The sequence below is a fragment of the Solwaraspora sp. WMMA2056 genome, assembly GCF_030345095.1.
In the GTDB taxonomy this organism is placed as follows: domain Bacteria; phylum Actinomycetota; class Actinomycetes; order Mycobacteriales; family Micromonosporaceae; genus Micromonospora_E.
The window spans coordinates 2,875,889-2,933,559 of the sequence record NZ_CP128360.1 but is presented as its reverse complement, the minus strand read 5'-3'; the positions used below and the strand labels follow the sequence as shown (position 1 = coordinate 2,933,559).

General features: G+C 70.8%; 49 protein-coding genes (1 of these 49 cut by a window edge). 20 read left to right on the top strand and 29 right to left on the bottom strand.

The annotated features are described in order from the left end of the window. Positions 1–111: 111 nt before the first annotated feature. The 3 genes from O7608_RS13410 to O7608_RS13400 form a co-directional block, all read right to left on the bottom strand. Complete coding sequence (locus O7608_RS13410) at positions 112–843, bottom strand: GntR family transcriptional regulator (protein WP_289210286.1); 732 nt, start codon at positions 841–843, stop codon at positions 112–114. A gap of 277 nt (positions 844–1,120) precedes the next feature. After that, a complete protein-coding gene (locus O7608_RS13405) occupies positions 1,121–1,360 on the bottom strand; it encodes a hypothetical protein (protein ID WP_289210285.1) in 240 nt (79 codons plus the stop codon). Continuing rightward, positions 1,329–1,655 carry a hypothetical protein gene (locus tag O7608_RS13400; RefSeq protein WP_289210284.1) on the bottom strand — a complete coding sequence of 109 codons (327 nt, stop codon included), beginning with the start codon at positions 1,653–1,655 and terminating at the stop codon, positions 1,329–1,331. Before O7608_RS13400 ends, O7608_RS13405 begins: the two co-directional genes overlap by 32 nt. A gap of 666 nt (positions 1,656–2,321) precedes the next feature. On the opposite strand from O7608_RS13400, the gene O7608_RS13395 reads away from it, so the two are divergent. The 4 genes from O7608_RS13395 to O7608_RS13380 all read left to right on the top strand — a co-directional run bounded on the left by O7608_RS13395 (position 2,322) and on the right by O7608_RS13380 (position 5,215). Beyond that, complete coding sequence (locus tag O7608_RS13395) at positions 2,322–3,641, top strand: NsdA family TPR-like regulatory protein (protein WP_289210283.1); 1,320 nt, start codon at positions 2,322–2,324, stop codon at positions 3,639–3,641. Between the two features lie 15 nt (positions 3,642–3,656). Further along, complete coding sequence (locus O7608_RS13390) at positions 3,657–4,208, top strand: GNAT family N-acetyltransferase (RefSeq protein WP_289210282.1); 552 nt, start codon at positions 3,657–3,659, stop codon at positions 4,206–4,208. Positions 4,209–4,282: 74 nt separating this feature from the next. Next, positions 4,283–4,636 (top strand): hypothetical protein, encoded by a 354-nt coding sequence (locus tag O7608_RS13385; protein WP_289210281.1) that lies wholly within the window; start codon positions 4,283–4,285, stop codon positions 4,634–4,636. Between the two features lie 18 nt (positions 4,637–4,654). Then, on the top strand, positions 4,655–5,215 hold the full coding sequence (locus tag O7608_RS13380; RefSeq protein ID WP_289210280.1) for a hypothetical protein: 561 nt from the start codon (positions 4,655–4,657) through the stop codon (positions 5,213–5,215). 242 nt (positions 5,216–5,457) lie between these two features. On the opposite strand, the gene O7608_RS13375 is transcribed toward O7608_RS13380, so the two are convergent. Beyond that, positions 5,458–5,766 carry a hypothetical protein gene (locus O7608_RS13375; protein ID WP_289210279.1) on the bottom strand — a complete coding sequence of 103 codons (309 nt, stop codon included), beginning with the start codon at positions 5,764–5,766 and terminating at the stop codon, positions 5,458–5,460. 927 nt (positions 5,767–6,693) lie between these two features. Between O7608_RS13375 and O7608_RS13370 the strand changes: the two genes are divergently transcribed. Continuing rightward, a complete protein-coding gene (locus tag O7608_RS13370; RefSeq protein WP_289210278.1) occupies positions 6,694–7,299 on the top strand; it encodes a hypothetical protein in 606 nt (201 codons plus the stop codon). Between the two features lie 90 nt (positions 7,300–7,389). On the opposite strand, the gene O7608_RS13365 is transcribed toward O7608_RS13370, so the two are convergent. Together O7608_RS13365 and O7608_RS13360 are read right to left on the bottom strand one after the other, a co-directional pair. Further along, a complete protein-coding gene (locus O7608_RS13365) occupies positions 7,390–7,596 on the bottom strand; it encodes a tautomerase family protein (RefSeq protein ID WP_289210277.1) in 207 nt (68 codons plus the stop codon). A 26-nt stretch (positions 7,597–7,622) separates the two neighbouring features. Beyond that, complete coding sequence (locus O7608_RS13360; RefSeq protein ID WP_289210276.1) at positions 7,623–8,381, bottom strand: SDR family oxidoreductase; 759 nt, start codon at positions 8,379–8,381, stop codon at positions 7,623–7,625. A 104-nt stretch (positions 8,382–8,485) separates the two neighbouring features. On the opposite strand from O7608_RS13360, the gene O7608_RS13355 reads away from it, so the two are divergent. Further along, positions 8,486–9,334 carry a helix-turn-helix transcriptional regulator gene (locus tag O7608_RS13355; protein WP_289210275.1) on the top strand — a complete coding sequence of 283 codons (849 nt, stop codon included), beginning with the start codon at positions 8,486–8,488 and terminating at the stop codon, positions 9,332–9,334. 18 nt (positions 9,335–9,352) lie between these two features. On the opposite strand, the gene O7608_RS13350 is transcribed toward O7608_RS13355, so the two are convergent. The 12 genes from O7608_RS13350 to O7608_RS13295 all read right to left on the bottom strand — a co-directional run bounded on the left by O7608_RS13350 (position 9,353) and on the right by O7608_RS13295 (position 24,039). After that, complete coding sequence (locus tag O7608_RS13350; protein ID WP_289210274.1) at positions 9,353–10,477, bottom strand: DegT/DnrJ/EryC1/StrS family aminotransferase; 1,125 nt, start codon at positions 10,475–10,477, stop codon at positions 9,353–9,355. 29 nt (positions 10,478–10,506) lie between these two features. Then, positions 10,507–11,808, bottom strand: coding sequence for a lipopolysaccharide biosynthesis protein (locus O7608_RS13345; protein ID WP_289210273.1), 1,302 nt, complete (start codon positions 11,806–11,808; stop codon positions 10,507–10,509). Next, positions 11,787–12,980 carry a glycosyltransferase gene (locus O7608_RS13340; RefSeq protein ID WP_289210272.1) on the bottom strand — a complete coding sequence of 398 codons (1,194 nt, stop codon included), beginning with the start codon at positions 12,978–12,980 and terminating at the stop codon, positions 11,787–11,789. Before O7608_RS13340 ends, O7608_RS13345 begins: the two co-directional genes overlap by 22 nt. Then, positions 12,977–14,197: a glycosyltransferase family 4 protein gene (locus O7608_RS13335; RefSeq protein WP_289210271.1), complete on the bottom strand. Its 1,221-nt coding sequence runs from the start codon at positions 14,195–14,197 to the stop codon at positions 12,977–12,979. The genes O7608_RS13340 and O7608_RS13335 overlap by 4 nt, the downstream gene beginning before the upstream one ends. A 22-nt stretch (positions 14,198–14,219) precedes the next feature. After that, on the bottom strand, positions 14,220–15,281 hold the full coding sequence (locus O7608_RS13330; RefSeq protein ID WP_289210878.1) for a sulfotransferase: 1,062 nt from the start codon (positions 15,279–15,281) through the stop codon (positions 14,220–14,222). Positions 15,282–15,283: 2 nt separating this feature from the next. After that, a complete protein-coding gene (locus O7608_RS13325) occupies positions 15,284–16,135 on the bottom strand; it encodes an FkbM family methyltransferase (protein WP_289210270.1) in 852 nt (283 codons plus the stop codon). Beyond that, complete coding sequence (locus O7608_RS13320) at positions 16,126–17,163, bottom strand: NAD-dependent epimerase/dehydratase family protein (protein WP_289210269.1); 1,038 nt, start codon at positions 17,161–17,163, stop codon at positions 16,126–16,128. Before O7608_RS13320 ends, O7608_RS13325 begins: the two co-directional genes overlap by 10 nt. Next, complete coding sequence (locus O7608_RS13315; RefSeq protein WP_289210268.1) at positions 17,163–18,464, bottom strand: nucleotide sugar dehydrogenase; 1,302 nt, start codon at positions 18,462–18,464, stop codon at positions 17,163–17,165. The genes O7608_RS13320 and O7608_RS13315 overlap by 1 nt, the downstream gene beginning before the upstream one ends. Before the next feature lie 25 nt (positions 18,465–18,489). After that, positions 18,490–19,227 (bottom strand): sugar phosphate nucleotidyltransferase, encoded by a 738-nt coding sequence (locus O7608_RS13310; protein ID WP_289210267.1) that lies wholly within the window; start codon positions 19,225–19,227, stop codon positions 18,490–18,492. A gap of 13 nt (positions 19,228–19,240) precedes the next feature. Beyond that, positions 19,241–20,839 carry a hypothetical protein gene (locus O7608_RS13305; RefSeq protein ID WP_289210266.1) on the bottom strand — a complete coding sequence of 533 codons (1,599 nt, stop codon included), beginning with the start codon at positions 20,837–20,839 and terminating at the stop codon, positions 19,241–19,243. After that, positions 20,839–23,073, bottom strand: a complete 2,235-nt coding sequence (locus tag O7608_RS13300; RefSeq protein ID WP_289210265.1) for an acyltransferase family protein — start codon at positions 23,071–23,073, stop codon at positions 20,839–20,841. Before O7608_RS13300 ends, O7608_RS13305 begins: the two co-directional genes overlap by 1 nt. 126 nt (positions 23,074–23,199) lie before the next feature. Further along, a complete protein-coding gene (locus O7608_RS13295; RefSeq protein WP_289210264.1) occupies positions 23,200–24,039 on the bottom strand; it encodes an IclR family transcriptional regulator domain-containing protein in 840 nt (279 codons plus the stop codon). A 146-nt stretch (positions 24,040–24,185) separates the two neighbouring features. On the opposite strand from O7608_RS13295, the gene O7608_RS13290 reads away from it, so the two are divergent. Genes O7608_RS13290 through O7608_RS13275 form a run of 4 tightly spaced genes read left to right on the top strand, consistent with a single transcriptional unit; the run spans position 24,186 to position 26,610 of the window. Further along, on the top strand, positions 24,186–24,368 hold the full coding sequence (locus O7608_RS13290; protein ID WP_289210263.1) for a citrate synthase family protein: 183 nt from the start codon (positions 24,186–24,188) through the stop codon (positions 24,366–24,368). Positions 24,369–24,392: 24 nt separating this feature from the next. Next, entirely contained in the window at positions 24,393–25,256 is an 864-nt protein-coding gene (locus tag O7608_RS13285) for a DODA-type extradiol aromatic ring-opening family dioxygenase (protein WP_289210262.1), read from the top strand. Between the two features lie 11 nt (positions 25,257–25,267). After that, positions 25,268–25,615 (top strand): hypothetical protein, encoded by a 348-nt coding sequence (locus O7608_RS13280; protein WP_289210261.1) that lies wholly within the window; start codon positions 25,268–25,270, stop codon positions 25,613–25,615. Continuing rightward, the gene (locus tag O7608_RS13275) at positions 25,615–26,610 is read left to right on the top strand and encodes a quinone oxidoreductase family protein (protein WP_289210260.1); all 996 of its coding nucleotides are present in this window, start codon (positions 25,615–25,617) and stop codon (positions 26,608–26,610) included. Before O7608_RS13280 ends, O7608_RS13275 begins: the two co-directional genes overlap by 1 nt. Positions 26,611–26,627: 17 nt before the next feature. Here the strand turns inward: O7608_RS13275 and O7608_RS13270 are convergent, their stop codons facing one another. From O7608_RS13270 to O7608_RS13255, 4 genes are all read right to left on the bottom strand, one after another. After that, on the bottom strand, positions 26,628–27,467 hold the full coding sequence (locus O7608_RS13270) for a maleylpyruvate isomerase family mycothiol-dependent enzyme (protein ID WP_289210259.1): 840 nt from the start codon (positions 27,465–27,467) through the stop codon (positions 26,628–26,630). 74 nt (positions 27,468–27,541) lie between these two features. Next, a complete protein-coding gene (locus O7608_RS13265) occupies positions 27,542–27,976 on the bottom strand; it encodes a hypothetical protein (protein ID WP_289210258.1) in 435 nt (144 codons plus the stop codon). After that, the gene (locus tag O7608_RS13260) at positions 27,973–28,701 is read right to left on the bottom strand and encodes a hypothetical protein (RefSeq protein ID WP_289210257.1); all 729 of its coding nucleotides are present in this window, start codon (positions 28,699–28,701) and stop codon (positions 27,973–27,975) included. Before O7608_RS13260 ends, O7608_RS13265 begins: the two co-directional genes overlap by 4 nt. After that, positions 28,698–29,048: a hypothetical protein gene (locus O7608_RS13255; RefSeq protein WP_289210256.1), complete on the bottom strand. Its 351-nt coding sequence runs from the start codon at positions 29,046–29,048 to the stop codon at positions 28,698–28,700. The genes O7608_RS13260 and O7608_RS13255 overlap by 4 nt, the downstream gene beginning before the upstream one ends. A gap of 224 nt (positions 29,049–29,272) precedes the next feature. On the opposite strand from O7608_RS13255, the gene O7608_RS13250 reads away from it, so the two are divergent. From O7608_RS13250 to O7608_RS13240, 3 genes are all read left to right on the top strand, one after another. After that, entirely contained in the window at positions 29,273–29,509 is a 237-nt protein-coding gene (locus O7608_RS13250; protein WP_289210255.1) for a winged helix-turn-helix domain-containing protein, read from the top strand. Between the two features lie 56 nt (positions 29,510–29,565). Continuing rightward, entirely contained in the window at positions 29,566–29,829 is a 264-nt protein-coding gene (locus O7608_RS13245; protein ID WP_289210254.1) for a winged helix-turn-helix domain-containing protein, read from the top strand. 112 nt (positions 29,830–29,941) lie between these two features. Continuing rightward, entirely contained in the window at positions 29,942–30,436 is a 495-nt protein-coding gene (locus O7608_RS13240; RefSeq protein ID WP_289210253.1) for a GNAT family N-acetyltransferase, read from the top strand. 22 nt (positions 30,437–30,458) lie between these two features. Here O7608_RS13240 and O7608_RS13235 read toward each other — a convergent pair whose 3' ends face one another. Beyond that, positions 30,459–32,453 carry an ATP-binding protein gene (locus O7608_RS13235; RefSeq protein WP_289210252.1) on the bottom strand — a complete coding sequence of 665 codons (1,995 nt, stop codon included), beginning with the start codon at positions 32,451–32,453 and terminating at the stop codon, positions 30,459–30,461. Positions 32,454–32,567: 114 nt separating this feature from the next. Beyond that, positions 32,568–35,999, bottom strand: coding sequence for a DEAD/DEAH box helicase family protein (locus O7608_RS13230; RefSeq protein WP_289210251.1), 3,432 nt, complete (start codon positions 35,997–35,999; stop codon positions 32,568–32,570). A 281-nt stretch (positions 36,000–36,280) separates the two neighbouring features. On the opposite strand from O7608_RS13230, the gene tnpC reads away from it, so the two are divergent. Then, entirely contained in the window at positions 36,281–37,684 is a 1,404-nt protein-coding gene (tnpC, locus tag O7608_RS13225) for an IS66 family transposase (protein WP_289208516.1), read from the top strand. Here the strand turns inward: tnpC and O7608_RS13220 are convergent. The 5 genes from O7608_RS13220 to O7608_RS13200 form a co-directional block, all read right to left on the bottom strand. Continuing rightward, complete coding sequence (locus O7608_RS13220) at positions 37,681–38,691, bottom strand: restriction endonuclease subunit S (protein ID WP_289210250.1); 1,011 nt, start codon at positions 38,689–38,691, stop codon at positions 37,681–37,683. The two genes, tnpC and O7608_RS13220, sit on opposite strands and share 4 nt — an antisense overlap. Next, the gene (locus O7608_RS13215; RefSeq protein WP_289210249.1) at positions 38,688–40,226 is read right to left on the bottom strand and encodes a type I restriction-modification system subunit M; all 1,539 of its coding nucleotides are present in this window, start codon (positions 40,224–40,226) and stop codon (positions 38,688–38,690) included. The genes O7608_RS13220 and O7608_RS13215 overlap by 4 nt, the downstream gene beginning before the upstream one ends. A gap of 182 nt (positions 40,227–40,408) precedes the next feature. Next, positions 40,409–41,113 (bottom strand): hypothetical protein, encoded by a 705-nt coding sequence (locus tag O7608_RS13210; protein ID WP_289210248.1) that lies wholly within the window; start codon positions 41,111–41,113, stop codon positions 40,409–40,411. Beyond that, the gene (locus tag O7608_RS13205; RefSeq protein ID WP_289210247.1) at positions 41,110–41,751 is read right to left on the bottom strand and encodes a hypothetical protein; all 642 of its coding nucleotides are present in this window, start codon (positions 41,749–41,751) and stop codon (positions 41,110–41,112) included. The genes O7608_RS13210 and O7608_RS13205 overlap by 4 nt, the downstream gene beginning before the upstream one ends. Before the next feature lie 87 nt (positions 41,752–41,838). After that, a complete protein-coding gene (locus tag O7608_RS13200; RefSeq protein ID WP_289210246.1) occupies positions 41,839–43,122 on the bottom strand; it encodes a helix-turn-helix transcriptional regulator in 1,284 nt (427 codons plus the stop codon). 197 nt (positions 43,123–43,319) lie between these two features. On the opposite strand from O7608_RS13200, the gene O7608_RS13195 reads away from it, so the two are divergent. The 6 genes from O7608_RS13195 to O7608_RS13170 all read left to right on the top strand — a co-directional run. After that, a complete protein-coding gene (locus O7608_RS13195) occupies positions 43,320–43,883 on the top strand; it encodes a ribonuclease FAU-1 family protein (protein WP_289210245.1) in 564 nt (187 codons plus the stop codon). A gap of 34 nt (positions 43,884–43,917) precedes the next feature. Next, positions 43,918–44,322: a hypothetical protein gene (locus O7608_RS13190; RefSeq protein WP_289210244.1), complete on the top strand. Its 405-nt coding sequence runs from the start codon at positions 43,918–43,920 to the stop codon at positions 44,320–44,322. Further along, positions 44,319–44,843 carry a DUF6036 family nucleotidyltransferase gene (locus O7608_RS13185; RefSeq protein WP_289210243.1) on the top strand — a complete coding sequence of 175 codons (525 nt, stop codon included), beginning with the start codon at positions 44,319–44,321 and terminating at the stop codon, positions 44,841–44,843. The genes O7608_RS13190 and O7608_RS13185 overlap by 4 nt, the downstream gene beginning before the upstream one ends. 142 nt (positions 44,844–44,985) lie before the next feature. Then, positions 44,986–56,436 (top strand): non-ribosomal peptide synthetase, encoded by an 11,451-nt coding sequence (locus tag O7608_RS13180; protein WP_289210242.1) that lies wholly within the window; start codon positions 44,986–44,988, stop codon positions 56,434–56,436. 13 nt (positions 56,437–56,449) lie between these two features. Further along, complete coding sequence (locus O7608_RS13175) at positions 56,450–56,911, top strand: rhodanese-like domain-containing protein (protein ID WP_289210241.1); 462 nt, start codon at positions 56,450–56,452, stop codon at positions 56,909–56,911. A 69-nt stretch (positions 56,912–56,980) separates the two neighbouring features. Beyond that, positions 56,981–57,671, top strand: partial view of an ABC transporter substrate-binding protein gene (locus tag O7608_RS13170; RefSeq protein WP_289210240.1) — the 5' portion only. 185 nt of this gene lie beyond the right edge of the window; 691 of the gene's 876 nt are visible here — the first part of the coding sequence; its start codon is at positions 56,981–56,983; its stop codon lies off the right edge, out of view.

The following is a 57,671-nucleotide window of genomic DNA, read 5'->3' as shown; positions in this document are numbered from 1 at the left end:
AACCAACCCAACAAGCCGGCAAGTTGACTTGTTAAGTAGATCGAAGGTAACTCCCGCTAACTCGACTTGTCAAGTGCTCCAGCGCGCGCGACGTCTCACGCTCGACTGTGGTCAGTCGAGGGGGTAGACGTCTTCCAGGTCGTGACGGGAAGCGGGAAACAGCACGTCGACCGCGAGCAGCGGGGTTGCCGTACGGTCGCAAATGGACAGCAGCGCGGTGACCACCGGATCGGTCGGGCCGACCTTCAACAGGGATGCTTCGTCGTCGCGAGGCAGCCGGGCCGAGATCCGCTCGGCGACGTGATCGAACTTGACGCCCTTGCGCGCCGTCAGGTGCCGCAGCAGCCCATCCGACAGCGAAGCCGTTCCGCCCACGTCCGTACCCGCAGCGAGACCAACGGCAAGGTACGCGGTGGCCAACTCCACCGGCCCCAGGTCGTCGACCGTGACCAGTCGACGACGCGCGACGACCAGCGTTCCCGGTTCGATGTCGAGCGCGGACGCCGCCCGAGGCGGCGCCGGGATGACCTCAGCCGCCAGGACGGTGGAGCCGGCCGGTTCCGGCTGATCGAGTACGGCATACCGCTCACGGACCGCTCTGGTGAACGCGCCCCCGGGACGACCGATGACGAACCGACCCTTGCCCTGACGGGACTCAATCCAGCCGTCCTGACGCAACATGTCCAGCGCCCGCACGACGACCGGACGGGACGCGCCGAACTCCCGCACCAGCTCGGTTTCACTCGGAAGCATCGCACCGGGCGGGTAGGTGCCGTCGCCGATGCGCTGCTGCATCGCGTTGACGATCACCACGTACTTGGGTTGCGCGACTTCGATCGGCACCCAACCCACCCCCAAGACGACAACTCAGCTTGTCAAGAGGCTATCCAGGTAAGCGATGATCTGTCCATCACCGCCGGGTGCCTCACGTCCGGCCGTTCGGCCAACGTCGCGGCAGGTGGCCATACCGCCCGAACACCCGCAGCGCGGTCCGCCGCCGATCGCAGCCCAACACGCCGCACCCCGGACACCGACCATCACGGCCAGGTCCGGGGTGCCGGTCAAGCAGCCGCTGCGCCGCCCGAAGCTGGTCACGGACCGACGCCGGTCGCACCATCGGTCAGCGCGGCCCAGTAGCAAGTAGGGAAGCCCGCGCCATCACCAACGCGTGATCACCCCACGTGCCGTCACCGTTGAGCTTGACGCCCTCCAGCCAGATCCACTCGTCACTCTCCGGCCGGTTCGTGATCAGCCGTACGCCGGTCAGCCGCATCGCGACCGGGCCATCCGCCGGCCGGTACCGATCCGCCGGTTGTAGCCGGATCGTGTCACCGAGCTTGACCCGGATATCGAACGCCACGGTTTGCCTCCATCCTCGCCGCCACCGGCGGCGGTCCCGCCGCCGGCCTCCTCACCTGTTTCGCCGGTCGCCGGCCCGACAGCAGGCGCAGCCCGTCCCGCTGGACGAACACCTCACGCCGCTCGACCGCATCGCCGTGCCGGTCCAGGACGTACCCGGTCAGCCAGCACCAGCCCTCGTACGTCGGTTTCCGGCACACCGCCGTCACCCGCAGAATCACCGCCCGGCTACCGGCGAACTGCACCGACGCCCGCCCGGCGATGTGCACCACGTCCCCGACCTCCGGATCCACCATCGACACGTCTCCCCCGATCACAGATTGGATGGGCGCCGAGCCGGGCGGGGATCAGCAGTCCCCGGCAGCCCGTGTCGTTCTGCCGGTCGGGCAAGGAACCACCTACCCGGCACCCGACCCGGCGCCCTGTCTGGAATCACCTGGTGGCCGACGCGCTCCCAGGTGTGCTGCTGCCGTACGTGCCGTCCCCGCCGCAGTCCGGACAGGTCCGCCGTTGCAACCGGTGCGGGTCGCCCGGAGCGCGCAGCGCTCGACGCGGAGACGCCAGCTTCCAGCCCCGCCCCTCACACGCTGGACACCCCGAACCGGCCGGCTCGGACACGGCAGGGTCCGGTGTGCCCGTGTCGGTGTGGCAGCGCACGATCGGGACCCGGCCCCCGGCGAACGCCGCCGCGCCGACACCCACCAGCCGAGGCGCGATCAGCAGCCCGCCAGTCGGGCAGACCGCACCCGATCCCGTCCGAGATAGCCTCACGTCATCAGGCGTAGCAATCCGTAACCGGTTCACGACAATGATCGTGTACCGGTCTAACAGGACAGATCGAGGACCCGGCTCGGCACATCAGACGGACCTCAGCAGGACCACACGAGGACATCGCTTGCCGGCTGGACATCTACCGGACCAGCCTTGACAGCAGAGCCCCACCGTCCAGGAAGGCACACCGGATGGCACCACCACGGCGCGAACCCCGAACCGTGCTGGAGTACCTCATCCAGCACAGCGACCGCACCTACGAAGAACTCGCCGACGAGTTCACCCGCCACGACCCACACGCCGTGATCAGCGCCCGCCACCTCGCCCGCCTCGCCCGAGGCGAACGCGACCTCACCGGCGCCAACCCCGCCACCCGCCGCGCCCTACAAGCCATGTTCGGCCGACCCGTCGACGAACTCCAACGCCCCTGGACCGGCAACCACCCCGTACCGCCCGCGCAGCGCACCCCGATCACCCCTCAGCCGCTGCTGTCCGGCACCGGAACTGAAAGGAACCTGCTCGCCATGGCCGCCGAACGCGCCCGCCGCTACGCCCTGCTCGCCGCCGAAGCCACCACCCCCGCCGCCATCACCAGCCTCGCCGAGGACGTGCAACGCCTCGCCCTGGCCTACCCGCAGCAGCCCGTGAGCCACATCATCGGCGACCTCACCGAAACACAGGACACCCTGTTCACGCTCCTGGAACGCCGCCAACCCCCGGCCCAGTCGCGGGATCTGCACTTCCTCGCCGGCATCACCAGCGGCCTGCTCGCCAAGGTCTCCCACGACCTAGCCGACACGCACTCAGCGATGCTGCAAGCCCGTACCGCCGTGCTCTGCGCCGACCAGGCCGGACACCCCGGACTGCAAGCCTGGCTCCGCGGCCTCCAATCGTTGGTCGCCTACTGGGCCGGCCGCTACGCCGAAGCCGTCCGCTACGCCAACACCGGCACCCACTACGCCCAGCAGACCGGCGGCACCACATCGGTTTGGCTCCCGATCAGCGCCGCCCGCGCCTACGCCGCCCTCGGCAACGCCGAGCAGGCCAAGGCCGCCATCACCGAAGCCGAACAGGCATGGGCACGCGTCCAACCCGACGAGATGGACGAGATGGGCGGCATCTGCACCTTCTCCCACCCGCGCACCCTGTACTACGCCGCCGACGCACTCGCCTGGCTGCCCGAGGAAGCCGCCACCGCCGAGGAGTACGCCGCCCAGGCCGTCGCCGCCTACGCAGACCCCCACGACCCCGCATGGGCTTTCGGCGACCAGGCCGGCAGCCATGCCGACCTCGCGATTGCCCGTGTCGCGGGCCGGGACCTCGACGCCGCCGCCGACGCCATCGCGCCCGTGCTGGAGCTGCCCGCCGAACAGCGCATCAACGGCATCATCCACTCCGTCCGCCGCGTGCACCAGGCCATCACCCGATCCGGATACGCCACCGAGGCCCGCGACCTGGTCGACGGCATCGAGCACTTCACCCACACCCCCGCCAACGCTCTGCCCCGGTAAGGCACCATCAGCGGCATGGACCCGATCCACCTCACCGGCCGACTCGTCGACCTGCGCGACTTCCGCGCGAGCGACATCCCCGACGCGGTCGGCATCGTCGGAGACGAACGCGTCACCCGCTGGCTGTCCTTCGACGCACGCGACCAGGACCAGACCGCCGCCATGATCGAAGGCGCGATCAGCCGAGCGCAGGCCGAGCCACGCACCGAGTACTACCTAGCTGTTGTCGACAAGCAGGACCGGATGATCGGGTTCGGCCGCCTCGGACTCAGCGGCGTACACGCCGCGAAACTCGGCTACGCCATCCACGCCGACCACTGGGGCCATGGCTACGCCACCGACGCCGCCCGCACCCTCATCACCTATGGCTTCGGACCACTCGGGTTACACCGGATCACCGCCGCCATCGGACCAGACAACGCCGCATCCATCACCGTCGTCAAACGGCTCGGGATGACGTACGAAGGCCGCCTCCGCGACCACGTCCACACCAAAGGCGCATGGCGAGACTCCCTGCTCTACTCCATCCTCGCCCCAGAGTGGACACCGCAGGCAAACCAGCCGTAGCACCGGTCGGGCAACAGGACCAGGACCAGCGGGCGCAAGATCACCCGCAGTCCCCACGCCGGTACCATCACGGCATGCGAGACGAGCCCATCCCGGAGCCGCACCCGGACCCCGAACGCCTCGCCACCCACGCCGCCGCCATCCGCGCCGCAGCCGCCGAACTCCTCACCCGCGTCCACGAATGGCGCAACTCCCCACACTGGCAAGACACCCCCACCAACCAACACCGCTACCGCACAACCGTCGACACCTGCGCGCAGCTCGACTCGCTACCAGACCCCAGCACGCCAGACCAGCTCGCCGACATGGTCAACACCGTCCGAACCGCATACATGGTCTGGCTCCCCAGCCGCCCTGGAGTCCAACAGGCAATCCACGCCGCAGCGGAACGGATCTCAACGATAGTCAACCAATTCGGAGACGACTGAAGGGCGAAGGCTTCCGAAATGACCCCATGGATTCCAATTTTCTCCGGGATGCTAGGTATCCTAGGCGTCCTAGCAGGAACCTGGATCACGCAACGATCCACTAGAAAGCGCGAGGATTCCCGATGGGAGCGCGAACGCGAGCTCGACCGACGCCGCTATGAACGCGAACGTCTTGATCGCCAACGCGAGATCCGGTCGACTCTCTACCTCGACCTGGCCGAATTCGCACAAGATCAGCATACACGCCTTGAATCTGTAACCGACGAGTACGGCTCCGGCGTAGGTAAGGGTCCCGAAGTTAGACATCCGGACCAGCTGACTGCTCGAGTTATGCTGCACGCCGCTCCGCCGATTGCGCAGCTCTGGACCAAACTCCTAAAATCTATCGATGCTGTTCGCTGGGAGTCCACGGAGGGCGATGTCAACCACGGCGCCAATCGAATATGGCTCGATCCCGACAACCCTGCGGTGTTAGAAATGAAGAATTCCATCGAGGAGCTCAAGTCAGCACTAAGGTCGGCAATTGAAGACGAAGCATCCGCAACTCCTACCGGAAGAATCAACCCATCAGATTATTGAGTAGGAAATGATCGACCAGCTAGGACGCCGCCAACCGAACAGCACCCCATAAGCGCCAACCTACGACACAGGTTAGCCATAGACCTATCTCGGCGGCTGCCGAAATGATCTCATTAAAATCAAGGTGCCGCGCAAGCGCGGCACGCCCGCCGCGCTCGGCCTGCTGGCGGCCTCCGGCCGGCATCGGCCGGCGCGGCGGGCCATGCTGCCGCCGGCTCTGTCGGTTGGCCCTGAAAGGGGATTCATGAGCTGTGTTCGATCACCCAACTTGCCAGCTGCAATAGCTGATCACGCAACTCTGCTGGTCCAGCGACCTGGACATGAGCGACACTGCGATCCCCGTACAGCAGCCTCACGTACCCGGTCGGCCAGATCTCGGCTACACCGGACGCCCCACCCCGCAGGAGCGTCACGCTTGCCAAGGGGTCGAAAGGCGTCAGCAGCTCATCCAGGTCTGCACCCCAGCCCTCGTACTCGATCCCGTCCAGCTCCCAGCGTCGCTTCAGAGACCCGTAGACGGCTACGACGACGGGCAGATCGATGAGATCCACACGAGTGACGTTACTTCCGTACTGGCCGGTCCTGGGTCGGCGGACGGCAGGCCGTGACGATCGCGGGGGTGGTCGGCCGCCGTCGGGGGTGGGGCGATCGGCTGCCGCGCCGCTTCGCGGCTTGCCACCGGGCAACGTGGTCCAGGTCGCGGAATGCCGCCGGCACGGCAAGCCGCCCCGGCCCGAAGGCCGGGGCGGGAACCCGTACGACGCCAGCCAGCCGCGCCCTGGCCGCCGTGCCATCCGCATGCCATAAGCCGGTGCCGTAGGCGGGCACCAGCGGGCGCGAGCAGACACCACCACCGGCACCGTGACCAGGACGACCAGCAAGATCACCCCGAAGGTGGGCGATCTTCCAAACTGATTACGCGAGTTCGATTCTCGTCGCCCGCTCCACCAGCTCCACCGCAGGTCAGCGGCGGTTTCTACGAACGCTTGCCATCCCCGGTCGCGGGCGTGCCGCGGGCCTGGCTGGAATGATCCGCCGGGCCGGGTCGTTGTGCATGGTCCGCGACGCGCAGTAGACCGCTTCGGCCAGCCCCCCGGCATGCCTGCCCGTTCCACCTGCCCGTTCCGACCTGCCTGGGCGTCCTGGCGGACCGGTACTGCGGTAGAACAGTATTCCTCAGAGGAATAATCATTCCTCTGAGGTATATCGCCCGGACGGGTGTCCCTGTCCAGCGCCGTCACGGTCGGTGACGTGGCGGACCGCGAGGCCCCGGCGGGGAATGGCCGGCCGGCCCGCATGGTTGTACATTGTCGCGACGCACGGAAGGCCGGCCCCGAGCGGGCGAGTAGCCGCCGCCGCGTCCCCGTACCACCCGGACGACCGTTTACCGCACACCCCGCACGACCGCCCGCCCCGGCACGCTTCCCGGGGCCCGGGTGGCGGGTGTGCCCCCTCGGAAAACGGAAGGTGGACCCCCCATGACCACGATCATCACCCGCACCCTGCGCACCACCGCTCTGGGCATCGCCGGTCTCACCCTCGCCGGCGGCGCGATCGCCGGCCCCGCCCTGGCCGCCGACCACGCCCCCACCGCCCTCGCCGCACCCGTGTCCGCCGCAGCCGCGAGCGACAGCGGCGTCGACACCGCCAAGCTCATCCCGCACGGCGTGCAGGGCGAACAGTCCCGCATCGACCTGAGCAGCGAGCAGACCGACAACGTCAAGGGCATCATCGCCGCCACGAAGAAGGCGGGCATGGACGAGCGGGCCGCCGTGGTCGCGATCGCCACCGCGCTGCAGGAGTCGAAGCTGGAGAACCTCGGCCACCTGGGTGACCGTAACGACCACGACTCGCAGGGCCTGTTCCAGCAGCGGCCGTCGTCGGGTTGGGGCACGGTGGAGCAGATCACCGACGTCGAGTACTCGACCACCGCGTTCCTCAACGGGTTGAAGCAGGTTGACGGCTGGCAGGACATGCCGTTGACCGAGGCCGCGCAGACCGTGCAGGTGTCGGCGTACCCGTTCCACTACGCCCAGTGGGAGACCCAGGCCGCCGAACTCGTCGCCCAGCACTGGAACAGCTGACCCGGAACCAGACACAGACACAGCAGACAGGTCGAAGGGCCGGACCCCGTACCCCGGGGTCCGGCCCTTCGACGTGTGCGACCGAGTCGGTCAACTGCGACCGAGGAGCTCCGCGTTGAGGATGGTGCCGCCCAGGCTCCAACCGCCGTCGGTGACCTCCTCGAGGATCACCAACGTGGTCGGCCGGGCGCGTTCGCCGTACACGTCCACGAAGGCGTCGGTGACGGCGTCCTGCAGCTTCTTCTTCGACTCCGGGGTGAGTGTGTCGGCGGGGACCTTGAGGTTGGCGTACGGCATGGGGGTTTCCTTTCTGACCGGCTGGTTCAGCGGGCGTGCGGGTCGGTGGCGTTGAGCGTCGTCACAACCTGGTCGTAGTCGCCGCGGACCTCGGCGTGCCGGAGGAACTTCACCCGGTCGACCAGGATCTCGTGGGCTTTCGGGTCGGCCTCGATCAAGGTCATCACCTCGTCGGCGAACTCGTCGAGTGCCATCGCGGCGTCCGAGGTCTCGTGGCCCCGCATCAGCGCGGTCCGCACGGCGGGTGGCACGAGCTCGATCACCTGTACGCCGACCGGTGCCAACTGCAGGCGCAGGGTCTCGCTGAGCTGGTGGATCGCCGCCTTCGTGGCGTTGTAGGTAGGTGTGACCCGCAGCGGGACGTGCGCAAGGCCGGACGAGACCGTGACGATCGTGGCGTCGGGCCGGGTCTGCAGGTGCCCGGTGAGGGCGGCGATCAGCCGGATCGGGCCGAGCAGATTGGTGGTGACGACCTCTTCGGCATCGGCGAGGAAGCCGGAGCCCGTCCAGTCCTCGGCCCGCATGATGCCGGCCATTGCGATCAGGACGTTCAGCTCCGGGTAGCGCTCGACGACGTCGGCGGTCGCCGCCGCGATCGACGCCGCGTCGGCGGTGTCGATGCGTACGGTCCCGAATCCGTGGTCGGCGGCGAGCTTGTCGAGCAGGTCGCCACGCCGCCCGCCGATGACGACGGTGTTGCCGGCGGCCTGCAGCCGTAGGGCAAGCGCCAGTCCGATACCGGAGGTGGCACCGGGTACGAAGATGGTGTTTCCGGACGTGTTCATGTCACCTACCTTCGCCGCCGGGCCGCCGGTTAGGCACCAACCCGGTGATCGGGGGATCCGCGATCCCTGGCTGCGACGGCGCGGCGCGGCGCACCATGGACGGCATGAACCGTGCTGCCCTGGCCGATTTCCTGCGCCGCCGCCGCGAGGCGTTGCGCCCGTCCGACGTCGGTCTGGTGTCCGGGCCGCGTCGTCGCACGCCGGGACTGCGCCGGGAGGAGGTCGCGGCGCTGACCGGCATGTCCGCCGACTACTACGTGCGGATCGAGCAGCAGCGCGGCCCGCAGCCGTCGACGCAGATGCTGGCCGCGCTCGCCAGGACGCTGCGGTTGACCGCCGACGAACGGGACCATCTGTTCCGGCTGGCCGGGCACAACGTCCCCCGCCGTACGCCCGAGGACACCCACGTCGCCCCGGCCCTGCTGCGGGTGCTGGACCGGATGGCGGACACCCCGGCGTTGATTCTGTCGTCGCTCGGCGAGGCGCTGGTGGCGAACCGGCTGGCGGTGTCGATCTTCGGCGATCCGGCTGCGCGTACCGGCCTGGCCCGCTGCGACGTCTACCGGTGGTTCACCGATCCGGCTTCCCGGGCGGTGTACCCGCCGGAGTACCACGACCGGCACGGCCGCGGCCTCGTCGCCTCGCTGCGGGTGGTGCACGGCGCGGCCGGGCCGCACTCACGCGCCGGTGAGCTGGTGCGGGCGCTGCTGGCCGAGTCGCCCGAGTTCCACGAACTCTGGGAGCGGCACGAGGTCGCCCGCCGGTTCTCGGACCACAAGATCGTGGTGCATCCGGAGGTCGGTGCGATCGAGGTGGACTGTCAGGCCCTGTTCACCGAGGACCAGTCGCAGGCGTTGCTGGTACTCACGCCACGGCCGGGCAGCGAGGCCGAGGACAAGATCCGGCTGCTCGCGGTGCTGGGACACCAGCACTTCGCGACGGCTGACCGCTGAAGCGACGAGCTGCCAGCTTCAGCGCAGGATGGTCCGGAGCGCGTCGATGACCCGGTCCTGGTCGGCGTCGGACAGCTCCGGGTGGATCGGCAGCGACAGCTCCTCGGCGTAGTACGCCTCCGCCGTCGGACACAGGCCGCGCCGATAGCCGAGATCGGCGAAGACCGGGTGCCGGTACACCGGCAGGTAGTTGACCTGCACGCCGATGCCGGCCGCCCGCATCCGGTCGTAGACCTCGCGACGGCGGCCGTCGCGGACCCGCACCGGGTAGAGGTGCCAGACCGGGTCGACCCAGGGCCGTTGTTCGGGCAGCCGCAGCCCCGGCAGGTCGGCGAGCAGCTGACCGTAGCGGGCCGCCAGCTGTGCCCGGCGGGCCGTGAACTGCGGCAGCCGGGCCAGCTGGTTGAGTCCGAGACCGCACAGTACGTCGGAGAGCCGGTAGTTGAGCCCGAAGCTGTGCACCTCCTGGTGCCAGCCGCCCTCGTCGGGTTCGCGCAGCCGCTGCGGGTCGCGCACCATGCCGTGGCTGGCGAACCGGCGTACCCGGTCCAGCAGGTCGGGGTCGGTGCCGGTCACCGCGCCGCCCTCCCCCGTGGTGAGGTTCTTGGTGGGGTAGAACGAAAAGGTCGTCAGGTCGGCCAGCGCGCCGACCGGCACCCCACGGTACGTCGACCCGATGGCGTGCGCGGCGTCGTCGACGAGGACCGCCCCCGCCTCGGCGGCCACCTTGCGCAGCTGTCCGTACTCGGCGGGGTGGCCGGCGTAGTCGACGGCGGTGACCACCCGGGTCCGGGTCGTCACCGCCGCCGCGACGGCGGCCGGGTCGAGGTTGCCGGTGGCCTCCTCGACATCGGCGAAGACCACCCGGGCGCCGTGCAGCGCGGCGGTGGCCGCCGTCGCCACGAACGTCAACGGCGTGGTGACCACCTCGTCGAAGGGGCGCAGGCCGACAGCGGCGTACGCGGTGTGCAGCGCGGCGGTGCCGGAGCTGACACTGACGCAGCCGACTCCGCCGAGGTGGGCGCCGAGTGCGGCTTCGAACCGGTGGACGGTCGGTCCGGCGGTCAGCCATCCGGTGCGGACGGCGTCGGCGACCGCGTCGGCGTCGGAGGCGTCGAGGCAGGGCTGTCCGTAGGCGAGCATCGAGTTGACTCCTGTCGTCGAGGGTGGCTTCACACCCGGGTCAACGGGGCGGGTCGTGGGCGCGCCTCGGCCGGTTCCCGGGCCGGGCGGCGGGTGAGTCGTCGGGTCAGCAGCCACCAGGACGAGACGGAGAGTCCGGCGTACAGCGTGACGCAGGCCAGGGCCGCACCGAGCGCGCCCCACAGCCCGACTGCGACGACGAACAGCAGCACCGCCGCCGCGCTCCAGAGCAGGCCGAACGCGCCGACGGCGCCCATCCGGCCGGCGCCGAGCAGGGCCCGGCTGGCCACCGCGTACGGCACGAAGGCGATCTCGGCGACGACGAGGACCAGCAGCAGCGGCCGGGCACCGGCGAACTGCGGGCCGAGCAGTGGCACGATCACCAGCCAGCCGAGTCCGACGGTCACCGCGCCGGCGGCGACGACGGCGACGGCGGTGGTCGTCACCGTGCGTACCGGGCGCAACGGGCGGTCGGTGAGCGCGGCGTCGCGGTTGACGAGTTGGCCGATGGCGGTGGGCACCATCCGGGGCAGCTGGCCGAGGGTGGACGCCACCGAGTAGACGCCGACCGTCGCCGCGCCGGTGATCGCGCCGAGCACGTACCGGTCGAGCCGTAGCGTCAGCGCCAGTCCGAGGGTGAGGCCGAGCGCCCGGACCCCGTGGCGGAGCAGGGCCGACAGGTCACCGCGGGTCGGTGGCGCGAAGCTCAGCAGCCCGGCGGCGCGCAGCCGGGTCACCTGTACGGTGACCGCCGCGAGCATGCCGAGGCCCTGGCCGGCCAGCAGGGTCCAGACGGCCGGGGCGACGGCCACGGCGACGAGCAGCCCGACGGTCCCGCCGACGGTGGTGGTGATCGCCCACAGGCTGCCGCTGCGGAACCCGCCGGCGGCGTACCAGCTGTCGGGCAGTTGGGTGTGGGCGACGTACCCGCAGGTCAGCACGGACAGGGCGAGCAGGTAGCGGGGGTCGGCCAGGCCCGGGTCGATCAGCGGGGCGCAGGCCGCCGAGACGGCGACGGCGGCGACGGCGGCGATGCCGACCGCCGCGACCGACCACCAGGTGTAGCTGGCAACCAGGTCGCGCCGGCGGGTACCGGTCGGGGTCGACGGGTACGCCGCCCGCAGTTGCGGACCGGTGCCCAGGCCGGCGAGCAGTGGCACGATTCCGGCGGTGGAGACGCCGAGCACCATCAGGCCACGCCCGTGCGGGCCGAGCACCGCGCTGGCCAGCAGCGCCGCCACCATGTTGCTGCCCAGCTGGACGGCGCTGGAGGCGGTCAGCAGGGCAAGGGTGGACCGCCGGCTGCGGATCACCGGGGGTCGGCCCGCCACAGTGTCCGCCACTGCGCGGCCGCGTGCCGGGTCTGGAACGGCGACGCGGTGAAACTCGCCCGGATCCGGGCCCGCCCGTCCTGGTCGGTCCGGGCGGCGCTGGTCACCGCCTCGGCCCACCGGTGTGCTCCGGCGGCCAGGTCGACGAGGGTGAGCCCGTCGACGTACCGGGACGCCTCCCGCAGGCAGGGCAGGTCGGTGGCGACGACCGGCAGCCCGGCGGCGAGCGCTTCGAGGACCACCCCGGGCAGTCCCTCCCAGTGGGAGGTCAGGACGAACACGTCGGCGGCGGCGAGGACCGAGGCGATCTCGTCGACTTCGCCGGCGAGGGTGACCGTCGGGTCGTCGACCACGTCGGGGTGGGCCGACACGATGTCGTCGGTGCCGCACGGGCCGACGACCAGCAGCCGGGTCGTCGGTTGCCCCGGCGGTGTCTGGTCGCGGACCGCGCGGTGCACGTCGACCAGGAACGGCCGGTTCTTCTCCGGTGCGGCCCTGCCGATGTAGCCGATGACGACGTCGTCGGAGGGGATGCTCCACTGCCGGCGGGCGGCGAGCCGGTCGGGGCCGGCGACCCGGGCGGCGTCGACGCTGTTGTAGAGGATCCGGCAGCCGGGCAGGCCGGCGCGGCGTCCGGCGTACGCCATCGCCGCGTCGCTGACGGCGACGATGTCGGTGGCGACCAGGTGCAGCAGGCGGCGCAGTACGGCGCGCAACATTCGGCGGGCGGCGGTGTCGCGGCGGCCGTCGCCCTCGCTCCACATCCGGGCGATCCGCACCGGTACGCCCCGCAGCATCGCCACCGCCAGCACGATCGCGCTGAACAGGCTGATGTGGGAGACCACCACGTCGACCGGCCGGGACCGCAGGCACCGCCGCAGCCGCACCGGGTGGGTGACGGCCGGGTGCTGCGGGACCTGCACGACCTCGGCTCCGGCGGCCCGGAACTGCGGGGCGAGGCTGCCCTCGCGCCCGCCCATGGTGATGAAGGTCTGCCGGACCTCGTCGGCGGGGATCGCCCGGCACATGTCGAGCGAGAGTGTCTCCGCGCCGCCCCGGTCCAGGCTGGCGATGACGTGGACCACGTGCACCGGTTCCGCCGGCTCCCGGACCGCCGCCGACGCTGCCGCAGCCGGTGTCCTGGTGGTCGAAGCGGCGAATGGCCGGCTCACGTGTAGCTCCTCTGCCGGGTGGTGGCGTGTCGGCGGCACCGGGCGGCGGTCGCGTCGGCGACGGCCTGGTAGAAGCCGGCCCGGCGGGCGCGCAGTTCGGACGCGGCGTAGTCCCGGGCGCGGGCCAGGTTGCGGGCCGACGCGGCGGCCATCAGCTCCGGCCGGTCCAGCAGCGCGGCGATGGTCGCGGCCAGCCGGTGCGGGTCGTCGGGCGCGACGGTGAACTCCGCTGGCAGTAGTTCGGGGATGCCGCCGACGGTGGAACCGACGGCGGGCAGCGCCCGCGCCATCGCTTCGAGCATCGCGCGGGGCAGGCCTTCGGTGCGCGACGGCATGACGAACAGGTCGGCGGCGTCGAGTCGCCGGCGGACGGCGTCGCCCGGCGGCAGCGCGCCGGTGAATTCGACCCGGTCGGCGACGCGGTGATGGCGGGCGAGGTCGGTCAGCCATGGCCGGTACCGGCCGTCGCCGACGTGCACCAGCCGCAGGTCGCGGCCGGCGGCGACCAGCCCGGCGAGCGCCGTGATCAGGGTGTCGACGCCTTTGTAGCGCTGCTCCAGGGAGCCGACGCTGATCAGCGTGGTGGGTCCGGCGGGCCGGACGGCCGTACGGGGGGTGTCGACGTACGCGGCCGGGGCGAGGTCGACGTCGGAGACGGCGACGCTGATCGCGCCCGCGGCGGTCGGATATCTGGCCTGCAGGAACTGTTCGGTCACGTACCCGACGGCGATGGCGCGCCGGCACTGTCGGCGCAGCTGCCGGACCCAGGTGCGGCGCAGCACCGGCCGCAGCGGGTGGTCCACCACGCCGGGGGCGAACAGGTCGTACGGGTCGCCGACGACTTCCACCGCGTACGGCAGTCGCTGCCGGTCCCGGGCGGCGGCGAGCAGGCCGCCGACCGGTGTCGGGGCCCGCAGGATCAGCGCGTCGGCGGGTCCGACGCAGTCGCGCAGCGCCCGGCCGATCGCGGCCCGGCGGGCGAGGTACTGGTACGGGCCGAGGTAGTGCGGCACCGGCCGCACCTGCACCTGCGGGCCGTCGACCCGTTTCGCCTCGGGCGGCGCGACGGCGACGTCGCGTACCCGGGCGACCACCCGGACCTCGTCGAACGCCGTCAGGTACCGGGTCCAGAACTGGTGGTCCTGCCCGATCTCGGTCCACAGTCTGTCGTCCGGGGTCCGTGCGATCCGTCCTTCGACGGCTACCACCGCTCGCATCGACGTCTCCTTGCGTTCGAGGTCACACCTTCTGGCCGGCGCCGTGCCGGGCAGGTTCGGCCCCGGACCCGGCCGGCGGGCCCGGCGGTACGGACTCGGCCGCAGCGCCCGGCGGTACGGACTCGACCGGCGGCGTCGGCCGGTGGTAGCCGTACGCGCGCAGCAACGGGGCGGTCAGGGTGCCGATCAGCCGTCGGTGCCCCGCCGGCAACGAGGCGCGCCAGGCGTCGTCGACGCGCAGCCGCAGCCGGCCGGTGTCGAACCGCATCCGGTTACCGGAGACGCTGTGCAGGGTGCTGAACCGTGCGTGGTCGTCGCCCAGGAAGGACAGGTCGGCCTCGGCAAGGGGCAGGCCGGCGAAGTCGGCCAGGGCGGTCAGGGCACCCGGCGGATCGGCCAGGACGTCCTCGTAGCGCATCCGGCGTATCCGCAGGTCGGTCCCGGGGACGTCGGTGCGGCGGCCGAGGCGGGCCAGCAGATCGTAGGCGGCGTTGTGCCCGCTCCAGCTCAGCGCGCACCGGACCGACGGGAACGTCGGCACCGGCACCAGGGTGCCGGCTTCGTGGTCGTGGACCGGTTTCATCCAGGAGTACGCGACCCCGCGCGGATCCCGTACCAGGTGCAGGATCCGCAGGTCGGCCGGGCCGGCCCAGCGCAGGCCGTACGCCAACGCGGTGTCCTTGGACGAGTCGACGACGACCTGTGCTCCGGTGATGGTCGCCGCCGCCGTGTAGATGCGCGCGTGGTAGCCGACGTAGGTGGCGACCCGCGATCGGCGGCGGCCGGTCAGTCGTGGCCCGGCGAGCCGCCGCAGGTGCCGGGTACGGCCGACCGTGTCGCGCAGTCGGCGTACCCGGTCGAGGTCGACGTTGTGCCAGCCGCCGAAGGCGTACTCGCCGATGCGCCGCCACAGCGGGCAGTCGTGGAACGCGGCGCCGCAGGCGCAGCGTCGGTTGTCGCGGACGCCGTTGTCCCAGACCTGCGCGACCTCGCCGAGGCCGCAGACGCCGGGCAGTTCGTTGAGGATCCGTTCGACCAGGGTGCTGCCGCTGCGGCCCATCCCGCCGATGTAGAGCAGTCGCATGCTCACCTGCCCCGGCTCGCGTACACGTAGTAGGGGATCCACGGCCGGGGGTCGCCGGGCCGGGTGGTGATCGTGTAGCCGGCGGCGCGCAGCAGTGCCTTGACCGGCGCGAAGGTGCGCATCCAGGCGTCGGCGGGGCCGTCGGCCTTGAAGTCGTGGCAGGAGACCACCAGGTTGTCGACGACGTCGAGCACGTCGACGGCGGACCGCAGCACCTCCAGTTCGGCGCCTTCGATGTTCATCTTGAGCAGGTCGACGCGGTCGACGCCGCAGCTGTGCAGGATCTCGTCCAGCCGTCGGCCGACGACCTCGACACCGCCGGCACCCGTGTCGCTGTCGGGCGCGTCGGCGCGGGTGATGCCGTTGCGGATGTGGCCGAGGGTGTCCTCGTCGAGGCGGACCGGGCCGGCCTCGCCGACGACGGCGCACTCCAGCAGGGTCACGTTCGACAACCGGTTCAGTTCGACGGTACGGCGCAGGCAGCGGAAGGTGCGCGGATGCGCCTCGATGCTGAGCACCCGGCCGGTGTCACCGACGGCCCGGGAGAAGATCCGGACCTCCGAGCCGACGCCGGCGCCGATGTCGACGACCGTGCCGCCGGGGCGCGGCTGGTGGGCGTACAGGAAGGTGTCCCGGGTGATCCGGTCCTCCTGCGCGGCGCACGCCCCGCCCAGCGTGGTGTTGACCACGACCCCGCTCGGGTACCGGTGGATCCAGTCCTGGTCCTCGTAGCGCACGACGCACCGCGACCGGGAGCGCAGCGACAGGGCGATCCCGCCCAGACCGGCGATGATCCGCGGATCCACCCGGTCGTCGACCGCGTCGAGGATCCGTCGGCGCAGACTCACCGACATGGCGGCACCTGCTTTCCGGTGTGGTCCGGCCGGACCGGGCCGGTGGCGGCGCGGTGCCCGTGGTCGGGTCGCCAGTGGTCGCGGTACCAGGCGAAGGTGCGGGCGACGCCGTCTTCCAGCCCGACCTGCGGCTCGTAGCCGGTCAGCCGGCGCAGGGTACGCAGGTCGGGGCAGCGCCGGTGCACCGAGCCGGGCGGTGCCGGCTCGGGTTGCAGGCTGGCGTGGCTGCCGGCGGTCCGCAGCACCAGTTTCGCCAGGTCGGCGATGTTGGTCTGCTCGGCGTCGTTGCCGATGTGCACGATCTGCCCGGTCGCGGCCGGGGTGGCCATCAGCCGCAGGACCGCCTCGACCGCGTCGTCGACGTGGCAGAAGGCCCGGTACTGGTCGGCGCCGGGCACCCGGAACGGGTCCTCGCCCCGGATCGCCCGCAGCGCCATCTCCGGCACCACGTGGTCGGCGCCCATCCGGGGCCCGTACACGTTGTGGAACCGGCCGACGACGGCGCCGGCTCCGGCGGCGCGGGCGCCGTGCAGCACGGCGGCCTCGCCGAGCAGTTTGCTGGTGGCGTACGCGAACCGGGGCGCGGTGACGTCGGCCACCATGGCGGGCACGTCCTCACCGGTGGGTACGGCGGCGACGCCGGCGTCGACGGCTCCGGCGTACACCTCGCTGGTGGAGCTGAAGAAGACCCGGTCGGCGGTGGTCAGCCAGTCCATCAGGTGCAGGGCGACCAGCGCGTTGACCCGGACCACCCGGGCCGGGTCGGCTTCGACGTTGCGGACCCCGACGACGGCCGCGAGCAGGTACACCTGGTCGAACCGGTGGGGCAGCGCCGCCCAGGTGCTCGCGCGGGTGAGGTCACCGGTGACCACCTCGACGGCCGGGTCGGCGCAGACCCGGGCCAGTTCGGCGTCGTCGCGGCCCCGGGAGAAGTCGTCGACGACGGTGACGGTGTGTCCGTCGGCGAGCAGCCGACGGGTCAGGTGCAGTCCGATGAAGCCGGCTCCGCCGAGCACGAGCGCGCGCATCACACCAGCTCCCCGGCCGGGCGGTAGCCGATGCCCTCGTAGTGGGCGCCGGCGGCCCGGACCAGCTCCTCGTCGAGGATGCGCCACGAGTCGTAGACCAGCCGGACGCCGGTGCCGGGCAGCAGCGTCGTCACCGGCAGCGCCCGGTAGTCGGGGTGGTCGTTGAGCACCAGCACGGCGTCGGCTTCGCTGAACGCCTTGTCCAGGCTGACCGGGTCGCCGCCGTGTGCCCGGACGACCTCGTCGGTGACGAGTGGGTCGTGGCCGAGTACCCGCAGCCCGGCGCGTTGGAAGACCGGCATCATCGGCACGATCGCCGCGCCCCGCATGTCGTCGGTGGGCGGCCAGCCCTTGTAGGCCCAGCCGAGGACGGCCAGGGTCGCACCGGCGGTGCCGCCGCGCAGTTGCCGCAGCCGCCCGACGACGGTCTCGGCGACCTGCACCGGCAGTTGTTCGTTGCGCTGCCGGGCGGCCGCGACGAGCAGCGGGGTGTGTGCCGGCGCGCTGGCACCGAACAGGTACGGGTCCTTGGTCAGGCAGCTGCCGCCGACGAACCCGGGGCGGGCCAGGTCGGGCCGGGGGTAGTCGTGGTTGGCGGCCCGGACGACCTCCAGCGGGTCGACGCCGTGCGCCCCGGCGAGCAGGGCGATCTCGTTGCCGTAGGCGTAGATCAGGTCGGTGTGGCAGTTGTTCGCGAGCTTCACCAGCTCGGCGGCCTCCAGACTGGAGACCGGGACGACCTGGCGGGCGAGCACCCCGAACAGGGCCACCCCGGCGTTGCGGCTGGCGTCGTCGAGGCCGCCGACGATCTGCGGTAGCTCGGCCAGCTCCCGCATGGCCTGGCCCTGGATGGTGCGTTCCGGGGCCATCACCAGGCGGGCCCGGCCCCAGGCCGCGGTCAGCGCCGGCAGCACGGTCCGCCGGCTGGTGCCGACCGGTACGGTGCTGCGCACCACGACGAGGGTGTCGGGCCCGCACTGGCGGGCGATCTGCGCCGCCGCTGCGGCGATGTTCGTCAGGTCCGGTTGCCGGGTGTCGGCGCGTACCGGCGTCGACACGCAGATGATCGCCGCGTCGAGGCCGGCGGGCAGGTCCGGGTGGATGGACAGCGAGGTGCCGAGGGTCTCGGTCAGCGCGTCGGCCAGGCCCGGTTCGTAGAGGTGCACGCGGCCCTGGGCGAGGGAGTCCCGCACGGTCGGCGAGCTGTCGACGCCGTACACCTCGAAGCCGTTGCGGGCCAGGCCGGCCGCCAGCGTCAGGCCGACGTAGCCCATCCCCACTACTGCGATCCGGTTGAACACGGTCTCTCCTTCGGAATACGGGTGGTCACCGGGGGTCGCGCAACGCCGCCGGCAGCAGGATCGGCGCGAGCGTCGCGAAGGTGCGGTTCGCCTCGTCGTAGTCCTCGGGTCGGCCGATGTCGAGCCAGTAGCCGTCGAAGTCGTAGGCGGCGGGTGGGTCGCCCCGGTCGATGAGGTCGGTCATCAGCCGGTCGAATCCGAGGGCGATACCGACCGGGTACGCCGCGATCGTGGCCTTGCTGAGCCCGTAGACGCCCATGCTGACCCGGTAGTCGAGGACGGGTTTCTCCTTGAACTCGACGACCTTGTCGCCTTCGACGGCCAGCACTCCGAAGTCGACCTCGACCTTGCGGCGGAAGGTCGCGACGGTCACCGGGGCACCGGAGTCGACGTGGGCGCGCAGCAGGTCGGCGTAGTTCAGGTTGGTCAGGATGTCGCCGTTCATCACGAGGAACCGGTCCGGTAGCCGGTCGCGCAGCCCGAACAGCGGGCCGACGGTGGACAGCGGGGTCCGTTCCTCGGCGTAGTCGACGTGCAGGCCGAACCGGGTGCCGTCGCCGACGAAGGCCCGGATCAACGAACCGTGGTGGTTGATGGCCAGTGTCGCGGTGCGGAAGCCGTACGCGGCGAGTTGATGCAGGACGATTTCCAGGATCGCGAAGTCGTCCCCGATCGGCACCAGTGGTTTCGGCAGCGCGGTGGTGTACGGCCGCAGGCGGACGCCTTTGCCGCCCGCCATGATCACGGCATGCATGTCATCCATGGCGCACCCTCCGTCACGATTTGATTGCATTTGAGGCTAACACTCGCTTAGAGGCATAATGTCCAACTTTGGGATTGTCGACCCCTGTCGCCGGCCGCCGGGCCAGCGCGCAGAACACCACCACCGTCAACGGCAGCACCTCGCCGACGTAGAACGCGAGGATGTTGTCCAGGTCGGCCGTCACCAGGATGACCGTGACCGCACCCAGCGGTACGCAGAGCAGCTTCGGCGTGAGCTGCGACGACCGCCTCGCCCAGCGGTGGTAGCGGCGGGCGAACCGCAGGAACAGCCCGAGGACGGCGAACGACGCCAGCGCACCGGCCGGACCGAAGTTCAGGGTCGCCTCGCCGGTGATCCCGAAGACCCGCTCGGAGCGCAGCCCCGACTCGTACACCCCGGGCCCGTACAACGCGTTGGTGCCGACCTGGGACTTGTCCCGCAGGTCGGCGTCGCCCAGGGTGCCGGGCACCAGGGACAGCGGTGCGGCCAGATAGGTGCTGCCGAGACTCCAGCCGGCCGCGTCGGTGCGTTCCCGGTCCAGCAGCAACGCCTGGATGTCGGCCCGGCCGAAGTCCCCCAGCAGCACCATCGGCAGACCCCGCCCGGTCGTCTCGGAGACCTCCTCGACGGTCCGGGTGCCCTTGGCGATGTCCATCACCTCGACGCCGGCACCCTTGTAGAGCCCGTAGCCGTAGACGAAGACGACGACCACGGCCGCCGAGGCGAAGAAGGCCTTGCGGGTGATCGGGACGACCACCAGGTGGATCAGGACCAGGCCCAGCACCAGCGGCCACAGCACGCTCGACCGGCTGCCCCGCAGCCCACTCACCGCGAACTGGACGACGACCAGCCCCACCAGCAGCAGCACCACGAGGCCGGTGCGCTGCCGCAGCACCCCACGCCAGCGCACCGCCACCAGACAGAACAGCAACAGCGGGAAGGACTCACTGAGCAGCAGCAGCCAGCCCAGTCCGGCCAGCGCCTGCCGGTCCTGGGTCATCGCCGTGAGGAAGCCCGCCGGCCCGCCGAGCAGGGTCACCAGGGCCGCGAACGCCAGCAGACCCACCGCGACCGCCGCCACCGCGAACCGCTGGAACCGCACCTCGTCGAAGCTCAGGAACCGCATCCCGCCATGCCGCTGGACCTTGACCTCGGCGCGGCGGCCGGCCGGGGCCGACACGATCGCCCGGTAACCGGCCAGGCCGACCGCGTTCAGCAGCGCCATCGCGCCCAGCGCGGCCCGCCAGTCCGGTGTGGATGGAAACAGCAGCGGTGGCCAGAAGTCGAGCGTGACGTGCAGAATCGGGGCAAGGTAGTAGAAATGAAGGCCGAAGAGGCCGAGAATCGCCTGCGGGTCGAACACGTCGCGTCGGCGCAGCAACCACTCGACCGCGTCCACCCCGATCAGCACCCCGCACACGGTGACCGGGATGAGAAACCAGTGCTGCAGCAGTGGATTCGTCGCGGCCAGCGCCACACTGGTCGCCGGGACCAGTACGGCGGCCAGCAGCCAGCTGACGCCCGGGGCGTCGGCGGGGCCACCAGCCGGCCGACCGGCGCACGACGCGGCAGGCGCCCCGGCGGGAGCGGGTCTCGCCTCGATCGCCGCCACTAGGCGCCCAGCCGGCCGATCCGCTCGTCCAGCACCCGCCAGAGCAGCCGCGAGTAGGTGGCCGAGATGTGGTTGCCGTCGCGCAGAGTGACGACGTTGCCGACCAGCGCCGGGCAGACCGTCGTGGTGCAGAACCAGGGCGTCGGGTCGACGACCAGCACGCCGTGCCCGGCTACGGCGTCGGCGGTCAACTGGCGACGACGCGGCTCCAGCACCACGTCGTCGACGGCACCGTGGCAGGTACGGGCGTCGTCGAGATGGACGGCGAGACAGTCGACGACGGTCGGGGGCAGCCACGGCACGTCGCCGATGAACACCACCTGGCTGCCGTGGGAGCGCAGTTCCGCCACCGTACCGGCCCAGCCGTCCGCCCAGACCTGGTCACGGTCGGTGAAGACGCCGACCGGGTCGCCGAAGGTGTAGTTGGTCGAGGAGGTGACCACCATTGCCGGCCGCAGCTCGCGGATCCGGTCCAGCGCCCGGTCCCGCCACTGGACACATTCGTCGTACGGGCGGTTCACCGAGTCGAGGCGAAAGCGGACCGAGGCGGCGCTGCAGAAGCCCTTGACCATGACGATCAACCGCCAGCCACGGGCGGTCACCAGCTCACGCAGGGCGGGGAACCAACTGCCGGCGTGCGAGTCGCCGAACAGCACGACGGTGTGGGCCGCCGTCGGGTCGCCGTACCCGCAGGGGTGGTCGGTGCCGGTGTCGGTGATCTTCAGGACCACGCAGCCGTCCTGGAACACCGTCGGGATGTCCGCGGTGACCTGCGGCAACGGCGGTGTCAGATTCGCCGGTACGGCCGGTGCGGCGACGCTGGCGGCGACCAGCCGGCGAAGGTCGCGCTCCACGTCGGTCGACGCGGACAGCACGGCCGCGGTGTCGACCGGGGCACCGGTGCCGGCCACGGTCGGGCGGACCAGCACCGCCGACACCGCCACGGCCACGGCGGCCGCCGACGCCACCGCGGCCAGCCCGATGGTCCGCCAGGGACGCACCGCCAGCACCCGGGCGCGGCGCAGCGGGTCCTCGACGAGCCGGTACGTCACCACGGCGGCGAGCAGCGCACCGGCCACCAGGGCCAGGTTCTGCCAGGGTATCGCGGTGCCGCCGAGCAGCGCCGCGCCGATCACCAGGAACGGCCAGTGCCACAGGTACCACGAGTAGGACAGCCGACCGGTCCACTGCAACGGTGTCCGGCCGAGCAGCCCCACGGCTCCCCCGGTGTGCGGGACACTCCCGGCCGCGATCACCAACGCGGTGCCGGCCACCGGCAGCAGTGCGGCGTACCCGGGGAACCGGGTGGCACCGTCGAACAGCAGCGCCGCCGCCACCACGGCGGCCAGGCCGACCCAGGTCAGGCCGGCGGCCAGCCGGGCCGGGATCCGCGCGACGGTCGGCAGGCCGAGCGCGAGCAGCGCGCCGGCGAGCAGTTCCCAGGCCCGGGCCGGCGAGCCGAAGTAGGCGTACCCGGGTGAGTGGGCGGTCAGCCACACGCCGAGCATGAAGGACGCCCCGGCCAGTGTGCCGACGACGCCGAGCACGACCGGCAGGCCGGCGTGACCGCCGGCCATCGGGCCGGCAGCACGCCGGCGCCGGGCCCACAGCAGCAGGACGATCAGCAGCAGCGGCCAGCACAGGTAGAACTGCTCCTCCACGGCGAGCGACCAGTAGTGCTCCAGCGGCGACTCGCGGCGCATCGAGTCGAGGTAGTCGACACTGTTGCGGGCGAGCAGGAAGTTCACGCAGTATGCGACGCTGGCGACCGCCTGGGTGGCGATCCACTGCAGTTGCAGCGGCAGCCACCACCAGGATGCGATCAGGGTGGCGCTGAGGACGACCATGGCGGCGGGCAGCAGACGCCGGGCCCGCCGGGCGTAGAAGCCCAGGATCGACACCGAGCCGGTGTTGGCGAACTCGCGCAGCAGCACGGTGGTGACCACGAAACCGGAGATGACGTAGAAGACGTCGACGCCGACGTAGCCGCCGCCGAACAGCGGCACCTTGGCGTGGTAGGCGACGACGAGCGCGACGGCGACCGCGCGCATCCCTTCGATGTCCCGGCGGAATCCGCCGGTGGGTCCGCGGTGGTCGGTCGTCGGCCGGGCGGTGTCCACTGCGGAGTTTTCACGACCGGCCGCGGCCGGGCGGACCACGGTCGACGCTGGCGCGGCTACGGCCACTCGCGGCTCGCTCGTGGCCAGCTCGGCACTGGTCATTGCGCTGCGCACCCACTCTCCGAACCCCGACAGGTACGGACAGTTCTATCAGCGCCTTTCCGAACAAGAGCGATGTTTACCGAAAAAAGGGCACAATCGGACCAAAGCCGCCCAGGAGTCGACGGTACGGTCGGCCGGTCAGCCGTGCACGGGCTGGGCGGCGAACTGCCGTACGGTCGACATCGGTACGGCGGCCAGCAACGCCCAGTCGTGACTGATGTCGGCGGCGGTGCTGAGCAACTTCGGCAGATACTCGCCGAGCAGCTGCTCCATCGAGGTCTCGGCGGCGTACACGGTCACGTTCACCGCCGCGACCACCCGGCCGTCGCCGTCGCGTACCCCGGTGGCGACCGACCGGATCCCGGCGGCCAGGTCCTGGTCGGCGGCGGCCCAGCCCCGGGCGCGGACCTCGCGCAGCACCTGGTCGAGCTCGGCGCGCTCCGGCTGCCAGCGTGGGGAGATGCCGGAGCGACCCGGATGGGCCAGTACGGCGGTCAGCTCCTCGTCGTCGAGCGCGGCCAGCAGCACCTTGCCCATCGAGGTCGCCACAGCCGGGAACCGGGTGCCGATGGTCACCGCCAGGGTGACGATCTTCGGCACGGCGACCCGGGACACGTAGACGATGTCACTGCCGTCGAGCTGCGCCATCGACGTCGACTCGCCGGTCTGCCCGACCAGGCGCTGCATGTGCGGGCGGGCCACGTCCCAGATGCTCAACGCGTTGACGTACGCCATGCCCAGCTCCAGCACCCGGGGGGTGAGCGCGAAACCCCGGTCGGCGGCGCTGCGCACGTACCCCAGCTCCTCGAGGGTGAGCAGGATCCGCCGTACGGTCGGGCGGGCCAGCCAGGTCGCGGCGGCGATCTCGCTCAACGTCATCGTTGGCCGGCCGGGCCGGAAGCAGCGCAGCACGTCGAGCCCCCGGGCCAGCGCCTCGATGAAGTCGGCACCGGCTTCACGTCCGGCTTTCCGCGCCATGGCGACCCTCCGCTGCCGGTGACCCGGCGGGTGACACCCCGGCCGGGGACGGCCCGGCGGACGGGTGTCCGCCGGGGGTTGTCCAGAGAGTCGGCCGGGTCCACCCGCAGGTCCTCGGCCGCACCCTGCCGCTCAACGGCGCCGGGGTGTGCGGTGCCGCGCTGGCCGACCTGGACCTGCCGGTCGACCTGCTGCGCGGCTTCGCCCTGCTGGCCCGCACCGCCGGGCTGCTCGGCCACCTCGCCGAGGAACGCCGCAACCCGCTCGGCATGGAGATCTACCGCACCGTCGACCGCAACGCCCGCTACGTCCCCCCTGCCACCGCCTGATCCCAACTCTTGGAAGGAGCGGCCATGGCCAGCATCGTCGCGGTCATCGCCTCCACACACCACCCGTTCTACTACCGGGCCACCACCGCCACCGGCGAGGACCGGCCACCCTTCGCCGACGAGTGGCAGCGCAAGATCCTCGCCTTCCGGGAGACCCTCACCAAGGCCAACCCGGACGCGCTGGTGATGGTCGGCTCCGACCACTTCTACCAGCTGTGGCTGGACAACATGCCGCAGTTCCTGGTCGGCAAGGCGCCGTTCTACGACGCCAACTGGTACAACGAGGAACGCGAGTTCGGCCTGCCCCGGATGCTGCTCAAAGGCCAGGAGGACCTGTCCGGGCACCTGCTGCGGGCCGGCCTGGACGCCGGCTTCGACCTGGCGTTCAGCAACGAACTGCGGATCGACCACAGCATCACCTGCCCGATCATCACCCTGCGGCCCGAGGCCGACCTGCCGATCGTGCCGATCTACACCAACATCTTCGCCCCGCCGCTGCCGCAGCCGAAACGCTTCGTGCAGCTCGGCGAGGCGATCCGGGACATCGTCGAATCCTGGCCGAGCCACCTGCGGGTGGCGGTCATCGGCACCGGCCACCTGTCGCTGGAGCTCGGCGGGCCGCGCCAGTTCGGCCCGCACGGCCCGGACCCGGATTTAGACCAGCGGGCGGTGGAGTGGATCGCCAACGGCGACCTGGACGGCTGCCTCGCCGAAGTGACGCTCGACAGCCTGCACTCCCCCGGCAACGCCACCCACGGCTTCATGGACTTCATGCTGATGATAGGCGTCGCCGGTGCCGGGGCGAAGGCACACCACGTCGACACCCTCGATCTGTTCCACACCATGGAGGCCTACTTCACCTGGTACCCGAACGGAGCGCCGGCATGAGCAAGTAACTTGTGGACAAGTTCCTCTACACCGTCGACCGGGACCCGGAGCTCGTCGAGCGCTACCGGTCCGAGCCAGCCGAATTCGTCACCTGGTGGGAGGCGGAGCGGGCGAACTCCGTACTGAACTGTCACACCGGTGAGGCCAGCACCTGGCTGCGCTTCACCGACGACGAACGCGACGCCCTCGCAGCCCACGACCACGTCCGGCTGTTCGAGCTGGGCGCGCACCCGTTCCTGACGTTGACCCTGTTCATCGCCATGTTCGAACGCGACCACGACGAGCCGTTGGCCTACCAGAAGCAGTACGGGCTGCGGCTGGCCCACTTCGCGTTGCCGTACCCGGACATCGCCACCTGATGAGCATGTCGGAATCGATGCCCACGACCGGCATGATGTCGGCGGCCGTGCTCACCGGGTACGGCGAACCACCGGTCGTGCAGCGCCGGCCCCGGCCGAGACCCGCCGCCGGGCAGGTCCTGGTCCGGGTCGACGCCGCGCCGATCACCCCGCTGGACCTGCTCTGCGCCTCCGGCAGCTCCTACCTGGGCGCGCCGGCCCTGCCGTACGTACCCGGGGTGCAGGGCGTCGGCACCCTCGCCGACGGCTCCGGCGTGTGGTTCCCGACCCGCGCCGGGATGGCACCGGGCGACGGCGGCCTCGCCGGGTACGCCGCCGTGGCCGTCGCCGACCTGGTGCCGCTGCCCGACGGAGTGGACCACCGGCTGATCGCCGCGCTCGGCTACTCGGCGATCGCCGCCTGGTCGGCGTTGACCATGCGGGGTGGGCTGCGCCCCGGCGAGGACGTGCTGGTCCTCGGGGCCAGCGGCACCGTCGGGCAGGCCGGGGTGCAGCTCGCCCGGCTGGTCGGCGCCCGGCGGGTGATCGCCGCCGCCCGGTCGGCCGCGGCCGCCGAGCGGCTGCGCGACCTGGGTGCCGACGCGGTGGTGCCGCTGCGCGCCGACGACGACGTACCCGGTCTGGCCGACCGGCTGCGTGATGCCGCCGGCGGACCGGTCGACCTGGTCCTCGACCCGCTGTTCGGGGTGCCGGCGGCGGCCTCGCTACGGGTGCTGCGCCCCGGTGGCCGGCTGGTCAACCTGGGTGGTTCGGCCGGGGCGACCGCCCCGTTCGAATCGGCCACGCTACGCGGCGGCGCGCTGCGCGTACTCGGCTACAGCAACAACGAGCTGACGGCGCAGCAGCGGGCGGCGGCGCTGGCCGCGATCGCCGGGCACGCCCACGCCGGCCGGTTGACCGTCGACCACCAGGTACGGCCGCTCGACGAGGTGGCCGCCGCCTGGCAGGCCCAGGCCGACGGGTCGGCCGGCGCCCGGATCGTCATCACCCCGTAGGTACCACCTGTGCCACATCAGACCCTGGTCTGCTCGACCGGGCTGGTGAAGAAGGTGGCCAGGTGGGTCAGGGCGGTCCGCGGCGCGTCGGGCATGATGTCGAGCACGGCGGCCGAGCCGCGCCCGGCCAGCGCGTCGGTCACCTCGGCGGCGGACGGGCCGGCCGCCGGCGCCGAGGTGACGGTGAGCGTCACCGCGTCCCGGGCTTCCAGCTCGAAGATGCCGCCGCCGTCGCCGCCGAGCTCGAGGCGGTGGCTGACCTGGTCACCGAACTGTCGCGCGACCGCCGCCGCGATGAGCAGCCCGTACGCCGTCGCGTAGCCGGTCGCCCCGTTCTTGGTCGGGCGGTCGACGCCGAGGGCCAGGAAGATGTCCCGTTCGTGCAGCCACGAGTCCCACAGGACGTGCAGCACCAGCACCGTCCAGTCCATCGGCCCGAACGGCAGAACGACGTCGAACCGCTCGCCGCGGGCCAGCCGGCCCCGCGCCACGGCGAGGACCTCGTCGGTCGTCGCGGCGAGCCGGTCGACGGTGGCGGCGGGCGGCTCACCGGCAGACGCCGTGAGCCACCGGTTCGGGGTGACCCGAGGGTCGAACCCGGCCGTCATGTCGAGGGTGCGGTCGCCGGGGTCGGCGGCGATCGCGCGGGTGACGTCGCACATGTGCCGTACCGTGTCGTGCACGGACCAGCCGGGGCAGCGGGTCGGCGAGGACCACTCCGGCGACCCGAAGCCGCGCAGGTCGTCGAGGAGCTGCCGCCGCTGGTCGGCGACGGCGTCGAGCAGACGGGCCGGCTGGAGTTCACATTCGCCGGGAGTCTGCAGCAGCATGGTGGAGGTCGGGTTGGTCGCTGTCATCGCCCATCCTCGAATCGGTTACGGAAAAGCGTATTCCGGTCAGTCCATCAAGGAACAATCGTCGAGGTGGATGCCTAGTCGCTGGACGGCACGACAGCCATCATCGCGTCGACCTGACACAGCAGCGCGTCGTAGCCGGCCGGGCTGGGCTGCTCATCGCTGACCAGGGCGACGGTCAGCAGCGTCTGCACGGTGACGTTCTCGGCGGTGGCCGGCAGCGTGTCGTGCCCGCCGAGCGCGGCAAGCAGCAGATTCTCCGCAACCGTCGGGTCGACCAGGGTGCGCTCGGGGTCGAACCGCTCCCGGACACTGGCCACGAACCGGATCACCGCCCCGTGGTCGTCGTCACGGCGGAACCGCCGGTCGACGCAGAGCACGAACAGCCCGCTGAGCAGGTCAAGATAGTGCTGGCGGTCGGCGTCGGTGAACCGCTGGACCCGCCGGTCGTGGGCACCCACCTGCCCGGCCATCAGGAAGGTCAGCGCCGCTACCGGTTCGCTGGCCGTCACCGCCCCACCTCCCGCTTCACGTTGTTCCACAGTTCTTGGCGGAACAACTGCCAGCGGGTCCGGAACCGCAGGTGCCGCCGGTGCGCGGCGACCACCGTCGCCGCCATCCGGGTGCCGACGGCGACGGCGTCACCGTTCGGGCCGGCCATCGGCCGCACCGCCGCCAGCCGGGCGGTCCGCGCGGCCGGCGGATCGGCACCGGTGTCGAGGGCGTCAAGGTAGCGGTCGAGCGCCCCGCTACCGAGGTCGAGGCTGATCTCGACGTCACGCAGCCGCCCCAGTGCGGCGGTCAGCCGGTCGGCGGTCGCCTGCGCGGGCGGGTGGTCGCTGCGGCGCAGCCGGTCGGCGGCGTACCCGAGTCGGTGCCGCAGCTGCGGCAGCTGGGCGGCAGCGTGCGCGGCGTGGTGGCGCGCGGTCCGCAGGCCGTACAGAATGGACGCGACCGCGACCGGCCGGCCACCCGGCAGCTGCGGGCGGCCGTCCGCGACGGCGTCGAGGACGTCGCCGTACGCCTCCCACGCCTCGTGCAACGCGGCCTGGTAGCGGTCGGTGGCCAGGCACGCGTCCGGGTGCCGGCCGCCGTCGAGCTGCTCCTCGGCGTGCGTGACTGCCGTCTCCATCGCCAGGGCGACGGCCCGCAGCACGTCGATCGTGTCAGCGGCCGCCTGCAACGCCTGTCCGTCAGCGTTCTCGTTCTGCTCAGCTGGCGCGTCGGTGTCGCTCATGCCGACCGCCGCCACCAGGTGAACCGCGCCTGGCCGGCGTGGGTGGTCCGGGTCGGGACGAGCGGGCGCGGGTCGAGCAGGGTCGCGCCGGGCCGGCGGAACGGCAGCCGGTGGTAGCGGGCCAGGGCCGCTTCGGCGGCGGCCAGGTCGGCGCAGGGGCCGGGCCGTCCGCAGCCCAGACAACACCCGTTGTACGCCGAGGTGGTGTGCACGTCGACGGCCTGCTGCGCGGCCATCACCACCTTCCGGGCGTACGCCGTGTAGACGGTGCCGCTGGCGGTGGTCGCCACCTGTGGGTCGAGCTGCTGTTCGGGCTGGGCGGGGATGGATAGGGGGTCGGATGTCACCGTTCGGTGCCTCCCGTTCAGGGCGTGGAGAGGGCGCACCTGGTCAGCCGGCTGGCGGGCCGGCTGACCAGGCTCCTTGCGGGAAAACCAGCTCCGGGTTTGCAGACCAGGGAGCCGGGCTGAACTTTGTCATACTAGTCTGTACAAGTCAACTCCCTACTAGTCTCTACTTGTCTGACCAGGGCTCGGCGTGATCAAATGGCGGCGCAGACCAGGGAGCCCAGATGCCCGCCAAACCAAAGTGGGCGCTGATCGCCGATCACGTCCGTGAGCAGATCGCGTCCGGCCAGCTCAGTCCCGGCGACAAGCTGCCCTCGACCGCCGAGATGCGTGCCGAGTACGGCGTCTCTGCCGGAGTCGTTCGCCACGCCATCCTCGTCTTGCAGATGGAACGCCTGGTCCAGGGCGTACATGGGCTTGGGGTGTTCGTCGCCGACCGCGACGAGGCCGCCGGCTCGTAGGTGGCGCTGGCGCACCAGGCTGCTGCCATGAGGAGGGGCCGCCTCCGGGAGGGTCGATGACGGTTGCACCTCAGTGGGAGCAGGTAGCGGACGACATCCGCGCGCAGATCGAGTCCGGTGAACTCCGTCCCGGCGATCGGCTGCCGCCCACCGACCAGTTGCGCGAACGTCATCGGGTCGCCGCCTCGGTCGTCCGCCAAGCGATCCTCGCCCTGCAGGCAGAGGGTGTTGTCCGAGGCGTACCCGGGGTGGGAGTGTTCGTCGTCGACCGCGTTGCCGACCACGAGGGAACCGTCATTGTTCTTAAACCGCCGGTGTGACGACAATGGCGGTTCCCTCGATGCAGTCGACGCCCGGTTCGGCGGCCGGCGATAGGCTGCGCTGATGCAAGATCCAACGCAACCGTCGACGCAGCTGCCTGCGCATCCGCAGGTGCGACGCGCGACTTTCGCCGACGCACCCGCCCTGGTGCGACTCCGAGCGGTCATGCTGCAGGACATGGGCGCGCCGGTCGGCGACGAGTCGGCAGCTTGGCGCTCGGCGGCCCTCGACTGGTTCTCCCGGTCACTCGGCGACCCGGAGATGTTCGCGGCGTTCGTGGTCGACGACCCGCAGCACGGCATCATCAGCGGTGCCGTCGGCCTCTGCGACCGGCACGCCCCCTCCCCTGGCAACCCGGGCGGGCTGCGCGGGCACCTGTTCAACGTGTGCACCGAGCCGGACCATCGGGGCCGCGGCTACGCCCGCGACTGTCTCAAGGCGCTGCTGGACTGGTTCGCCACCGACACCACGGTCAGCGTCGTCGACCTGAACGCCACGGCGGGCAGCGGAACCCTGTACCAGTCGATGGGCTTCGCCCCGGCCCGTCACCCGGCGTTGCAGCTACGCCGCGACCAGATGAGAATCCCAGCACCACCGGCCGGCTGAACCCCGGTCCTCGCGGCCAACCCTATGGGAGAGGCTCGGCTGGCGCGTCGGTCGGTCGCCGCTGCTTGGGCGTCGCGGAGCTCGATCCGGCTGCGCCCAGCTTCATGACGCTCGGCAGCAACTGCTGGTGCACCCGGTTGAGATAGCTCAGCCCAGCATCCTCGTCGGAGTTGCTGGCGAGCGATTGCTGGATGTACCGATGTCTGTGCTCAGCATCAGCCAACACCTCGGCCCACGTCCGAACATGGACCCGGAACTTCGGTGCCACCAGTGCGCAGCCTCGAGGATTGCCGGGTGTGTCGAGCTTTCGCTTGACATATGAATCGTAGTCGTTGCCGATCAACCAAAAATCCCACGATATTCCTGGCTGACTGAACTGGTCATCATCGGTGATCGCTATAGCGTACGCTTCGATTTGGTCCAGCTCTTCTTTACCGAGAGTAACCGATGGACGCTTGAGTTCGACAACCAGGTACTCGCGACTCTTGGAGTAGGAGGAAGCGCTGCCCGACATCACAAGGTCCGGGATCAACAGCTGCCCGTCCTCCCGGGATTGAGGAATGACGTCATCGTAGGCAACATCCTCGCCGAGCAGATTCAGGTGCTTGACGAGGACGCGCCGGAGCGCCTCATCACTTGCCATCAGCGTCCATTCGTCGCCAAATATCCAAGCCTCGCGTTCGAGGATCTTGTGTAGTTGGCGCCGCTCAGTAGTGGCCTTCTTCGACTCGTGGTCGAACACCATGGACCGGAGACCAGAGATGAAGTCGAGACGATCCAAGACGCTGTGCGTGGTGGTGATGATACTTTCGAGCGTGGTCCGCTCAAACAGCGCGGCCATCTCCTCCGCACGCTCTTCGGGTAGCCGCAGCACTTCGAGCATGATCTTGTGTACGGCCGACGGATCGGTCTCGACCGCGACACGCAACATCCGCATGCTGAATCGTCGCTGCTCGACGTTCATTTTCGTGAGTAATGGGGTTGCGGCAGTCGCCATGATGTCGAATGCCTTCTGGATGACCTGCTCAGACGCGGTCGTCGGCTCCGATTTGTACGGGTATGACTGCTCCAGCTTCCAATCGTCGACGACCTGCATCTGACGCTCACGGGACCGCTGCTCTATCTGTTCGGCGATCGCCTGTCGGCCAGCCTCGAACACCCGCGCGCCCACGTCTTCGCCACCCAGAATCGCTAGGCTCGCGCTGGTGTCCGGACCCTTGAAGCCATCCCAGCAGATATGACCAGTAAAGAGAATGTCACGTGCCCTGAGATCTGCCGGAACATCAAGAAGAGCCGCCCCGTTAGAGTCACACAGGTAGACGCGCTGAATGCCCTTCATCTTGCGCTTCCACTCAATGAACGTTACCGTGACCGGCTCAGTCAGGCCCTCGACGTCGACGAGCACATCCACTGGGGGAAGATGACTTGACGAAGGGTCGATACTAACGCCCCGGATCTCAATTTCAACTTTCGGATACTGCCGGAGATAAAGAGCAAACTCAGCAGCAAGAAGGTCGGCAAGATCTGGCCGATTCAGCTCTTTGTCTGCTGCGGGAGTTACGTTCGCGATCCGCAGCATCGTCCCAGTAGGTCCGAGACAGGACACCGGTTCGCTGATCTCGTAGTTACGGGGATCAGTGCCCGTGAGCTCGACCTGAATAGCCGCGACGGCCCCATCAGCCTGCTGGGCAACCGACTCCCAACGGGCGGACAGCCCGAGACCAAGAAGGTCATACCGCCCCTGCCCGCGCTGACCATGGACGGTGCGACCGTTGTGGGTCCGCGCATCGATGCGCCGCTTCCAGGAGTCCCCGTACTCTCCGAACCCCTTGCTGGCACGTTCCCGGTTCATTCCCTCACCGTCGTCTGTGACGATGATCGTGTGGATTGCTTCGAGCGCGTCGAACTCAAAGTCGATCTTGACGTGATCGGCACCGACGTCGAGAGCGTTCCAGATCGCCTCCGCCAAGGCCTTGACTGGAGCCCGTCTGGAGTCCGTAAGGATGCGTTCGCTCATCTCAACCGGTCTGGTTGCCATGCGCTCAGTCAAACACCCTCGATCTACTGATTCAAGGCGGCACTCGGTCAGTCACAGCCGATTCCAATCCCTCCGGCGACTCCGGCTGCAAGGTCAGGCGACGTCGGTCTCCGGCTCGGCCGCTCTCGCCTTCACCGTACGCAGGATGCTGACCAGCTTGTCGACGTCCGCCGACGGGAAGACCGAATCCGGTCCGGCCGGCGCCAGCTCGGTGAACGGCGACTCGTAGAGCCGGCTCGGCTCCATCACCCCATTCTGGGTCAGGTGCTCGATCATGATGTTGACGAAGTCGAGCTGCCCGGCGTCCAGGTTGCGGCCGGCGGTGAACTCGTCGAACGCTTCGGTGGCGGCCTGCCGGTCCAGCCCGACGAGGGAGCGCAGGAACAGTCCGAGGCCGTTGGCCCGCCGCCGGGCCTGGGCGATCTCCTGTTCACTGCCGCCGCAGTCGACCAGCATCCGTTCCAGCTCGGCCAGGTCGGTCGGCGACAGCTGCCGGTTACGCCGCAACTTCTGCAACGCCACATGGTCCTCGTGGGTCCGCAGGTGCACCCGTACCTTCTCCCGGAACCGCTCGAAGTCGGTGCCGACGTCGAGACCGGTCAGGCGTACCTCGGTCACGTCGTTGATCTTGTCTTCGAAGTCGGTGTAGACGATCGCCCGCTTCGACTTTTCGACCAGCTTGACCAGCGACCGGACCCGTCGCCGCAGCCCTTCCAGCATCGGCAGGGTGACATCGCGCCACCACTCCTCGGCGGCGACCTGGTCGAGCAGCTCCACCTCGGCGCGGATCGCCGGGATGTTCGTCTGCTCCAGCAGCGCGGCGGCGATCGCCTGCACATCGGCCTTGATCCGGTCGAAGCGGCCGCCGGCACCGAGTCGGGCGAGTTGCAGCCGCAGGATCATCAGGTCGAACCGTTTGGCTTCCTCGTCACCGGTCGGGCGCACTTCGCTCGGCAACCGAGCCTGCTCGTGGCTGATCTCCTCCGACGACTCCGGCGTCAGCCGCTGCCAGCTCGCCGGGTCGGCGTACCGCTCGACGGCCTGCCGGTGTGGGCGGACCAGGAAGTTCTCCAGCCGCATACCGGCGACCAGGCCGCGCAGCTCGTTCGCGACGTCCCAGCGCAGCCCGACTTCGCTGCGGGTGCCGTCGCCGTCGATGACCGTGCCGGCGGGCAGCCGCTGGTCGAGCTGGCTGATCAGCTCGACCTTCGCCTTGAAGATCCGCTCACTGAGCGACGCGGCCGTGGACCCCTCGGTACGGGTGGGTGACTGGCCGAAGTACTCGAAGTTCTCGCAGAAGTCGAAGACCAGGAAGTCCTTCTTGTGCTGGCCGGGGCCGAACAGGTCGTTGCACAGCCGGGTGCCTCGGCCGATCATCTGCCAAAACTTCGTCTTCGACCGCACCTGCTTGAAGAAGACCAGGTTGACGACCTCCGGCACGTCGATGCCGGTGTCCATCATGTCGACCGAGATGGCGATGTGCGGTGCCTTGTCCGGAGTGCCGAACGAGTCGATGAGGCTCTGTGCGTACCGGTCCTTGTGCAGCACGACCCGGGCGAACTCGCCGCGCAGCTGCGGGTAGCTGGCGTTGAACCGGTCGGCGATGAACTCGGCGTGCCGGGTGTTCTTGGCGAAGATGATGGTCTTGCCGATCCGGTCGCCGCCGGCCACCCGGTGCCCCCGGGTCATCAGCAGTTCGAGGACCTTGTCGACGGTGTCGGCGTTGAACAGCCACTGGTTGATGGCCTGCGCGTCGACCCGGTCCGGTGCCTCCTCCTCACCCCACTCCAGCTCGTCCCACTTCTCCTTCTCGTGCTCGGGAAGGTCGTCGTAGCGGATGCCGTGGCGCGGATAGCGGATCGCGACGGAGACGGCGCGCGGCGGGACCAGGTAACCCTCGCGGATCGCGTCCTGCAGGCCGTACGCGTCGGTCGGCACGCCGTTCTCCAGGTTGAACAGGCGGTACGTGTTGCGGTCGACCTCGTCCTTCGGGGTGGCGGTCAGCCCGACCAGCAGCGAGTCGAAGTAGTCGAAGATGGCGCCGTACTTCTGGTAGACCGACCGGTGCGCCTCGTCGATGATCACCAGGTCGAAGTAGCCCGGCCCGAACCGTCGGCTGCCGCCCTCGTCCAGCTCGTTGATCAGACCCATCATCGTGGGGTACGTGGCGACGTAGACGCGGCCGTCGGTGCGGTTACGGTCCTGCGACAGGTTCACCGTCACCGTGTCCGGCAGGTGCGTCTTGAAGGCGTTCGTCGCCTGCTGCACCAGCGCCAACCGGTCGGCGAGGAACAGCACCCGCTTGATCCAGTTGGCCCGCTGCAGCAGGTCGACCAGGGCGATCGTGGTGCGGGTCTTGCCGGCCCCGGTGGCCATCACCACCAGCGCCTTACGCTGGCCGTCGACCTCGAACGTGTCGGCGATCCGGCGGATCGCCCGCTGCTGGTAGTGCCGGTTGACGATCCCCCAATCGATCGACGTGTCGGCCAGCCGCTGCCGGCTCGACCGGCGCTGGATCAGCAGGTCAAGCTGATCCTTGGTGTAGAAACCCTGGACCTTGCGGTACGGGTACCTGACGTCGTCCCAGAGCCAGATCTCATAGCCGTTGGTGTAGAAGATCACCGGCCGCCGGCCGTACATCCGCTCCAGCGCGTCGGCGTACAGCTGGGCCTGGTTCTGGCCGTCGATGGCGTGCCGCCGGGCGCTCTTGGCCTCGACGATCGCCAGCGGCCGGTCGTCGTCTCCCCACAGGACATAGTCGACGTAGCCGATGCCGGTCTGGTTCGGCATGCCGCTGACCTGGAACTCGATGTCCCGTGCCTGATCCAGCGCCCAACCTGCCTCGTGCAGCAGCAGGTCGATGAACAGGTCCCGGGTCTGCTGCTCGTTGTAGTCGTGGGTGTCCGGCACCCTGCTGTTGCGCGCCTTGGCGGCGGCGACCTGCCGGCGGAGTTCCTTGACCTGCTCGTCGAGGTCACCGTCGAGCTCGGCGGCGGCTTCGCGCTCCTCGCGCTCTTCCTGCGCGGCGAGCTGGTCGGCGAGGGCACGCAGCTCGGCACGGGTCTTGGCCTGACGCACCTGCGGCCTCGGCAGCAGCGCTTCGTCGAAGACGAGGCTGCTCGACGGCACGGCGGCCTGGTCGCGGGTGTAGGTGCGGGCCAGCCAGTACATCAGGTGGAACAGCTCCTGGCAGACCACGAGCGCGTCCCGGTCACTGACCCGGCGGCTCTCGTGGACCGCCGTGTTGCCCTGCCGCCGGATAATCTCCATCTTGGCGTGCAGGTGCTCACCGACCAGGTTCTTCAGCGCCGGCTCCGCGATCCGCGCCGCGAGCTGACCCCGGTACGGCCGGCCCAGCGCCTCATCGGCCCGGTACAGCCACTTCACCAGGTGTTCGAGGCAGCGCCGAGCATAGAAGCAGGCGTAGCGGGGGTCTGCGAACGTGTGCTGCTCGACCCGCTGCGCCTCGTCGAACAGGTCGGGCCACTCAGCCCGCAGGAAGGCGAAGTTGCTGGCCGCCGTCACAGCTCCCCCCGAAACGCCCGGTGCTGCAACGACGCAAACAACGCATCCAACTCCCCCAACGCCCTCCGCTGCACCACCTTGGCAGTCTCAATCGAAGAGATAGCGCTCGCGAATTCCCGCTGAAGATCCAAGGGAGGAACCTCGACAGCCACAGTGGCCAGGTTGCCCTTTGAGATGTTCGGCATAGATCCAGCCGAACCAGATGCAAGATCTTGGGTGACTGGATAGGTTCCTGATCCCGGTGATGCTGTCTGCTGTGGAGGCTGGTAGGTTGACCAGCCATGCCCGCCGATCCGCCGCCGTCGTATGACGAGTTGTTGGCGTTGAACGCCGGGCTGGCCGCACGGCTGGAGCAGGCGCTGACGCGGATCGCTGAGCTTGAGGCCCGGTTGAAGCAGTCGTCGAGCAACTCGTCGAAACCGCCGTCGAGCGACGGGCTGGCCAAACCGGCGCCGAAGTCGCTGCGGGGCCGTTCGGGTCGCCGGCCGGGCCGCCCCACCGGGGGCGAGGGCACCACCCTGTCCCAGGTGGCCGATCCGGACGTGATCGTCCGGCACGTGCCGGACATCTGTGGCGGCTGCGGTGACGGCCTGACCGACCCCGCCGAGGTGACGGTCACCCGCCGGCAGGTGTTCGACATCCCCCAGCCCCGGGTCGTGGTGACCGAGCACCAGATCGTCACCGTCGCCTGCCCGTGCGGGCACCACACCACCGCCGCGACACCCGCCGGGGCCACCGCGCCCGCCGCCTACGGACCACGGATCGCCGCGATCGGCGTCTACCTGCTCCACGGACAGTTCCTGTCCATCGGCCGCACCGCCGACGCGATCCGTGACCTGTTCGGCCTGCCCGTCGCGCCAGCCACCATCACCGCCTGGGTCACCCGCACCGCCCTCGGCGTCATCGACACGGTGCTCCCCGTCATCCGCGACCGCATCAAGAACGCGCCGGTCGCGCACTTCGACGAGACCGGCATACGCGTCGACGGCCGCCTCGCCTGGCTGCACTCCGCCTCCACACCCACCGACGTGTTCCTCACCGTGCACCGCCGGCGCGGCACCGCCGCAATGGACGACGCCGGCGTGCTACCCGGATACACCGGCACCGCCGTGCACGACGCGTGGGCCCCGTACGACACCTACACCACCGCCCGGCACGCCCTGTGCAACGCCCACGTGCTGCGGGAACTGGTCTACGTGGTCGACACCGCCACCGGGCAGGTCGCCGACCTCGCCGGCCAGGCCATCGACGCCCTGCGGCACCTGAACCGCCTGACGGTCACGGCCCGCGCCGACGGCTGCGAACCCGACCCGGCCGACCTCGCCGAACAGACCCACCTGCTGCGCTCGGCCGTCGTGCTCGGCGCCGCAGCCACCGCCACCCGCACCGACAAGCTGCACCGCAAGTACCACGCCCTGTTCGTGCGACTACGGGACCGACGCGCCGACTACCTGCGGTTCCTCACCGACCCGGCCGTGCCGTTCGACAACAACCCGGCCGAGCGGACCATCCGCATGCCGAAACTCCGGATCAAGGTCTCCGGCAGCATGCGCACCATGACCGGAGCCGAACACTTCGCCGCGATCCGCAGCTACGCCGCCACCGCCACCCGACACGGCATCAACATGCTCGACGCACTCACCCGAGCCGCCGCCGGCAGCCCCTGGATCCCCACAACCGCCTAACCCACCTCGCGCGCTTGCGGTATTCCAAGGTCCCACGCACCTATCCAGTCACGATCTTGGACGGTCCGCCTCTTCGGTGGATAACTGAGCAATGCATGAAGATACTCCGCTACGACAGGGGCTTCCTCCTTCAGCTCAAGCCGAAACATCAAGTCAGGCATCAGCCGCCGCACCGGGGTAGACCGCACAAGAACACAGGCAGCAACCAGATCTCTCGTATTCTTACGCGAAAATAGGATGTCACCAGCACGCACCTCGTCTTCAGCGCGTGGCGCGACGGTTACCGGAAGCGCCTTGTTCTCGGCAGGTCGGAACTCACCGCTTGTCACAGCCCCCAGTTTGAGCACAGCCCACTCACCCTCAGAAGCCGGCCGATCGAGACAGATCGGGCTACGCCCACTATGAATCCTTTCGACCAAGGCACCAAGCGCCACCCTCTTCCATGATCGGTCATTCAAGATCGGATCGCCGAACATGTGAACAAAGGCGGCAGTGCGCGCCGCACCCAACAGACCGAGAGCAGCGCGACGCTTAGCGCGCAGGGTATCGACGCGGTCCAGCACGTCCGCGATCCGCCACTGCTCAGCCAAACCAGGAACCGGCACCTCCATCTCGCCAATGTCCTGTCGATTCACCTGCTTAAATGTCGCGCCCTTACCCTTAGCTGAAAGCTCAGGGGCACACCACGTTAGCCAGTGCCAGAGATAGCGGGAGTCAACTTCTTCCGCAGGAGTCAGACCAGCGACTCCACGACCCAACGCATAGATTCGATCACTCCAAACCTTCGCGCCGATTGACGCCCGCACGCCGAGGATGATCTGCCCTCGCTGAGAAAGCTTGGCGGCATGCTTCGTGAACTTCTTGACTACTGGGCGGTCACCTTCGAAGTCGCCGGGACCTGCCACCAGCGGCCAACCCAACCCATCGAGGTTGTAACCCTCACCCGGTGGCGCCTGTCCCATCACGATCGAACAGACTTCGTCCAGCCTTTTCGTAGCCCACGTCACAGCAGCCCCTTGAGGTCGGCGAGGCCCTGCCGGATCTCGGATTCGAGGCGTTCGAGTTCGGCGATGATCTCGGCTGGTGGCCGGTGCTCGACCTCCTCGTGCACGATCTCCTTGTAGCGGTTGAGGCTCAGGTCGTAGTCCTGGGCGACGATGTCGTCCTTCGGCACGCAGAAGGACTGCTCGGTGCGCGCCCGCTCCCGCTCTGCACCGTCGCGCTGCTTCCAGCGGGCCAGCACGTCCGGCAGGTTGTTCTTGGCGTGCTCCTCAGCGGTCAGCGCCTCGGCCGGCACCGGGCCGAGCTTCGCCTCCGGCAGCAGCGGGCCACGCTTGTCGTCGAGGCTCCAACCGTCGGCCTTCACCTCGTAGAACCAGACGTTGCCCGTACCGCCGCTGTTGGTCTTGGTGAAGAACAGGATCGCGGTCGACACCCCGGCGTACGGCTTGAAGACCCCGCCGGGAAGCTTGACCACCGCGTCGAGCTTCTGGTCCTCGACCAGCATGCGGCGCAGCTCCTTGTGTGCCTTGCTGGAGCCGAAGAGCACCCCGTCGGGCACGACTACCGCCGCCTGGCCGCCGTTGCGCAGCAGCCGCAGGAACAGCGCCAGGAACAGCAGCTCGGTCTTCTTCGTCTTGACGGTCTGCTGCAGGATCCGCGAGGTGCGCTCGTAGTCGAGGCTGCCGGCGAACGGCGGGTTGGCCAGGATCACCGAGTACGCGTCGGTCTCGTCGCTGACGTCGTCACCGAGCGAGTCCCGGTAGTCGATGGCCGGGTTCTCCACCCCGTGCAGCAGCATGTTCATGCTGCCGACCCGCAGCATGGTGTTGTCGAAGTCGAAGCCGTGGAACATGTCCTGGTGGAAGTGGCCACGTAGCACCGGGTCGTGCAGCGCGGCCGGATGCCGCCGGCGGATGTACTCGACCGCGCCGACCAGGAAGCCGGCGGTGCCGCAGGCCGGGTCGCAGATGCGATCCTTCGGGCCGGGCTCGACCATCTCGACCATCAGGTTGATGATGTGCCGGGGCGTCCGGAACTGGCCGTTGTGCCCAGCCGTCGCGATCTTGCTGAGCATGTATTCGTACAGGTCACCCTTGGTGTCCCGGTCATCCATCGGGATGTCGTCGATCATGTCGACGACCCGCCCGAGCAGCGCCGGGTTCGGGATGGTGAAGCGGGCGTCCTTCATGTGCCGCGAGTACGCCGACCCGTCGCCACCCAGGGTGCGCAGGAACGGGAAGACGTGCTCGCCGACGATCTCGTACATCTTTCGCGGGTCGCCAAGGCCCGTGAAGTACGACCAGCGCAGCTCGCTGTACGGGCGACCGAGCGGGTCGTCGCCGTCGGGGTAGATGTGCCGAACCCCGTCGGGGCCGAGACGCTGCGCCCGGTTGTCGGCGAGCTTCTGCAACTCGTCGAGACGGCGGATGAACAGCAGATACGTGATCTGCTCGATCACTTCGAGGGGGTTGGAGATACCGCCCGACCAGAAGGCGTCCCAGATGCGGTCGATCTTGCTCTTCAGTTCACCAGTGATCACGGAGTCATGTCCCAAGGGGCTGAGTGGTGGTGGACACGGAACCGTTTAGATTCAGCCACGTCCCGACTTGCCACAAGGGATTGTGGGCCAGGTTACTTGCGACCGTCGCAGCACGACACAAACGATCGTGCCGACCTTCGTGACCAGGCGGAGGAATCAACGCTGGTCAACGCATGATCAACCTAGAGGTTCGACAGGTATGCCTTCAGGCTCTTGACTGCCTGGTGAGTCAGGACAGCAGCTTCCTCGACGTTGGCGCGGGACAGCTCCGACCAGGTGTAGATCTCCTGCGTACGGTCCTGCCGCCCGCCGGCGAGCAGTTGTGCCACGCCGAGCTGGCTCGCCCGCATGGCATTGGCGACGTTTGCCAGCTTCGCCTGCTGCGTCTCGATCTCGTCGAGCAGCCGACGCAGCTGTTGCAGGTAGGAGCCGGTGCTCCCGCCGCCCCCACCGCTGCCGCCCCGGCTCGCCGGGCCGCCGATGGTGACCATCCGGTCGCCGCCGCCCCGGCTGCGGTGGCCGGGATAGCGGCGGCGGATGCTGCTCAGTGGTCTCGCTCCACCGCCACTACCGGAGCCGGAGCCCGGCCCGGAGCCGCCCGGGGTCGTGCCGTCGCCCGCCCGCGCCTCACGTCGCCGGTCCAACACCGTGTTGACGAATCCCTTGCCCGCGACGCTGACCGCGTGTCCGAGGATCGCGCCGACGATCGCGACGGACGACGGAAGTCCCCACTTCGTGGTCGCGAGTGCAGCCAGGGCGCCGAGGCCGGCCCCCAACTGTTGGACGAGGTTGCCGGTGCCTTCCTTCGTGGTTTCGTGCCGCCACTGCTGGACGAACGACTGAGCCGGTCGTTCACCAGCCCGATACTGACGCCGCCGCCAGCTCACTCGTCGACCACCGGATCGAGAAAGGCGCAGGTCGCCGAGATCAGTACCGGCAGGTTCTCGGCGACTTCCTGAGCTATCGACTCGGGCGTCAGCCCCAAGGGCTCCTCCCCCGGCTCCAACTCGTCCTCGTCGGCGGCCGCGTAGTAGGCGCACGCCTCCCACAGGTTCTTGCTGTGGAACGAGAACGACCAGAGCCCGTACACCGAATTTGGTAGGGCGACGAGGGGTTGGTCGGCGATGCCGATGCGGTGCTGGTGAGGGGCGTCCGGTGTGGAGCCGAGGCCCTGGGCCAGCGGCAGCAGCTTGTGCCGGCTGAACACCGGGCGCAGATCGCCGTCCGGGTCGAACTCCACCAGCAGACCCCGGGCGATCAGATCGTCGACGTACCGGGCGGCCTGTGGCTCCGGCTTCGGTGCGGTCTCCAGCATCCGCACCAGCGACTCCCGGTTGACCGACAGCTTGGCGTGCCGGTCCGGGTAGAGGAACGCCGCCGCCCACACCGCCGCCTCGGTCTCGGTCAACTCGACCAGGTCGTCGCCGAGGTGCACCTCGTAGCACTCCGGCGTCGGGTCCGGCGGTCGGACGTACCGGTAGCGCGGACCCATGCTCAACCCGGCGGGCACGATCACAGTCGACATACCGCCCAGTCTCCCAGCCTCAGCCAAGCCGACGCCGGCGGCCAGAGCCTGGCCCAGCCCGCCGACACCGGCAGGTCGGGCGACTCGTCAGGCCGCCATCTTCGCCACGTCGTACGCCTCGACGAAGTCCCGTGCCGCTGGCACCTGGTCGGCCACCTGCCCGAGGTCGGCCCGCAACCCAGCGAGCCGCTTACGGCCACGCCCGGACTTCAGGTCGGCGATCTCCGGCAGCGCGTCCAGCGCGACGGTGCCTGCTGCGGTGGAGTCGCCCTGCTGGTGCAGCGCGATCGCCAGGCTGACCTTGCCGAGGATCTGATTCCGCCGATAGACAGGGTCGTGGTGTGCCACCCGAGCCTGCAGACAGGAAATCGCCCGGTCGGGGCGGCCGAGCGCCAGGTGCGACAGCCCTTCCGCTCCGTTGACCTCGCGCTCGCCGACATGCCAGGTGTAGGGCGGGTCGTCATCGCTGGGGCCACGATCGAGCGCGGTCTTGGCTCTAGCGAGTGCGCGGTTGAACTCGACGGCGTCGCCCATCAACGCCGACGCGTGCGTGGTCCGCAGGTGCAGCAGGCTGGTAAGCCGAGGAGTGGCCCAGGGTGCCGAAATGCGGAGGGCTGCCTCGGCAATCTGCACCGACTCGACCGGCCGGGCGTCCCTGACCAGCATCGCCATGATCGCCAGCACTTGGACCTCAAGGTGCGGATCGTCGCGCAGTCGGGCGCGGACGATCGCCTCCTGCAGGTAGCGGCGCGACTCGGCGCGCCGCTCCGCGTCCAGCGCGAGCCAGCCGATCCAGGCTTCCAGGTCACCGAGGTTGCTCTGCAGCGCGTCGCCGACCTGCCGGGGATAGGTGGCCTCGCGCTCCCAGCGGGTCAGCCGCCGGTGCATGGCGATGGCCACGTCGCAGAGGCTGCCGCCGCCGGCCGCCGCGTCGGCCCGCTCAAGGCTCGCGATGGTGGCCGACACCTGCTGCAGGTGCTCCATGCTCAGGTGCTGCGGCACATCGGGCGCGGTGACCCAGTCCCGCAGCGGGCTGGCGATGCCCAGGCCCGCCAGAGCAGCATTGATCGTGAACGCACGCCGGTCCGTAAGATCACCTCCATTGTCGTCCCCCGATGTAACGGTACCGCCCCGATCGTCGATGTCCAGAGATCGATTTTCTGGCTCCCCGGCGAGCAGGGCATCGAGTTGATCGACCGAGGTCCCGAGCGCTTCCGCGAGTCGTGCTCGGGTGTACGGTTGCGGCTCGGCCTTACCCCGCTCCCACCGGGCAACGGTGGTGCGATCGACCTGCAGGCGCTCGGCCAGCCCTTCCTGGCTGAAGCCGGCCGCCCTGCGCCTCCTGATGAAACTGTCCCGCCGTCCGGTCAACTGGACGCCCTCCCGTCGCGGCCCGTGTCCACGGTGCACACAAGTAACGCAGATCGGAGAGATCAATTCAACGGCCTGTGGACAACTCGCACTCGCCACCTTTCGTGGAATTTCCACGACCCTCGGCCGTCGAATAGCATCCAGCGTTTCGGGAACTCCGTACCAGATGGCAAGCTGTCTGGGGCACCATGCCACGCATGGACGACACCAGCATCGACGGACTCGCGCCGGTCACGGTGGTACGCGACGGCGAGATACGCGCAGCGGGACGGCGGCTCGACGACGTCATCGTCTACGACTGGGGCTTCCGGCTCAACGGACGGCACCACGAGCAGCGCAGCTACGTACTGCTCGATGACGGGTTCCAGATCAACCAGCCGGTGATCTTTCCACCGGCGCAGCAAGGGTGGTGGTACTGCGACCTGGTCCGGGTGTCAGGCACCGACACCGAGATCGTCGTCGACGACCTATGGATCGATGTCATCGTCGGACCACCCGACCATCCTTACCGGGTGCTCGACCTCGACGAGTACGCCGCAGCGGCCAGAGATGGCGCGTTGACGCCGGCCGAGGCGGCCGACGGGCTCGTCCGCACCCAACGCTTCCTCGACCGCCGGCTGAACCGACGCCACGAAACCCTGCGCACCTGGCCCGACTTCCCGCCGGAGACCGTCACCAGGCTCGCCGCCCTGCGTTTCGACCGCAGCTGGACCCGGCTCACCTCGCCACGTCATGCTCCTCGACGAAGTCCCGCGCCCTGAGGCGACGTGCAGCGCGGCGTCGTAAGCTCTGAGTGTGACGCTCTGGACCGCAGCAGATGCCGCCCGCAATGCCGCCGCCGAGCTGGCAGGCGGCGGCGGTCCTCAGCACGCCTTCCGCTGTCTCCTTCAGCTCCTTGACGACTACCAGCGAGCACTGTCCACGGATGGTGTTGCCTCTGGAGCGACGCTGTTCGCAACGGTGCCACCCGAAACTGGCGACGTTCGGGTAGACGCCGCTCTCGCTGGATTGGCCGAACATCTCGCCCGCCGGGATGGCTGGCGGCCACCGGCCTGGGCCTTCGACCAGAAGCGGTACGCAAAGCCCTGGTGGTTCGTATCGGGACTCAAGTCCTGGCATGCCACCGCAATCGTCGAGTCACCACTGGCATTCCGCAAGCGCGGTGTGTTCATCACAGAATCGGCGTTAGTGCGAGTATGAGCCTTCTCGATCGCAGCCAGATTATTCATCTGTTCAACGAGCTCTCCGCAGAGCTGCGCAACCAGGGCATTCGCGCTGAAGTCTTCCTGGTCGGTGGTGCGGCGATGGCTCTCGCCTACGACGCTCGCCGGGCGACCCGGGACATCGATGCCATCTTCGCCCCGAAAACCGGAGTGCACCTGGCGGCCGCTGCCGTGGCAGCCAGAAACGATCTTCCCGACGACTGGCTCAACGATGCCGTCAAAGGGTTCCTCCCTGGATCGGATCCACAAGCACGCCAGGTGTTCGAGAACGACTCTCTTCGCGTCGACGTCGCCTCACCTGAGTATCTCCTCGCCATGAAACTCCTGGCGGCAAGAGAACAGGACATTGATGACATAGCCATCTTGTATCGGCTTTGCGGATTCACCACAGCGGCGCAAGGACTTGACCTGGTCGAGTCCGTGTATCCAGGACGACCGATCGCCCCCAAGGTTCAATTCATGCTTGAGGAGCTGTTCCCGGATCCAGCCGAGCAGTAGCGACGAGCGCTTCCGGCGCGCAGCTACGCCAAGCCGGACTGGCTCACACGCCGACGCTCGCCGGCACACGGCACCCGGGATCCGCCACGTTCCGGCCGGTCGGACCAGGTGGGGTGTCGACCGGCTCGGCTAGGGTCTGGCCGTGCTGATCACGGACGGGCCCAACGGCGAGAAACACCTGCTCGATGTGCTGATCGCAGCCGCCGACACCGCCCCCGATCAGACGGTCACGCACGTTCGCGGAGACGGGACCGAACGCGTCGTCACGCACCGGCAGCTGCGCGACGAGGCGCTGAAGGTCGCCGGTGGGCTGCACGATGCCGGGATTGCGGCCGGCACGCCGGTGATCCTGCTGGCCGATGCCGGCGACGACTTCCAGCCGATGTTCTGGGGCGCGCTGGCGGCCGGGCTGGTGCCCGTACCGCTGCCGGCGGAACCGACCCGGGTGGCCGGCGTGCGTGACCTGCTCGGCGGCGTACCGGTGATCGTCGACGATGCCTGCGCCCCGGTCGCGCAAGCGGCCGACGCACCGGCGCTGCACCTCGCCACGCTGCGGGCCGACGGGCGGACGCCACGTCGGCTGCCGGCACCCGACCCCGACAGTCCCGCCTTCCTGCAGTTCTCCTCCGGCAGCACCGGCACCCCACGCGGCGTCGAACTGCGGCACCGCAACGTGCTGGCCAACCTGCGGCAGATCGGCCAGGCCGCCGCGCTGACCGCCGACGACGTCTCGGTCAGCTGGATGCCGTACTTCCACGACATGGGGTTGATCGGCACCCACCTGGCGCCCCTGGCCGCCGGGCTGCGGCAGGTGCGGATCGGCCCGCTGACGTTCGCGAAACGGCCGCTGCTGTGGTTCAGCGTCGCGCACCGGCACCGCGCCACGCTGCTGTCGGCCGCCAACTTCGCCCTCGCCCTGGCCGTCCGGCGGGTGCCGGCCGAGGCCCTGGCCGGGCTGGACCTGAGCGCCGTACGGCTGATGATGGTCGGCGCGGAGCCGATCTCGCCGGTGGTGTGGCGGGCGTTCGTCGAACGGACCCGGCCCGCCGGGCTCGACCCGGCCGCACTGCAACCGGTGTACGGGTTGGCCGAGGCGACCCTTGCCGTCACCGTCCCGCCGCTGGGCGAGGTCGCCGTACCGGTGCGGGTGGACCGGGCGGCGCTCGCGGTCGGCACGGTGCAGCCGGCCGGCGAGGGTGACCCGGGCGCAGTGGAGTTCATGGACGTCGGGCTGCCGGTGCCCGGCTGCGAGGTACGGATCGTCGACGACGCCGGCTGCGTCGCCGGTGACGGTCAGGTCGGCCGGATCGAGGTACGCGGCCCGAACGTGGCCGCCGGCTACCACGGTGATCCGGCGGCCACCGCCGAGGTGTTCGTGGACGGTTGGCTGCGTACCGGTGATCTGGGATTCCTACGCGACGGCCGGCTCTGCGTGACCGGCCGGAACAAGGACGTGGTGTTCGTCAACGGCCGTACCTTCCACGCCGCCGACCTGGAGGAGGTCGTCGCCGGCACGGCCGGGCTGCCATCAGGGCGGGTCGCGGTGATCGGCTGCACCGACCATGCCAGTGGTGCCGAGCGGATCGTGGTGTTCGTGCAGTGGGCCGGCACCATGGCGCCCTCAGGCGACGTCGCTGCGGTGCTCGCTGAGGTGGCGGCCCGGATCGTGACGGCGACCGGGCACGACCAGGTACGGGTGCTGCCGGTGCCGCCCGGGGCGTTCCCGCGTACCACCAGCGGCAAGCTGCGCCGTCCCCTGCTGCGCCAGCGGTACGCCGCCGGTGACTTCGCCGCGGTCGAGCAGCGCTGGGCACCTTCTCCGCTGCCACCATCACCCGCTCAAGATCCCGACGATCTTGCACTTATCGTTGGACAATCCGGACAAAAGCTCGCGATAACTGCAAGATCGTCGGGGAGGTGGGGGGCGGGGAAGAGGGGTGGGAGGCGGGACGAGGTGGAGCAGGTGGTGTTGGCGGTGTGGGCGAAGGTGCTGCGCCGGCCCGTCGACGAGATCGGGTTGCACGACCGGTTCACCACGCTGGGCGGTTCGTCGCTGCAGGCGATGGAGGTGCTGGCTGGGCTGGAGGACGCGTTCGGCCGCGAACTCGACCCGGCCGAGCTGCGGGAACGGGCGACAGTGGCGGCACTGGTCGACCATCTGCTCACCCCGGTGAAGGGTGCGAACGGCAGGACAGAGCGCCCGGCGGGCAGCGCAGCGGAGGGGGTGGTAAGCGGCGCAGCCGCCGAGGTCCCTACCCGGCCGGGAGATGAGGTGGCGGTCGTCGGATTGGCCTGCCGGTTCCCCGGTGCGGACAGCCCCGACGAGTTCTGGCGGCAACTGCTCGACGGGCACGACAGCGTGAGCGAGATCCCGGCGCAGCGCTGGCAGCACGACACCGACACCGGCACTGCCCGCTGGGGGGCGTTCTTGGACGACCCGGCCGGCTTCGACGCCGAGTTCTTCGGCATGTCCGACACCGACGCCGACGTTACCGACCCGCACGCCCGGATCTTTTTGGAGCTGGCGCACGAGGCGTTGGAACGCGCCGGTTACGCCGGGCCGCGTCGGCACGGCCGCCGGGTCGGGGTGTTCGCGGCGGTCGGCGAGAGCGGCTACGCCGAACTGCTGCGCACCCAACCGGAGGGTGCCACCCACCCGGCCGCGCTGGCCGGCAACCTACGCAACCTGATCCCGGCCCGCGTCGCGCAGGCCCTCGACCTGACCGGGCCGGCACTCGCGGTCGACACCGCCTGCTCGTCGGCGCTGGTCGCGCTGCACCTGGCGGTCCGCAGCCTGCGCGAGCGCGAATGCGACCTGGCGGTGGTCGGCGGGGTCAACCTGAACCTGACGCCGACCGGGCACCGGCTGCTGAATGCCGCCGGGGCGCTGTCGGCCACCGGCCGGTGCCGGGTCTTCGCCGCCGCCGCCGACGGGTTCGTGCCTGGTGAAGGCGGGGCCGCGCTGGTCCTGGCCCGCGCCGACGACGCCCGCGCCGCCGGGGACGAGCTGCTTGCCCTGGTACGCGGGACCGCCGTCAACAACGACGGCCGCTCGCTGAGTCTGCTGGCACCGAACCCGTTGCGCCAACGGGAAGTGATCGCCCAGGCGTACCGGGACAGCGGCGTCGACCCGACCATTGTGTCCTACGTGGAGGCACACGGGACGGGTACGGAGCTCGGCGACCCGGTCGAGGTACGGTCGTTGGCGTACGCCTTCCCGCCGCGCCCGGACGGCCGGCCCCGGCTGCTCGGCTCGGTCAAGTCGAACCTCGGTCACCTGCTCAACGCCGCCGGGATGCCGGCTCTGGTCAAGGTGATCCTGGCGCTGCGGCACCGCCAACTGCCTCCGTCGCTGCACGTCGACACCCCGTCGCCCCGGCTGGACCTGGCCGGCGCCGGATTCGAGGTGGTGACCGGCGCACGGGACTGGGTCGGCGACGGTCCGTTGACCGCCGGGGTGAACGCGTTCGGGTTCGGCGGCACCAACGCGCACGCGATCCTGCAGCAGGCCGATCCGGCACCGGCACCGGCATCGGCATCGCAGCAGGCTGCCGGGGCGGCAGTTGAGCGGGCCGGGGCGAACAGCGCCGGGCCGCCGTACCTGCTGACCTGCTCGGCGGCGACCGAGGTCGCGTTGCGGCAGTCGCTGCGGGACCTCGCCGCCCACCTCGAGGCGCATCCGGAGCTGGATCCCGGCGACGTCTGCGCCACTGTGAACACCGCCCGCGACGACCGGGCGCACCGGGTCGCCGTCGTCGCCGACAGCACCGCCGGGCTGGCCGCCGCGCTGGCCGCCGCCGCGTCCGGCCCGGTCACCGAGGTGGTACGCCGGCCGCGTACCGCCGTGGTGGCGCTCGACGGCACGGCCGACGACGCGACCGGGCCGGCGGCGGTCTGCCGGCGGCTCGCCGACTGGGGGGTGGTGCCCGACGCCGTCGTCGGCGACGACGCCGACCAGCTGCGGGGCCTGCTCGACCAGGGATACGACCTGCTGCTCGGCGTCGACCCGCACCAGCTGACCCGGGCGGTACGCGAGGCGTCACCGGAGTCGGCCGACCGGGTCGAGGTGCTGTCGGTGCCGCCGACCGACGACGACGGCCCGACCGGCCCGACCGGGCTGGTTCGGCTGGTCGGGGCGTTGTGGCAGCGCGGGGTCGCCGTGGACCGGGTCCGATTGGCCGGCGGTCGGCGGCGGGTCGCCGTGCCGACGTACCCGTTCCAGCGGCGACGGCACTGGCTGCCGGCGACCATGAAGGACGATCTGGTCCATCAGGTGCGCTGGTCGCCACTGCCGGTGCCGGCCGGGCTATCCCCCGCCTCGGTGCACCTGACCGGGCCGGGCACGGTGGCCGGCGGCCCGCTGGCGGACGGGCTGCGCGACCGGCTGGCCGCCGACGGCATCGAGCTTGTCACCGGGACCGGTGACGCCGAGCTCGTCGTGTACCTGGCCAGCGTCGACCCGTTCGACGTCGACGGCGGTGTGGCCGGGCTGGACGCGGCCGTCGACGCCACGCTGCACGGCGTGACCGGGCTGGTCGCCACGCTGCCCGAACGCGGGTTCCGGCTGCTGGTGGTCACCCACGACGCGGTCGGCACCGGGGCGGCCGGGGAACGGCCGGACCCGGTGCAGAGCCTGGTCACCGGGCTGTCGGCGGCGCTCGCCGACGAGCATCCCGACAGCGTTGTGTCCGCAGTGGACTTATCGCGGGCCGACGACGTACCGGCCCGGGTGGACGCGCTGGCCGCCGAGGTGGCGACCACGCACGCGGAGTCCGGTCTGGTGGTGTGGCGGGCCGGGCAGCGGCTGGGCCCCCGACTCGTCCCCGCCGCGCCGCTCACCGACGAGTCCGCCGCCGGCAAGCCGAGTGGCGAGGAGCCGACACCATCTGTCGACGCCGACGGCGTACAGCTGATTGTCGGCGGCACCGGTGGCGTCGGCGCCGCGCTCGCCGCGGACCTGGCCGCGCGCGGACACCGCCGGATCGTGCTCGCCGGTCGCGCCGCCGCCGCACCGGACGGGCTGGTCGACCGGCTGCGGACCCTCGGCGCGCGGGTCGACTACCGCCGGTGCGACATCACCGACGCCGCCGACGTCGACACGCTGATCGCCGGGCTGCCCGACCTCGCCGGGGTGTTCCACGCCGCCGGGGTGGTCCGGCCAGGTCCGCTGCGGTCGAGGTCCGTGGCGCAGCTGCAGGCCGTGCTGGCGCCGAAGGTACGCGGCGGCCACCTGCTCGTCCAGGCGCTGCGCCGGTACGGTCGACGCCCGGCGACCGTGGTGGCGTTCACCTCGGTCAGCGCGCTGCTGCCCGGACTCGCCGGAGGAGTCGGCGACTACGCCGCCGCCAACGCCTTCCTGGACACGTACGCCGCTGTCGAACAGGCTGCCGGCCGGCCGCTGCGTACCGTCGGGTTCTCGGCCCTGGCCGACGCGGGGATGGCCGCGCATCCGGCACTCGCGGCGCGGCTGGCCGCCCGGGGTCTGCCGCCGTTGCCGTTCGACGACGCCCTGCCGGCGCTGCGGTCGGCGCTGCGCCGACCCGCCGCCCACCTGGTCGTCGCCCGGCTGACCGACGCGAACGTGCCTCCAGCTGACGCCGTGCCGCAGCCGCAGCCGCAGGCAGTGTCGAGTGGTGACGCGGGTCGGCAGGTCCACCGTCCGGGTGAGATCAGGGACCTGCTGCGGCGGCTGCTCGCCGACGCGCTGGACTGCGACCCGGCGCGGATAGACGACGACACGCCGTTTCTCTCCCTCGGCCTGGACTCGCTTACCGCCATCGACCTGGTCAAGATCCTCGAAGGCGAGCTCGGCCGGCCGCTGCCGACCATGCTGCTGTTCGAGCACGGCACGATCGCCGCACTCGTCGACCGGCTGGCGGATCCGGCACCGCTGCCGTCTGCGGTTACGCCGTCTGCCGACGGTGACGCGGAGTCGTTCGCGTTGTCCGGGGTGCAGCGGGCGTTCCACACCTTGCACCGGTTCTACCCGCAGGTGGCCGCGTACGGCTTCGTCCGGCACGCCGTCACCGGGCCGCTCGACGCCGACCTGCTCGGCCAGGCCCTCGACCAGCTGACGCGCCGGCACCCGATGCTGCGGATGCGGTGGACCGACGGCGACGGCGACGCGGCGCCCCGCCAGCTGATCGGCCCGCCGACGCCGCTGACCGACTGGTACGCCGTCCACGACGCCGGCCAAGCTGGCGGCGACGGTGACGTCGAGGCGCTGACCGAACGGCTGTGCAACGAGCCGATCGACCTGACCTGCCGGCCGCCGCTGCGGGCCGACCTGATCCGGACCGGTCCCACCGACGCCCAACTGCTGCTGGTGCTGCACCACGCCGCCGGCGACGGCGCCAGCCTGAGTGTGCTCAGCGAGGAGCTGTGGCAGGTGTACGGCGCGTTGGCCGCCGGCCGCGTACCGCAGTTGCCGGCGGTGCCGACGACGTTCCGCGACCAGCTGGCCGCCGCCGCCCCGGCACGCGAGGAGGACCTGGCCTTCTGGCGGGAGACCCTGGCGTCGTGGCCGGCCGGGCTGCGGCTGCCGTGGCGTGACCCGGCCGCACCGCCCGCGCCGCCGTACGCGGCCCATCAGGTCAGTGTGGACCCGCCGACGGTGGCCGCGCTGACCCGGGCGGCCGCCGCCGCGCAGGTGTCGCTGTTCCACCTGCTGCTCGCCGGGTACGCCCGGTGCCTGGCCCGCGCCAGCGGGCAGCGCATCGTCACCGTGTCGGTGGCGCGGGCCGGCCGCGACGCCCGGCTGCCCGGCGTCGACCGGGTCGTCGGGCCGTTCGCCGACACCCTGCCGGTGACGGTCGACGTCGACCCGGCCGAGCCGGCGGCCGACCTCGCGCACCGGATCCTGGCCGCTTGGCTGGTGGCGCAGCGGCACGGCACGGTCGACGCGGTCGACCTGGCGCGGGCGACGCCGCGACCCGACTACCCCACTGGCGGCGGCGGGCCGGTCACCGCCAGCCCGGCCAGTTTCAGCTTCGCCCGTTTCCCGGTCACGCCCGACGCGGACTGCCCGGTACGGGTGTCGCCGGTGGCCGCCGGCACCGCGTCGGCCGGCACCCGGCTGGGCCTGCTCTGCTGGCCCGACGGTGAGCGGCTGCGGTTCGCCTGGAACCATCCGGCGGCCTTGCTGGACCGGTCGACCGTCGCCGGGCTGGCCGCCGATTTCCTGGCCGAACTGGCTGACCTGGCCGAACTGGCTGACCTGGCCAAGCTGGCTGAATCGACGTCTGCGGAGTCCGTTGAGGGCACGGCACCCTCGGTGGTGGAGCGGATCGGGCAGGTGTGCCGCCGGCACGCCGACGCGGTCGCCGTCGCCGACGGCGCGGTACGGATGACGTACCGGCAGTTGGACGCCGCCGCCGACCGGGTCGCTGCCGCGCTGCGCCGCACCGGGGTCCGCGCCGGTGACCTGGTCGGGATGCTCACCGCGCGCGGCCCGGCCGCCGTCGCCGCCGTCGTCGGGGTGCTGCGCGCCGGGGCCGGCTGGGTGCCGCTGGACGTCGCCCACCCGGCGGCCCGCCTCAGTGACCAGCTGCGGCGAAGCGGCGCTCGGGTGCTGCTGCACGACGCGGCGTCCACCGTGCTGGTCGACGCACTGGCCGATGCGCAGGCCGGGCTGGTGACGGTCGACGTCGACGCGGCCGTCGCCGATGAGACCTCTGTGGACACGGTGGTGCGGGGGGCGGTGGCCCCTGACCCCGACGGTACGGCGTACGTCATCTTCACCTCCGGGTCGACCGGCCGGCCCAAGGGTGTGCCGGTCAGCCACCGGTCGATGGGGAACTACCTGCGGTGGGCGGTCGACACGTTCGGCTACCACAGCGACGACCGGCTGGCGCAGACGTCGTCGTGGTGCTTCGACGCCTCGGTCCGGCAACTGCTGGCACCGCTGCTGGTCGGGGCGACGGTCGTCGTCCTGGATCAGCGGCTGCTGCGCGACCCCGACGAGGTGCTGCGCCGGGTCGAACACGACCGGATCACGGTCTGGAGCTCGGTGCCGACCCTGTGGAGCCAACTGCTGGCGGCGGCCCGGCGGCGTACCGCCTCGGGTGGGCGACCGGACCTGTCGGCGCTGCGCTGGATCCACGTCGGCGGCGAGGCGCTGCCGCCCGGGCAGGTACGCGGCTGGTTCGACCTGTTCGGCCCCGGGCACCGGATCACCAACCTGTACGGGCCGACCGAGGCGACCATCAACGCCGCCTGGTTCCTGATCGACCGGCGGCCCGCCGACGGCCTGCGGCGGGTGCCGATCGGCCGGCCGGCGGCCGGCGCGACCCTCGCCGTCGTCGACGCCGACGGGCGACCCTGCCCGCCGGGCGAAGCCGGCGAGCTGCAGATCTCCGGGCCCGGGTTGACCAGCGGCTACCTGGACGATCCGGAGCAGACTCAGGCGGCGTTCACTCACCGCGACGGCCGACGCTGGTACCGCAGCGGCGACCGGGTCCGCGTCGGCCCCACCGGTGACCTCGAGTTCCTCGGTCGGCTCGACGACCAGGTGAAGCTGCACGGCCACCGGATCGAGCCGGCGGAGATCGAAGCGGCGCTGGGCGAGCACCCGGCGGTCAGCGGCGCGGCCGTGCTGCACCAGGCGACGCCGTACCCCCGGCTGGTCGCGTTCGTCGAGCTGGCCGACAGCGTGACCGCGTTCGAGGCGGAAACGGCCGCCGCGCTGCGCCGGCATCTCGCGGACCGGCTGCCGCCGCAGTGGGTGCCGGCCCGGATCCGACCGGTACGGGCGCTGCCGCTGACCGCCACTGGAAAGGTGGACCGGCAGCTGCTGGCCGGGCTGCTCGACGACGAGCCGGCACCAGTTGACGGCGGAGCGCGTACCGGCACCGAACGGCAGGTGGCGCAGGTGTGGCAGGCGGTGCTCGGGGTGCCGGCCGTGCACCGCGACGACGACTTCTTCGCCCTCGGCGGTGACTCGATCGTGGCGATCGAGGTCTTCGCCCGGCTCCGGGAGCGGTTCCCGGCCGCGCCCGGCCCGGCCGTCATCTACGACCACCGGACCCTGGCCGGACTGGCCGCCGCGATCGACACCGCCGCACCGGGATCCGAGGCGGCGACGGCACCGGGATCGGAGGCAGCACCGGAGGCGGTGCCGGCAGTGGTCGACGCGTACGACCCACGGCCGTTTCCGCTGTCCCCGGCGCAGCGGGGGTTCCTGCTCGCCGAGGCCGCCGCGCCGGGCAGCAGTTCGACCTGGCTGGCCCGGCTGCGGCTGGCCGGTCGGCTGGACCGGCGACGGTTCCAACGGGCCGTCGACACCGTCGTGGCCTGGCATCCGATGCTGCGGACGGTGTTTCCCGCCGAGGCACGGCCGCCGGTGCAGCAGGAGCTGCCGGCGACGCTGCGCCTGCCGGTGCGGTTCGAGCGCGTCGCCTCGGCCGTTCAGGTCACAGAGATCGTGGCCCGGGAACGGCAGCGGCCGGTGGAGCCGTGGGCCTGGCCGTTGCTGCGGCTGCTGGTGCTGACGCTCACCCCGGACGAGCATGTCCTGGTGGTGCACGCCCATCATCTGATCGGCGACGGCTACAGCGCCGCGCTGCTCGGTCAGGAACTGCTGGCGCTGTACGACGATCCGGCCACCGGCGAGGCGGCACCGCCGCCCCGGACCACGTTCCGCGACTACGTCGACTGGCTGCACCGTCAGGTGCCGGATCCGGTGGCGCTGCGCTGGTGGCGGGAACGGTTCGCCTCGCCGTACCGGCCGCCGACGTTGCGCGGGCACACCGTCGATGGGGCGGCGCCGGCCCGCACCGACGGGTTCACCCTGGACGGTACGGTCACCGCCGGGCTGCGCCGGCTGGCCGCAGCGGCGGGCACCACCGGGTACGCGCCGGTGCTCACCGCGTACCACCGGGGGTTGGTCCGGCTGACCGGCCAGGGTGACCTGGTGGTCGGGCTGACCGTGACCGGCCGCGACCATCCGCTGCCGGACCTGCACCGGCTGTTCGGCCCGTGCGCGGTGCTGCTGCCACTGCGGCTCACCGACACTGCCCTGTCGGGTGACGGCGGGTTCGGTGCCGATCTGGCGCGGGTGGCCGCCGAGGTCGCCGCCGGCCGCCGGCACGGGCCCGACAGTGCGCGGGCCGGCATCGACGGCGGCCCGTCCGTGCTGCTCGGGGCGCAGTTCATTTTCAGCTCGTTGGACTTCACCGGGCTCGGGCCGGCAGCCGGTGCCGGGTTGACCGTCGAGTCGGACGACACCGACAGCGAGCTGGAGCCGCCGCCGGTCGGCACCGACGTCCTGCTGACCGTCCGACCGGGCGGCGACGGGCTGCGGGTCGCCGTACGGGCCACGGCTGCGGCGATGGACGCCGACCGCTTCGCCGGCTTCGTCGCCGCGATCGAAGCCGACCTGGTCGGTGCGGCGACGACGGACACCGACCGGGTCACCGCCGCAGCCGGGACCGACCTGGTCAGCGCCGCTGTCGGCACCGCGCTGGACGCGGCGATCGTCGGCTACCTTCCGGCACCGACGCAGCTGGCGGCGCTGGCCGGGATGTCAGCGGTCGAGCTGCCCCGGGAGCACATCCGGGAGCTGCTGTTCCCGACCGGGGCACCCCGGTTGTTGGAGGAGCTGGTCACCCCGTTCGGCCGGTCCGGGTTCGTCTGCCTGCCGGTGTTCGCCGACGAACTCGGGCCCGGTCTGGCGGCGGTGACCGCCGACGCGGTCCGGCTCGCCGCGCGGGCGGGTGCCCGCTGCGTGTCGATGGCCGGCATGCTGCCGTCGGTCACCGGCTACGGCTTCGACGTGGTCCGGCAGGTCGACCCGGCGGTACGGGTGACGACCGGGCACGCGGCCACCGCCACCTCGGTGGTGCTGACCACGCTCGCCGCGCTGGCGGCCGCCGGCCGTGACCTGACCGCCGGCCCGTTGGCCGTCGTCGGGCTGGGGTCGATCGGCCGGTCGGCGGTGGAGTTGCTGCTGCGCCACGGCGGGCCGCACCCGCCCCGGATCGTGCTGGCGGACCTGCCGGGCAGCCGGCAGCGGCTGGTCGACTACCCGCAGCGGCTGCGCCGGCTGGGGTTCCGTGGCGAGCTGGTCTGGGCCGACTCGACCCCGGCCGTCGCGCCGGCGGTGTACGCGGCGGCGACGATCGTGGCGGCGGTGAGTGCCTCGTCGGCGATCGTCGACGTCGACCGGCTGCGGCCGGGTACGGTGCTGGTCGACGACTCGTTCCCGTACTGTGTCGACCCGGGCGCGGCGCTGGACCGGATGCGCCGCGACGGCGACGTGCTGGTGGTCGGTGGTGGCCTGCTCGACTGCGGTACGGTGCGCCGGCTGCTGCCCGCCGGGCTACCGCCGGTCGCGGTGGCCGGGTACGCCGCCCGTGGCGCGTCGCCGGACGCGGTGGCGTCCTGCCAGGTGGAGTCGTTGTTGCAGGCGGCGCGGCCGGATCTGCCGCTGGTGCACGGTCTGGTGGAGACGGAGCTGGCGGCGGCGTACTGGTCCGCGGCGCGGGCGGCGGGCATCGCGGCGGCACCGCTGCATCTGGCGGGCACTGCGGTCGCCGACCTGGTCGCCGGGCGACTGGGGCGTCGGCGGGCGTTGGGGCAAGGAGGACGGACATGATCACGGAGGAACCATGGTGACCCCGGAACCCGGCACCCCGGAACCCGGCATCGACCGACTGCTGGACAAGGTCCGCGGCCGCCTCGACCGGGTCGACGCCCGGACCGCCTACCAGGCTCAGCAGGACGGCGAAGCGGTACTGGTCGACATCCGTCCGGCCGCTCAACGCGCGGCGCACGGCGAGATCCCCGGGGCGTACGTGATCGAACGTAACGTGCTGGAGTGGCGGCTCGACCCGCACAGCGCGGCGCGGCTCGACGTCGCCGACAGCCCTCGGCTGTGGCCGATCGTCGTCTGCCAGGAGGGATACGCGTCGTCGCTGGCCGCCGCGTCGCTTCAGGACACCGGTCTGCCGCTGGCCACCGACCTCGACGGCGGCTTCGCGGCCTGGCGGGCCGCCGGGCTGCCGGTGATCGAGCCACCCGGCACGGCTGTCGATGACGGCGATCATCCGGAGCGGGGCGACGCCCGTTGATCGCCGGGCCGGCGGCTGATCGAATGTAACCGCCGGCCCGGCGCATCCACCGGACATCAAGGAGCGGTCATGCTGCGGTCACATCGGACGAACGGCCTGCTCGGCGTACTCACCGCCGGTGCGGTGGCCGTCGCGCTCGCCGGCTGCTCGCCACAGGCGGACGACCCGCCGGTGGATCCGCCGACGGCGGACGCCTGCGACCCGCAGCGGCTGGAGACCGTCGTGCCCGGAACGTTGACCGTCGGCACCGACCAGCCGGCGTACCCGCCGTGGTTTGTCGACGACGCCCCGGAGAACGGTTCCGGCTTCGAGGGGGCGGTGGCGTACGCGGTCGCCAACCAGCTGGGCTACGAGCCGGACAAGGTTGCCTGGGTACGGGTGCCGTTCGCCACCGCGATCGCGCCCGGACCCAAGGAGTTCGACGTCGACATCAACCAGTTCTCCATCACCGAGGAGCGCCGGGCTGCGGTCGACTTCTCCAGCCCGTACTACGACGTCACCCAGGCGGTGATCGCGCTGGCGGGTACGCCGGCGGCCGCCGCGACGACCCTGGCCGAGTTGCGCGAGGTCAAGCTCGGCGCACAGGTCGGCACGACCAGCTACCGGGCGATCACCGAAGTGATCGCGCCGACGGCCGAGCCGGCGGTGTTCAACCACAACGACGACGCCAAGGCGGCGCTGCGCAACGGCACCATCGACGCGCTGGTGCTGGACCTGCCGACCGCGTTCTACGTCACCGCCGCCGAGATCGACGACGCCA

Bases quoted from the DNA above. Each gene is read 5' to 3' on its own strand.
- O7608_RS13195 (WP_289210245.1), top strand. From the start codon at position 43,320: ATGGACGACACCAGCATCGACGGACTCGCGCCGGTCACGGTGGTACGC.
- O7608_RS13320 (WP_289210269.1), bottom strand. From the start codon at position 17,163: ATGCGCGCGCTCGTGCTCGGCGGAGCCGGCTTCATCGGACTGCACCTG.
- O7608_RS13365 (WP_289210277.1), bottom strand. From the start codon at position 7,596: ATGCCGTACGCCAACCTCAAGGTCCCCGCCGACACACTCACCCCGGAG.
- O7608_RS13400 (WP_289210284.1), bottom strand. From the start codon at position 1,655: ATGGTGGATCCGGAGGTCGGGGACGTGGTGCACATCGCCGGGCGGGCG.
- O7608_RS13390 (WP_289210282.1), top strand. From the start codon at position 3,657: ATGGACCCGATCCACCTCACCGGCCGACTCGTCGACCTGCGCGACTTC.
- O7608_RS13385 (WP_289210281.1), top strand. From the start codon at position 4,283: ATGCGAGACGAGCCCATCCCGGAGCCGCACCCGGACCCCGAACGCCTC.
- O7608_RS13325 (WP_289210270.1), bottom strand. From the start codon at position 16,135: ATGTCGGTGAGTCTGCGCCGACGGATCCTCGACGCGGTCGACGACCGG.
- O7608_RS13185 (WP_289210243.1), top strand. From the start codon at position 44,319: ATGAGCCTTCTCGATCGCAGCCAGATTATTCATCTGTTCAACGAGCTC.
- O7608_RS13205 (WP_289210247.1), bottom strand. From the start codon at position 41,751: ATGTCGACTGTGATCGTGCCCGCCGGGTTGAGCATGGGTCCGCGCTAC.
- O7608_RS13370 (WP_289210278.1), top strand. From the start codon at position 6,694: ATGACCACGATCATCACCCGCACCCTGCGCACCACCGCTCTGGGCATC.
- O7608_RS13250 (WP_289210255.1), top strand. From the start codon at position 29,273: ATGCCCGCCAAACCAAAGTGGGCGCTGATCGCCGATCACGTCCGTGAG.
- O7608_RS13310 (WP_289210267.1), bottom strand. From the start codon at position 19,227: ATGGATGACATGCATGCCGTGATCATGGCGGGCGGCAAAGGCGTCCGC.
- O7608_RS13335 (WP_289210271.1), bottom strand. From the start codon at position 14,197: ATGCGAGCGGTGGTAGCCGTCGAAGGACGGATCGCACGGACCCCGGAC.
- O7608_RS13260 (WP_289210257.1), bottom strand. From the start codon at position 28,701: ATGAGCGACACCGACGCGCCAGCTGAGCAGAACGAGAACGCTGACGGA.
- O7608_RS13275 (WP_289210260.1), top strand. From the start codon at position 25,615: ATGAGCATGTCGGAATCGATGCCCACGACCGGCATGATGTCGGCGGCC.
- O7608_RS13285 (WP_289210262.1), top strand. From the start codon at position 24,393: ATGGCCAGCATCGTCGCGGTCATCGCCTCCACACACCACCCGTTCTAC.
- O7608_RS13270 (WP_289210259.1), bottom strand. From the start codon at position 27,467: ATGACAGCGACCAACCCGACCTCCACCATGCTGCTGCAGACTCCCGGC.
- O7608_RS13295 (WP_289210264.1), bottom strand. From the start codon at position 24,039: ATGGCGCGGAAAGCCGGACGTGAAGCCGGTGCCGACTTCATCGAGGCG.
- O7608_RS13245 (WP_289210254.1), top strand. From the start codon at position 29,566: ATGACGGTTGCACCTCAGTGGGAGCAGGTAGCGGACGACATCCGCGCG.
- O7608_RS13355 (WP_289210275.1), top strand. From the start codon at position 8,486: ATGAACCGTGCTGCCCTGGCCGATTTCCTGCGCCGCCGCCGCGAGGCG.
- O7608_RS13235 (WP_289210252.1), bottom strand. From the start codon at position 32,453: ATGAGCGAACGCATCCTTACGGACTCCAGACGGGCTCCAGTCAAGGCC.
- O7608_RS13380 (WP_289210280.1), top strand. From the start codon at position 4,655: ATGACCCCATGGATTCCAATTTTCTCCGGGATGCTAGGTATCCTAGGC.
- tnpC (WP_289208516.1), top strand. From the start codon at position 36,281: ATGCCCGCCGATCCGCCGCCGTCGTATGACGAGTTGTTGGCGTTGAAC.
- O7608_RS13395 (WP_289210283.1), top strand. From the start codon at position 2,322: ATGGCACCACCACGGCGCGAACCCCGAACCGTGCTGGAGTACCTCATC.
- O7608_RS13330 (WP_289210878.1), bottom strand. From the start codon at position 15,281: ATGCGACTGCTCTACATCGGCGGGATGGGCCGCAGCGGCAGCACCCTG.
- O7608_RS13360 (WP_289210276.1), bottom strand. From the start codon at position 8,381: ATGAACACGTCCGGAAACACCATCTTCGTACCCGGTGCCACCTCCGGT.
- O7608_RS13350 (WP_289210274.1), bottom strand. From the start codon at position 10,477: ATGCTCGCCTACGGACAGCCCTGCCTCGACGCCTCCGACGCCGACGCG.
- O7608_RS13175 (WP_289210241.1), top strand. From the start codon at position 56,450: ATGGTGACCCCGGAACCCGGCACCCCGGAACCCGGCATCGACCGACTG.